The organism is Mycobacterium sp. ZZG (genome assembly GCF_054786995.1).
Genome location: NZ_JBTBFV010000005.1, coordinates 55782 through 111205, shown reverse-complemented (window position 1 = coordinate 111205; position 55424 = coordinate 55782). Strand labels below are relative to the sequence as shown.

The 55424-nt window shown below is 69.2% G+C and carries 60 protein-coding genes, 3 pseudogenes and 1 riboswitch (2 of these 64 cut by a window edge); of the genes and pseudogenes, 22 read left to right on the top strand and 41 right to left on the bottom strand.

The features are described from left to right. Positions 1 to 273, bottom strand: partial view of a nonaprenyl/(2E,6E)-farnesyl/geranylgeranyl diphosphat synthase gene (grcC1, locus tag ACXMYJ_RS05310; protein WP_260756963.1) — the 5' portion only. It extends 735 nt beyond the left edge of the window; 273 of the gene's 1008 nt are visible here — the first part of the coding sequence; it begins with the start codon at positions 271 to 273; its stop codon lies beyond the left edge, outside the window. Positions 274 to 294: 21 nt separating this feature from the next. Here grcC1 and menJ point away from each other — a divergent pair, with 21 nt between their 5' ends. Together menJ and ACXMYJ_RS05300 are read left to right on the top strand one after the other, a co-directional pair. Next, positions 295 to 1551 (top strand): menaquinone reductase, encoded by a 1257-nt coding sequence (menJ, locus tag ACXMYJ_RS05305; protein WP_460354446.1) that lies wholly within the window; start codon positions 295 to 297, stop codon positions 1549 to 1551. Positions 1552 to 1639: 88 nt separating this feature from the next. Next, a complete protein-coding gene (locus ACXMYJ_RS05300; RefSeq protein ID WP_260756961.1) occupies positions 1640 to 2056 on the top strand; it encodes a GAF domain-containing protein in 417 nt (138 codons plus the stop codon). 107 nt (positions 2057 to 2163) lie between these two features. On the opposite strand, the gene ACXMYJ_RS05295 is transcribed toward ACXMYJ_RS05300, so the two are convergent. Next, positions 2164 to 2850 (bottom strand): demethylmenaquinone methyltransferase, encoded by a 687-nt coding sequence (locus ACXMYJ_RS05295; protein ID WP_460354444.1) that lies wholly within the window; start codon positions 2848 to 2850, stop codon positions 2164 to 2166. 91 nt (positions 2851 to 2941) lie between these two features. On the opposite strand from ACXMYJ_RS05295, the gene ACXMYJ_RS05290 reads away from it, so the two are divergent. After that, entirely contained in the window at positions 2942 to 3766 is an 825-nt protein-coding gene (locus ACXMYJ_RS05290; protein WP_443187868.1) for an SDR family oxidoreductase, read from the top strand. Between the two features lie 29 nt (positions 3767 to 3795). On the opposite strand, the gene ACXMYJ_RS05285 is transcribed toward ACXMYJ_RS05290, so the two are convergent. Continuing rightward, complete coding sequence (locus ACXMYJ_RS05285) at positions 3796 to 4923, bottom strand: glycosyltransferase family 4 protein (RefSeq protein ID WP_460354441.1); 1128 nt, start codon at positions 4921 to 4923, stop codon at positions 3796 to 3798. A gap of 117 nt (positions 4924 to 5040) precedes the next feature. Between ACXMYJ_RS05285 and ACXMYJ_RS05280 the strand changes: the two genes are divergently transcribed. After that, positions 5041 to 5727 carry a DsbA family protein gene (locus tag ACXMYJ_RS05280; protein WP_460354439.1) on the top strand — a complete coding sequence of 229 codons (687 nt, stop codon included), beginning with the start codon at positions 5041 to 5043 and terminating at the stop codon, positions 5725 to 5727. Here the strand turns inward: ACXMYJ_RS05280 and ACXMYJ_RS05275 are convergent. From ACXMYJ_RS05275 to ACXMYJ_RS05165, 23 genes and pseudogenes are all read right to left on the bottom strand, one after another. Beyond that, positions 5688 to 6206, bottom strand: a complete 519-nt coding sequence (locus ACXMYJ_RS05275) for a DUF3592 domain-containing protein (RefSeq protein ID WP_396885391.1) — start codon at positions 6204 to 6206, stop codon at positions 5688 to 5690. The genes ACXMYJ_RS05280 and ACXMYJ_RS05275 overlap by 40 nt on opposite strands. A 5-nt stretch (positions 6207 to 6211) precedes the next feature. After that, complete coding sequence (gene menD / locus ACXMYJ_RS05270) at positions 6212 to 7849, bottom strand: 2-succinyl-5-enolpyruvyl-6-hydroxy-3-cyclohexene-1-carboxylic-acid synthase (RefSeq protein ID WP_460354437.1); 1638 nt, start codon at positions 7847 to 7849, stop codon at positions 6212 to 6214. A 2-nt stretch (positions 7850 to 7851) separates the two neighbouring features. After that, positions 7852 to 8634 carry an alpha/beta fold hydrolase gene (locus ACXMYJ_RS05265; protein WP_460354435.1) on the bottom strand — a complete coding sequence of 261 codons (783 nt, stop codon included), beginning with the start codon at positions 8632 to 8634 and terminating at the stop codon, positions 7852 to 7854. A gap of 75 nt (positions 8635 to 8709) precedes the next feature. Beyond that, on the bottom strand, positions 8710 to 9441 hold the full coding sequence (locus ACXMYJ_RS05260; RefSeq protein ID WP_460354433.1) for a DJ-1/PfpI family protein: 732 nt from the start codon (positions 9439 to 9441) through the stop codon (positions 8710 to 8712). An 18-nt stretch (positions 9442 to 9459) separates the two neighbouring features. Further along, positions 9460 to 10424 (bottom strand): annotated as a pseudogene (locus ACXMYJ_RS05255) (GlxA family transcriptional regulator). A 53-nt stretch (positions 10425 to 10477) separates the two neighbouring features. Beyond that, complete coding sequence (locus ACXMYJ_RS05250) at positions 10478 to 11434, bottom strand: o-succinylbenzoate synthase (protein ID WP_443187862.1); 957 nt, start codon at positions 11432 to 11434, stop codon at positions 10478 to 10480. 14 nt (positions 11435 to 11448) lie between these two features. Beyond that, positions 11449 to 11823: a DMT family transporter gene (locus ACXMYJ_RS05245; protein ID WP_443187861.1), complete on the bottom strand. Its 375-nt coding sequence runs from the start codon at positions 11821 to 11823 to the stop codon at positions 11449 to 11451. Position 11824: 1 nt separating this feature from the next. Further along, complete coding sequence (locus ACXMYJ_RS05240) at positions 11825 to 12139, bottom strand: DMT family transporter (protein WP_260756949.1); 315 nt, start codon at positions 12137 to 12139, stop codon at positions 11825 to 11827. An 11-nt stretch (positions 12140 to 12150) separates the two neighbouring features. After that, positions 12151 to 12218: riboswitch (guanidine-III (ykkC-III) riboswitch) on the bottom strand. A gap of 127 nt (positions 12219 to 12345) precedes the next feature. Beyond that, on the bottom strand, positions 12346 to 13908 hold the full coding sequence (locus tag ACXMYJ_RS05235; RefSeq protein ID WP_460354430.1) for a long-chain-fatty-acid--CoA ligase: 1563 nt from the start codon (positions 13906 to 13908) through the stop codon (positions 12346 to 12348). A 73-nt stretch (positions 13909 to 13981) separates the two neighbouring features. Beyond that, positions 13982 to 14569 (bottom strand): TetR/AcrR family transcriptional regulator, encoded by a 588-nt coding sequence (locus ACXMYJ_RS05230; protein WP_460354428.1) that lies wholly within the window; start codon positions 14567 to 14569, stop codon positions 13982 to 13984. A gap of 7 nt (positions 14570 to 14576) precedes the next feature. Then, positions 14577 to 15536, bottom strand: coding sequence for an oxygenase MpaB family protein (locus ACXMYJ_RS05225; RefSeq protein WP_460354425.1), 960 nt, complete (start codon positions 15534 to 15536; stop codon positions 14577 to 14579). A 206-nt stretch (positions 15537 to 15742) separates the two neighbouring features. Next, the gene (locus tag ACXMYJ_RS05220; protein WP_260757928.1) at positions 15743 to 16303 is read right to left on the bottom strand and encodes a hypothetical protein; all 561 of its coding nucleotides are present in this window, start codon (positions 16301 to 16303) and stop codon (positions 15743 to 15745) included. A 23-nt stretch (positions 16304 to 16326) separates the two neighbouring features. Further along, positions 16327 to 17070: a mannan-binding protein gene (locus tag ACXMYJ_RS05215; RefSeq protein ID WP_396885388.1), complete on the bottom strand. Its 744-nt coding sequence runs from the start codon at positions 17068 to 17070 to the stop codon at positions 16327 to 16329. Between the two features lie 71 nt (positions 17071 to 17141). Further along, positions 17142 to 17753 carry a tetratricopeptide repeat protein gene (locus ACXMYJ_RS05210; protein ID WP_260756944.1) on the bottom strand — a complete coding sequence of 204 codons (612 nt, stop codon included), beginning with the start codon at positions 17751 to 17753 and terminating at the stop codon, positions 17142 to 17144. A 27-nt stretch (positions 17754 to 17780) separates the two neighbouring features. Then, entirely contained in the window at positions 17781 to 19031 is a 1251-nt protein-coding gene (locus ACXMYJ_RS05205; RefSeq protein ID WP_260756943.1) for an MlaD family protein, read from the bottom strand. Further along, positions 19028 to 20296, bottom strand: a complete 1269-nt coding sequence (locus ACXMYJ_RS05200; RefSeq protein WP_396885057.1) for an MCE family protein — start codon at positions 20294 to 20296, stop codon at positions 19028 to 19030. Before ACXMYJ_RS05200 ends, ACXMYJ_RS05205 begins: the two co-directional genes overlap by 4 nt. Continuing rightward, on the bottom strand, positions 20296 to 21414 hold the full coding sequence (locus ACXMYJ_RS05195; RefSeq protein WP_260756942.1) for an MCE family protein: 1119 nt from the start codon (positions 21412 to 21414) through the stop codon (positions 20296 to 20298). The genes ACXMYJ_RS05200 and ACXMYJ_RS05195 overlap by 1 nt, the downstream gene beginning before the upstream one ends. 22 nt (positions 21415 to 21436) lie before the next feature. Then, entirely contained in the window at positions 21437 to 22483 is a 1047-nt protein-coding gene (locus tag ACXMYJ_RS05190; protein ID WP_460354421.1) for an MCE family protein, read from the bottom strand. Further along, complete coding sequence (locus tag ACXMYJ_RS05185; RefSeq protein WP_460354418.1) at positions 22476 to 23531, bottom strand: MCE family protein; 1056 nt, start codon at positions 23529 to 23531, stop codon at positions 22476 to 22478. Before ACXMYJ_RS05185 ends, ACXMYJ_RS05190 begins: the two co-directional genes overlap by 8 nt. Further along, positions 23528 to 25201: an MlaD family protein gene (locus tag ACXMYJ_RS05180; RefSeq protein WP_460354416.1), complete on the bottom strand. Its 1674-nt coding sequence runs from the start codon at positions 25199 to 25201 to the stop codon at positions 23528 to 23530. The genes ACXMYJ_RS05185 and ACXMYJ_RS05180 overlap by 4 nt, the downstream gene beginning before the upstream one ends. Next, complete coding sequence (locus ACXMYJ_RS05175; RefSeq protein ID WP_260756938.1) at positions 25202 to 26056, bottom strand: MlaE family ABC transporter permease; 855 nt, start codon at positions 26054 to 26056, stop codon at positions 25202 to 25204. Between the two features lies 1 nt (position 26057). After that, on the bottom strand, positions 26058 to 26903 hold the full coding sequence (locus ACXMYJ_RS05170) for an MlaE family ABC transporter permease (RefSeq protein ID WP_260756937.1): 846 nt from the start codon (positions 26901 to 26903) through the stop codon (positions 26058 to 26060). Between the two features lie 255 nt (positions 26904 to 27158). Further along, positions 27159 to 27812 (bottom strand): TetR/AcrR family transcriptional regulator, encoded by a 654-nt coding sequence (locus ACXMYJ_RS05165; RefSeq protein ID WP_460354413.1) that lies wholly within the window; start codon positions 27810 to 27812, stop codon positions 27159 to 27161. A gap of 47 nt (positions 27813 to 27859) precedes the next feature. Here ACXMYJ_RS05165 and ACXMYJ_RS05160 point away from each other — a divergent pair, with 47 nt between their 5' ends. From ACXMYJ_RS05160 to fadD8, 3 genes are read left to right on the top strand one after another with little or no spacing between them, the layout of a single operon-like run. Continuing rightward, complete coding sequence (locus tag ACXMYJ_RS05160) at positions 27860 to 29080, top strand: oxygenase MpaB family protein (protein ID WP_260756935.1); 1221 nt, start codon at positions 27860 to 27862, stop codon at positions 29078 to 29080. Further along, a complete protein-coding gene (locus ACXMYJ_RS05155) occupies positions 29055 to 29957 on the top strand; it encodes an oxygenase MpaB family protein (RefSeq protein ID WP_460354411.1) in 903 nt (300 codons plus the stop codon). Before ACXMYJ_RS05160 ends, ACXMYJ_RS05155 begins: the two co-directional genes overlap by 26 nt. 57 nt (positions 29958 to 30014) lie before the next feature. Continuing rightward, positions 30015 to 31679, top strand: a complete 1665-nt coding sequence (gene fadD8 / locus ACXMYJ_RS05150) for a fatty-acid--CoA ligase FadD8 (protein ID WP_443187855.1) — start codon at positions 30015 to 30017, stop codon at positions 31677 to 31679. Here fadD8 and ACXMYJ_RS05145 read toward each other — a convergent pair. Further along, the gene (locus ACXMYJ_RS05145) at positions 31668 to 32339 is read right to left on the bottom strand and encodes a FadR/GntR family transcriptional regulator (protein WP_443187854.1); all 672 of its coding nucleotides are present in this window, start codon (positions 32337 to 32339) and stop codon (positions 31668 to 31670) included. The two genes, fadD8 and ACXMYJ_RS05145, sit on opposite strands and share 12 nt — an antisense overlap. A gap of 47 nt (positions 32340 to 32386) precedes the next feature. Here ACXMYJ_RS05145 and ACXMYJ_RS05140 point away from each other — a divergent pair, with 47 nt between their 5' ends. Then, a complete protein-coding gene (locus tag ACXMYJ_RS05140; protein WP_260756931.1) occupies positions 32387 to 33610 on the top strand; it encodes a CynX/NimT family MFS transporter in 1224 nt (407 codons plus the stop codon). 172 nt (positions 33611 to 33782) lie between these two features. Here the strand turns inward: ACXMYJ_RS05140 and ACXMYJ_RS05135 are convergent, their stop codons facing one another. The 4 genes from ACXMYJ_RS05135 to ACXMYJ_RS05120 are packed head-to-tail and all read right to left on the bottom strand — an operon-like array spanning position 33783 to position 36860. Further along, positions 33783 to 34370 (bottom strand): SAM-dependent methyltransferase, encoded by a 588-nt coding sequence (locus tag ACXMYJ_RS05135; protein WP_460354407.1) that lies wholly within the window; start codon positions 34368 to 34370, stop codon positions 33783 to 33785. Positions 34371 to 34402: 32 nt separating this feature from the next. Then, on the bottom strand, positions 34403 to 35170 hold the full coding sequence (locus ACXMYJ_RS05130; protein ID WP_460354405.1) for a PIG-L deacetylase family protein: 768 nt from the start codon (positions 35168 to 35170) through the stop codon (positions 34403 to 34405). Beyond that, a complete protein-coding gene (locus tag ACXMYJ_RS05125) occupies positions 35167 to 36108 on the bottom strand; it encodes an acyl-CoA dehydrogenase (protein ID WP_460354403.1) in 942 nt (313 codons plus the stop codon). The genes ACXMYJ_RS05130 and ACXMYJ_RS05125 overlap by 4 nt, the downstream gene beginning before the upstream one ends. Beyond that, positions 36105 to 36860 (bottom strand): glycosyltransferase family 2 protein, encoded by a 756-nt coding sequence (locus ACXMYJ_RS05120; protein ID WP_460354401.1) that lies wholly within the window; start codon positions 36858 to 36860, stop codon positions 36105 to 36107. The genes ACXMYJ_RS05125 and ACXMYJ_RS05120 overlap by 4 nt, the downstream gene beginning before the upstream one ends. A 51-nt stretch (positions 36861 to 36911) precedes the next feature. Here ACXMYJ_RS05120 and ACXMYJ_RS05115 point away from each other — a divergent pair, with 51 nt between their 5' ends. From ACXMYJ_RS05115 to ACXMYJ_RS05090, 6 genes and pseudogenes are all read left to right on the top strand, one after another. Continuing rightward, positions 36912 to 37619 (top strand): HAD family hydrolase, encoded by a 708-nt coding sequence (locus ACXMYJ_RS05115; RefSeq protein WP_460354399.1) that lies wholly within the window; start codon positions 36912 to 36914, stop codon positions 37617 to 37619. Positions 37620 to 37629: 10 nt separating this feature from the next. Then, positions 37630 to 37707: pseudogene (locus ACXMYJ_RS05110) on the top strand (deazaflavin-dependent nitroreductase); the annotation flags it as partial. Between the two features lie 3 nt (positions 37708 to 37710). After that, positions 37711 to 38634, top strand: coding sequence for a 1,4-dihydroxy-2-naphthoyl-CoA synthase (locus ACXMYJ_RS05105; protein WP_460354396.1), 924 nt, complete (start codon positions 37711 to 37713; stop codon positions 38632 to 38634). Between the two features lie 56 nt (positions 38635 to 38690). Next, positions 38691 to 39575: an SDR family oxidoreductase gene (locus tag ACXMYJ_RS05100; RefSeq protein ID WP_460354394.1), complete on the top strand. Its 885-nt coding sequence runs from the start codon at positions 38691 to 38693 to the stop codon at positions 39573 to 39575. Positions 39576 to 39581: 6 nt separating this feature from the next. Further along, complete coding sequence (locus ACXMYJ_RS05095) at positions 39582 to 41117, top strand: long-chain-fatty-acid--CoA ligase (protein WP_460354390.1); 1536 nt, start codon at positions 39582 to 39584, stop codon at positions 41115 to 41117. A 22-nt stretch (positions 41118 to 41139) separates the two neighbouring features. Beyond that, entirely contained in the window at positions 41140 to 41526 is a 387-nt protein-coding gene (locus ACXMYJ_RS05090; protein WP_260756922.1) for a VOC family protein, read from the top strand. Positions 41527 to 41633: 107 nt separating this feature from the next. Here ACXMYJ_RS05090 and ACXMYJ_RS05085 read toward each other — a convergent pair whose 3' ends face one another. From ACXMYJ_RS05085 to ACXMYJ_RS05075, 3 genes are read right to left on the bottom strand one after another with little or no spacing between them, the layout of a single operon-like run. Then, complete coding sequence (locus ACXMYJ_RS05085; RefSeq protein WP_260757925.1) at positions 41634 to 41933, bottom strand: DUF3349 domain-containing protein; 300 nt, start codon at positions 41931 to 41933, stop codon at positions 41634 to 41636. Positions 41934 to 41944: 11 nt separating this feature from the next. Further along, complete coding sequence (locus tag ACXMYJ_RS05080) at positions 41945 to 42232, bottom strand: hypothetical protein (protein ID WP_260756920.1); 288 nt, start codon at positions 42230 to 42232, stop codon at positions 41945 to 41947. After that, positions 42229 to 43506, bottom strand: a complete 1278-nt coding sequence (locus ACXMYJ_RS05075; RefSeq protein WP_260756919.1) for an inorganic phosphate transporter — start codon at positions 43504 to 43506, stop codon at positions 42229 to 42231. The genes ACXMYJ_RS05080 and ACXMYJ_RS05075 overlap by 4 nt, the downstream gene beginning before the upstream one ends. A gap of 224 nt (positions 43507 to 43730) precedes the next feature. On the opposite strand from ACXMYJ_RS05075, the gene ACXMYJ_RS05070 reads away from it, so the two are divergent. From ACXMYJ_RS05070 to ACXMYJ_RS05055, 4 genes are all read left to right on the top strand, one after another. Beyond that, positions 43731 to 44060 (top strand): DUF3349 domain-containing protein, encoded by a 330-nt coding sequence (locus tag ACXMYJ_RS05070; RefSeq protein WP_260756917.1) that lies wholly within the window; start codon positions 43731 to 43733, stop codon positions 44058 to 44060. A gap of 44 nt (positions 44061 to 44104) precedes the next feature. After that, complete coding sequence (gene menE / locus ACXMYJ_RS05065) at positions 44105 to 45184, top strand: o-succinylbenzoate--CoA ligase (RefSeq protein ID WP_260757924.1); 1080 nt, start codon at positions 44105 to 44107, stop codon at positions 45182 to 45184. Between the two features lie 42 nt (positions 45185 to 45226). Continuing rightward, positions 45227 to 45841, top strand: coding sequence for an MSMEG_1061 family FMN-dependent PPOX-type flavoprotein (locus tag ACXMYJ_RS05060; protein ID WP_260756916.1), 615 nt, complete (start codon positions 45227 to 45229; stop codon positions 45839 to 45841). 81 nt (positions 45842 to 45922) lie between these two features. Next, positions 45923 to 47269 carry a hypothetical protein gene (locus tag ACXMYJ_RS05055; RefSeq protein WP_260756914.1) on the top strand — a complete coding sequence of 449 codons (1347 nt, stop codon included), beginning with the start codon at positions 45923 to 45925 and terminating at the stop codon, positions 47267 to 47269. A 4-nt stretch (positions 47270 to 47273) separates the two neighbouring features. Here the strand turns inward: ACXMYJ_RS05055 and ACXMYJ_RS05050 are convergent, their stop codons facing one another. The 3 genes from ACXMYJ_RS05050 to ACXMYJ_RS05040 are packed head-to-tail and all read right to left on the bottom strand — an operon-like array spanning position 47274 to position 49222. Then, entirely contained in the window at positions 47274 to 47900 is a 627-nt protein-coding gene (locus ACXMYJ_RS05050) for a class I SAM-dependent methyltransferase (RefSeq protein WP_260756912.1), read from the bottom strand. Further along, positions 47901 to 48569: a TIGR04282 family arsenosugar biosynthesis glycosyltransferase gene (locus tag ACXMYJ_RS05045; protein WP_260756911.1), complete on the bottom strand. Its 669-nt coding sequence runs from the start codon at positions 48567 to 48569 to the stop codon at positions 47901 to 47903. Next, positions 48566 to 49222, bottom strand: coding sequence for a glycosyltransferase family 2 protein (locus ACXMYJ_RS05040; protein WP_260756910.1), 657 nt, complete (start codon positions 49220 to 49222; stop codon positions 48566 to 48568). Before ACXMYJ_RS05040 ends, ACXMYJ_RS05045 begins: the two co-directional genes overlap by 4 nt. Positions 49223 to 49324: 102 nt before the next feature. Here ACXMYJ_RS05040 and ACXMYJ_RS05035 point away from each other — a divergent pair, with 102 nt between their 5' ends. Together ACXMYJ_RS05035 and ACXMYJ_RS05030 are read left to right on the top strand one after the other, a co-directional pair. Beyond that, positions 49325 to 50008 carry a response regulator transcription factor gene (locus ACXMYJ_RS05035; RefSeq protein ID WP_260756908.1) on the top strand — a complete coding sequence of 228 codons (684 nt, stop codon included), beginning with the start codon at positions 49325 to 49327 and terminating at the stop codon, positions 50006 to 50008. Then, complete coding sequence (locus ACXMYJ_RS05030) at positions 49995 to 51020, top strand: sensor histidine kinase (RefSeq protein WP_460354383.1); 1026 nt, start codon at positions 49995 to 49997, stop codon at positions 51018 to 51020. Before ACXMYJ_RS05035 ends, ACXMYJ_RS05030 begins: the two co-directional genes overlap by 14 nt. 81 nt (positions 51021 to 51101) lie before the next feature. Here the strand turns inward: ACXMYJ_RS05030 and ACXMYJ_RS05025 are convergent. The 4 genes and pseudogenes from ACXMYJ_RS05025 to ACXMYJ_RS05010 form a co-directional block, all read right to left on the bottom strand. After that, positions 51102 to 52233 (bottom strand): annotated as a pseudogene (locus ACXMYJ_RS05025) (NAD(P)H-dependent flavin oxidoreductase). A gap of 87 nt (positions 52234 to 52320) precedes the next feature. Continuing rightward, positions 52321 to 53367, bottom strand: coding sequence for an NAD-dependent epimerase/dehydratase family protein (locus tag ACXMYJ_RS05020; RefSeq protein ID WP_460354381.1), 1047 nt, complete (start codon positions 53365 to 53367; stop codon positions 52321 to 52323). Further along, the gene (locus ACXMYJ_RS05015) at positions 53364 to 54140 is read right to left on the bottom strand and encodes an S-methyl-5'-thioadenosine phosphorylase (protein WP_260756902.1); all 777 of its coding nucleotides are present in this window, start codon (positions 54138 to 54140) and stop codon (positions 53364 to 53366) included. Before ACXMYJ_RS05015 ends, ACXMYJ_RS05020 begins: the two co-directional genes overlap by 4 nt. A 4-nt stretch (positions 54141 to 54144) precedes the next feature. Continuing rightward, positions 54145 to 54357, bottom strand: coding sequence for a hypothetical protein (locus tag ACXMYJ_RS05010; protein ID WP_260756901.1), 213 nt, complete (start codon positions 54355 to 54357; stop codon positions 54145 to 54147). 42 nt (positions 54358 to 54399) lie between these two features. On the opposite strand from ACXMYJ_RS05010, the gene ACXMYJ_RS05005 reads away from it, so the two are divergent. Both ACXMYJ_RS05005 and ACXMYJ_RS05000 read left to right on the top strand, forming a co-directional pair. Continuing rightward, positions 54400 to 55269, top strand: coding sequence for a 1,4-dihydroxy-2-naphthoate polyprenyltransferase (locus tag ACXMYJ_RS05005; RefSeq protein ID WP_260756899.1), 870 nt, complete (start codon positions 54400 to 54402; stop codon positions 55267 to 55269). An 84-nt stretch (positions 55270 to 55353) separates the two neighbouring features. Beyond that, positions 55354 to 55424, top strand: partial view of an AAA family ATPase gene (locus ACXMYJ_RS05000; protein ID WP_260756898.1) — the 5' portion only. 919 nt of this gene lie beyond the right edge of the window; the window shows 71 of its 990 coding nt (coding positions 1-71); it begins with the start codon at positions 55354 to 55356; its stop codon lies off the right edge, out of view.

Sequence of the window (55424 nt, the reverse complement as noted above, 5' to 3'; positions counted from 1 at the left end):
GAGGTGCACCAGTTCGATGACAGAACCGGCGACGGTGACCTGCCAGGCGTCGGGCTCGGGGCCCAGTTGCGCGGACAGCACGGTGAACAGCGGTCGGAAGCGCTTGCCGCCGGCCTGGAACAGATGCTGCACCGCCTCGGCCATCAGCACGTCGGCCTTGCCGAGCTCTTCGGACATCAGTGCTTCGATACGGTCAACTCCGTCGCGGACATCCTGGGCGAACTCCGCGTCGCCGAAGTCCACTCCCGCCACCACGTTCGCCGGTGTCCTCACACAGCCAACATACTGGGAACCATGAACTCAGCGGCGGGCAGTAGCGAAGCGACCCGGGGTTCGGTCGCGGCCGATGTGGTCGTGGTCGGGGCCGGGCCCGCCGGCTCGTCGGCGGCGGCCTGGGCTGCCCGTGCCGGTCGCGAGGTGCTGGTGATCGACTCCGCGCAGTTCCCCCGCGACAAGGCGTGCGGCGACGGACTGACCCCGCGCGCGGTCGCCGAACTGCGCCGACTGGGGTTGCAGCCCTGGCTGGACGGCCGGATCGCCCACCGCGGGCTGCGGATGTCCGGGTTCGGCGCCGATGTGGAGGTGGCATGGCCCGGGCCGTCGTTTCCGTCGTTCAGCAGCGCGGTGCCGCGCACGGAACTCGACGAGCGGATCCGGCTGGTCGCCGTCGACGAGGGCGCGAAGATGATGCTCGGGGTCAAGGCCGTCTCGGTGGAGAAGGACACCTCGGGCCGGGTGACGGGTGTGGTGCTCGATTCCGGCGAGGTGGTGCGCTGCGCGGATCTGATCGTCGCCGACGGCGCCCGCTCGACGCTGGGGCGGGCGCTGGGTCGCGAGTGGCACAAGGAGACCGTGTACGGGGTGGCGATCCGCGGCTACATCGCGTCGCCGCGCAGCGACGAGCCGTGGATCACGTCGCACCTGGAACTGCGCTCCCCCGCCGGAGAGGTGCTGCCCGGATACGGCTGGATCTTCCCGCTGGGCAACGGCGAGGTGAACATCGGCGTCGGCGCGCTGGCGACCTCGAAGCGTCCCGCCGACGCCGCGCTGCGGCCCCTGATGAACTACTACACCGGGCTGCGCCGCGACGAGTGGGGCTTCTCCGGCGATCCCCGGGCCGGGCTGTCGGCGCTGCTGCCGATGGGCGGTGCCGTGTCGGGGGTGGCCGGCCCGAACTGGATGCTGATCGGCGACGCGGCGGCGTGTGTGAACCCGCTCAACGGCGAGGGGATCGACTACGGGTTGGAGACGGGCCGACTCGCGGCCGAGATGTTGGGTACGGGCCCGTACACCGCTGCCTGGCCGGCAGTACTGCACGAGCACTACGCCCGCGGGTTCTCGATCGCGCGGCGGCTGGCGCTGCTGCTGACGTTCCCGCGGTTCCTGCCCGCGGCGGGGCCGGTGGCGATGAGGTCGTCGGCGTTGATGAAGATCGCGGTCCGCGTGATGGGCAACTTCGTCACCGACGAGGACGCCGATGCGGTGGCGCGGGTCTGGCGGGGTGCGGGCACGCTGTCGCGCCGGATGGACGCCCGCCGCCCGTTCACGTGACACCCCCTCCCGTTGCGCGAGCGTGCGTGTCTGCGGGCGACACGCCGTCATCATCGGTAACTTCGCGCACGCTCGTCGGGCGACGGCCGTGACGTCCGTCTACCGCGCACCGTTGCGGTCGCGTCGCGACGACATCGATCCCGCGCTGACGTTCGAGCGCGCGCTGTCGTTGGGGCTGTGCGGGTTCGGCGATCACGGCGACGCCGAGCGGGTGGCGCGGCGGGTCGAGCGGTTCGCGGCGGTGCCGGACGGTTCGCTGGTGTGGACCCGCGGGCCCGAAGGGCTGTATCGGCTGGGACGCCTCGACGGTTCTTACTTCTACGACGCCGACGGCGAGGACGTCGACCTCGTCCACGTCCGGCCGTGCCGGTGGCTGGACTCCCCGGTCGACGAATCCCGTTGCCCGGCAGCCGTCGTCGCGACGTTCGGGCGCGGAGGACGCAACTTCCAGCAGATCCACGACGACCGCGTCGGCGAGGAGTCGACGCGCCTGTGGAGTGACTGAGCGGCGCGGGGGCGCGGCTGCGCGAACGTGCGTGTTGTCGTGCTTTTTCGCGGCGTGTCGGCCGCAGACACGCACGCTCGCGGGAAAGGAGGGCGGGGTAAGCGGGTTCAGGGTTTGGTGGCGGCGTGCAGCGCGACGATCCCGCCCGTCAGATTGCGCCAGCGCACCTTCGACCAGCCGGCCGCCTCGATGCGCCGGGCCAGCTCGCGCTGATCCGGCCAGGCCCTGATCGACTCGGCCAGATACACATACGCATCCGGATTGGACGACACCGCCGACGCCATCGCCGGCAGCGCCCGCATCAGGTACTCCTTGTACACCGTCGCGAAGAGCCCGTTGGTCGGCGTGGAGAACTCACACACCACCAGCCGTCCGCCCGGACGGGTCACCCGCGCCATCTCCCGCAGCCCCGCCGAATGGTCGACGACATTGCGCAGTCCGAAGCTGATCGTCACCGCGTCGAACACCCCGTCGGCGAACGGCAGCCGGGTGGCGTCCCCGGCGACCTTGGGCACGTCGCGTGACGCGCCGGCCGCCAGCATGCCCACGGAGAAGTCCGCGGCCACACACCACGCGCCGGAGCCGGCCAGTTCGACCGTCGACACCGCCGTCCCGGCGGCCAGGTCCAGCACCTTGTCCGACGGGCTCAGCCGCAGCGCCTCGCGGGTGGCGCGGCGCCAGAACCGGTCCTGTCCCAGCGACAGCACGGTGTTGGTCAGGTCGTAGCGGCGTGCGACCCCGTCGAACATCGACGCCACTTCATGGGGATCCTTCTCCAGCGACGCGCGGTTCACGCAGCCGAACGTATCAGGCAGACCGCTGGCAGTTGGCTGTGCGCTCGGTGCCCCGGGAATGGTTGGCGACCCGCCGGGCATTGATCCGGGCATGAGCGAAAAAGTCTGGTTCATCACCGGTGCGTCGCGCGGCTTCGGACGCGAGTGGGCGATCGCGGCGCTTGAACGCGGTGACAAGGTGGCCGCCACCGCCCGTGACCTGTCCACCCTCGACGACGTGGCCGCCGAGTACGGCGACGCGCTGCTGCCGCTGAAGCTCGACGTCACCGATCACGACGCCGACTTCGCCGCGGTCGCGCGGGCCCACGACCACTTCGGTCGGCTCGACATCGTCGTCAACAACGCCGGCTACGGACAGTTCGGGTTCATCGAGGAGCTCTCGGAGAAGCAGGCCCGCGACCAGATCGAGACGAACGTGTTCGGCGCGCTCTGGATCACCCAGGCCGCACTGCCCTACCTGCGCGAACAGCGCAGCGGCCACATCATCCAGGTGTCCTCGATCGGCGGGGTCGTGGCCTTCCCCAACCTCGGCGCCTACCACGCGTCCAAGTGGGCGCTGGAAGGGTTCTCCCAGGCGTTGGCCCAGGAGGTCGCCGAGTTCGGCGTACACGTCACCCTGATCGAACCGGGGGGTTTCGCCACCGACTGGGCCGGGCCGTCGGCCAAACACGCCACCGCGCTGCCGGCCTACGCCGACGGGCACGCCAGGAACGAGCAGATGCGCGCGTCACGGACGGCACGCCCGGGCGATCCGCAGGCGTCGGCCCGCGCGCTGCGCAAGATCGTCGACAGCCCCGACCCGCCGCTGCGGGTGTTCTTCGGGGAGCTGCCGCTGGAGCTGGCCAAGGCCGACTACCAGAGCAGGCTGGCGGAGTGGGAGAAGTGGCAGCCGGTGGCGATCGAAGCCCAGGGGTGAGGGCGCGGCGCGCGATGTGACCGGGCCGCCTACGCCGCGCGCAGGCGGCGGGCCCCCAGCACCGCGTCGTAGTGCCCGAGCAGCTCGTCGCAGATCGCCGGCCAGGTGCGGCCCAGCACGCTGCGGCGGGCGGCCACCGAGTAGCGGCGACGTTCGGCGATCAGGTGATCGACCGATGCCGAGAGCCGGTTCTCGAATTCGGTTACCGGGAGCAGGAATCCAGTGCGGTACGGGGTGACCAGATCGCGAGGCCCGCCGGCGTCCGGCGCGACCACCGGCAGTCCGGAGGCCATCGCCTCCTGAACCGCCTGACAGAAGGTCTCGTGCTCACCGGGATGAACGAACACGTCCATGCTGGCGTAGGCGGCCGCCAACTCGTGCCCGTACAGGGCACCGGTGAAATGCGCTCGGGGAAGGAGGTTTTCGAGTTTCGCGCGGTCCACGCCGTCACCGACCACGACGAGCTGCAGATCGTCGCGCGCGTGTAGTGCGGCCAGCCGCTCGACGTGCTTCTCGGGCGCCAACCGGCCGACGAAACCGATGACGGGCTTGCCGTCGGGCGACCACGAGCGGCGTAGCTGCTCGTCGCGTGCCGATGGCGCGAAGCCCGTCACATCGACCCCACGGGCCCATTTGTGGACTCGGGGAATCTGATGTGCGGCAAGGCTTTCGATCGCTGCACTGGACGGCGCCAGGGTGCGGTCGGCCTTGGCGTGCAGTCGGCGGGTCCAGGCCCATGATGCCTGCGAGAGCATGCCCACCCCGTAGCTCTGCGCGAAGCCGGCGACGTCGGTCTGGAAGACGGCCACCGTCGGGACACCGAGACGCCGCGCGGCGTGCACCCCACCCCACCCGAGCAAGGCCGGGGAGGCCAGATGCACCACGTCAGGCGCGAATCCGCGCAGCACCCCGACCATCCGCGGCCGCGGGACCCCCAGCGGCAGCGAGGTGACCTTCGGGAGCATCATCGACGGAACCCGGTGCACCCGGACCCCGTCGTGCACCTTGTCGGCGACCGGCTGCCCGCGCGGGGTGTCCGGAGCGATCACCAAGGCTTCGTGGCCGGTGCGACGCAGATGCTCGATCACCCGGAGCACCGAGTTGGTGACCCCGTTGACATTCGGCAGGAACGATTCGGCGACGATGGCAACGCGCACACGCCGACGGTGACATCGTCAGCTGTCGGCGAGGTTGCGCGCAGGGATATGTCACACGAATACCCGGTGCGCGGCCAAAAGCGGGCCCCGAACCGTCATCGCGACAAGGATGGACCCATGCACTGGACACGCCCTCTGGCCGCGCTTGCGGCGCTCGGGTTGCTGACGACGGCGCTCGGATGCACCACCGAGGTCAGCGGCGCCGCCCGCGTCGACGCGACCGCGACGCCGCTGGCGCTGACCGAGGACGGGTTCGGCATCGTCGCAGGCTTCGACGACGCGCCCGCCAAGATCGAGATCTACACCGAGCCGCAGTGCACGCACTGCGGCGACCTGCAGTACGACTTCGGCGACCAGCTCGCCTACCAGATCACCGTCGGCGCGCTGCAGGTCACCTACCGGCCGCTGACGTTCCTCGACACCAGCTACGACGGGTACTCGGCGCAGGTGGCCAACGCGCTGTTCCTGGCCGCCGACGCCGTCGACAACTCCGCGGCCACCGGCACCCAGCTGCAGCGCTTCGTCCACGAGCTGTGGGTCAACCAGCAGCCCGGCGGCCCGGAGTTCACCGGCCAGCAGCTGCGCGACATGGCCGGCAGCGCGGGTATCGCCGATGCCGTGGCCGACCACATCGCCAGCGGCTCGGAGGCCGTCGACGTCGTCGAGATGGACGACACCAACTTCGATCTGCTGTTCGACATCGACCGCACCGAGACCGGCACCCCGACCGTGTTCGACCTCAACGCCGGCAAGAGGCTCGACATCTACGACGACGACTGGCTGACCGACCTGGTCGCACCGTAGCGGCGTTCGATCAGCGCGGTGACGCCCAGCGCGGTACCCGCGATCAGCCAGCCGAGCACCGCGATGGACCCCGCCGGGATGATGGCCAGCGCGGCATTTCGGTCCTGCACCCGCACCAGATCCGGGTCGTTGACGTCGTATTCGACATAGATGCGCATGCCGTTCTCGAGCTCGGACGGGTACAGCACACCCAGTTCGGGACGGTAGGTGACCCGGTCCTTTGTGACGAACTCGATGGTCGAGCGCCGCTGTCCCGCGTCGAGCACAGTGGCTTCGGCCACCCCGAGATGGCGTTCGATCTGGCGGTCGTTGCGCCACGCGCCGAGCACCAGCAGCACCGACTGCAGTGTCACCAGACACGCGGCGACGACGATGCCGATCCGGACCCGGCGCACGATCCGCGCCCGCCGCGGCTCCCCCGGCTCGCCGTACAGGTGCGGAATCACGAACTGCCGCAACGCCTTGAGGCGTCGCACCAGGTCGGTCACAGCAGGGCAGCCCGGATCGACGCGTGCAGCTCCCGCAACGAGGACCTGTCCGCCTTGACCTCCAGGACGCGCATGCCGTCGGCGTCCTCGTCGAGCGCGTCGGCGAGCTGACCGGCCTCGATCTGGCGGCTCTCCACGTGATAGGCCCGGCACAGCGCACCGACGTCGACATCGTGCGGTGTGCCGAAGATGCGCGAGGACACGTCGGAGAACCGCGGGTCGCCCTGCTCCAGCAGCTCGAAGATGCCGCCGCCGTTGTCGTTGGACACCACGATGGTCAGGTTCTGCGGGGTCGGCTCGGTGGGCCCGATCAGCAGACCGGAGCTGTCATGGACGAACGTCAGGTCGCCGATCAGCGCGACCGTGCGCCCGCCGCCGCGCTCGTGGGCGAGCGCCGCGCCGATCGCCGTCGAGACGGTCCCGTCGATACCCGCGACACCGCGGTTGGAGCGCACCTTGACCTCGGCGGTGTTGAAGCCCACCAGCGCGATGTCGCGGACCGGGTTCGACGCGCCGAGCACCAGCTGATCGCCGGGCCGCACCGCGTCGGCGACCGCGGCGGCCACGTGCAGACCCGTCGTCAACGGATGCGCGGCGAGCTGCCCGCGCACCGCATCGACGGCGCGCCGGCCGGCCTCGGCACACCGGCGCATCCAGTCCTGCGACGGCTCGCCGGAGGTGATCGCGCGGGTGCCGGTGGCCTGGGAGTTACCCGACACGTCAGGCCAGCGTGGACCGGTGGTGAGCGCGAACACCGGCACCGCCGGGTCGGCCAGCAGCGCCGAGACGGGTCGGTGCAGCGTGGGCCGGCCCAGCATGATGACCTGCTTGGGACGCAGCAGCCGCAACGCCAGCGGATGCAGCGGATTCAGCGCGTACGGAGCCGTCGGCTCGGCGACCGTCGGAAGGTGGGCCAGGTTCGGGTGCACGCCCGCTCCGTGCCCGGCGATCACCACGGTGTCCGGCGTCAGGTCGATGTCCAGCGGCTGGTCGAACGTCACCGGGGGTGTGTGGGTCCACGGCCTGCCGTCGGGGCGGCCGTCCGGCGCGTAGGGCGTGGCGGGGTCCTGCGCGTCGGGCACCAGCGGCTCACGCAGCGGGATGTCGAACTGCACCGGGCCCGCGTTCGCCGACCGGGATCCAGTGGCCGCCACCAGGACTCGGCATGTCGCCGAGCGCCACTGGGCGTTGAGCGAATCCATGTCCGCCAAGTCCTCGGCCAGGCCGAGGCTGATAGTGGCGCGCACCTGGGTGCCGAAGTAGCCGAGTTGCTCGAAGGTCTGGTTGGCCCCGGTGCCCAGCAGTTCATAGGGCCGGTTGGCCGACAGCACGATCAGCGGTACCCGCGCGTAGTTCGCCTCGACCACCGCCGGGCCCAGGTTGGCGACCGCGGTGCCGGACGTCATCGCCACACACACCGGGGCCCGCTCCGCCACCGCGAGCCCGATCGCCAGGAAACCGGCCGTCCGCTCGTCGATCCGCACGTGCAGGCGCAGCCGTCCGGCCCGGTCGGCGTCGTGCAGCGCGAAGGCCAGCGGCGCGTTGCGCGAGCCCGGGCACAGCACAACGTCGCGGACGCCGCCGCGGATCAGTTCGTCGACGACCACCCGGGCCTGCGCCGTCGAGGGGTTCACCACTACAGGGTATCGGCGAAGAAATTGAGGATCGCGGTGTTGACGACCTGCGGCTTCTCGATGAAGCCCAGGTGGCCGGTGCCCGGGATCTCCAGGAACTGCCCGTTGGGCAGCGCGTTGGCGACCTCGCGACCCAGGTACGACGGCAGCACCACGTCGTCGGCGAACCCGATCACCAGCGCCGGCGTGGTGACGCTCTGGTAGGCCGCCAGTCGGCTGCCCTGCGGGGCGATGTCGAGCTGGGTGCGGATACCGGGGGTGGGCTTCTGCGGCCACATGGTGAACATGTCGATCCAGTCCCGCACGGCGTTGTCGTCGTTCAGGGTTTTCGGCGAAAAGCTCTCCAGCAGACGCACTTTCGCCTCGAACTCGACCGGGAGCGGGGCACCGGCCTGGGCCAGTGCCCGCTCGCCCTGCCAGAAGAAGTCGCGGGTGCGGTCGTGGCGGCCGCGGGTGGCCATCAGCACCGCGGAGCGGACCAGCTCGGGGCGGGAAACCATCAGCTCCTGGGCGATATAGGAGCCCATCGAGACCGCCACGATCCGCACCGGGCCGAGCCCGAGCTGCTCGATCAGCGCAGCGGTGTCGCCGACCATCGTCTCGGTGGTGAACCCCGATGCGTTCTCGGTCGCGCCGATGCCGCGGTTGTCGAACGTCACACACCGGTAACCGGCGCGGGCGAAGACGGGCACCTGGTGCAGATGCCAGGTGCGCCCGGCGCCGCCACGGCCTGCGATGAACAGCACCGGCTCCCCCGAGCCGCGATCGTCGAATGCCAGATTCACCCCGACGACGCTACTGGAAGCCCGCGAAGCGCCGAGAGTGCGCTCGAAAGTGCCGGTCGGGCCGTGATCACGCTCTCAGCGCACTTTCGCGACCGGTTTTCCACGCCGGACCCGCTTGAGCGCGGCGTCCCACAGCAGGGCGGTGGAGGTGGCCAGCGCCGCCGGTTTGACCATCTCCTTGCCCATCAGCGCGGTGGCCAGCGCCTTGGTCGACGCCGAGGCCTTCGACATGTGCCCGGAGTCGAACGGCGGGTGCGGGTCGTACTCCATCGACAGCTGGATGGCCTTGGCTTTGGCCTCGCCGGCGATCCGCCCGGCCAGCCACAGGCCCAGGTCGATGCCCGCCGACACTCCCGCCGCGGTGACGGTCTTCTCGTCGGCGACCACGATCCGCTGGTCGCCGACCGGCTGCACGCCGAGCGTCTTGAGCACCGGCAGCGCCGCCCAGTGCGACGTGGCGCGCTTGCCGTCGAGCACGCCGGCGGCGGCCAGGATCACCGACCCCGAGCACACCGACGTCGTCCACGTCGACGTGCGGTGCGCCCGCCGCACCCAGTCGAGCACCTTCTGGTCGCGGGCGTGCTCCATGGTCGCGAATCCGGCGGGGACCAGGATGATGTCCGGCGACGGCGTCTCGTCGAAACTGTGGGTGGCGCCGATGAGCAGCACGTGCGAATCGGCGGCGATGGGGCCCGGCTGGTGCCAGACGAATCGGACCTCGACGTCGGGCAACCAGCGGAAGCTCTCGTAGGGTCCGATGAAGTCCAGGGCGGTGTACCCGGGATACAGCATGATGGCGACTTGCACGGTGATCTCCTCGATCTCTCAGGCGAATGTTCTGCGGTACCGGTCGGGTGATACGCCCAATCGGCGAACGAAGCTGCGGCGCAACGTCTCCGCCGACCCGAAGCCGCAGCGCGCGGCGATCACCGTGACGGTGTCGTCGGTCTCCTCCAGTTGGCGGCGCGCCGCTTCGGTGCGGACCCGTTCCACGTACGCGCCGGGAGCCTCCCCGACCTCGTCGGTGAATACCCGGGTGAAGTGGCGTGGGCTCATCGCCGCGCGCCGGGCGAGCTCCGAGATGCTGTGCGCACCAGCGGGTTCGGACTCGATCGCCTCCTGCACATCGCGGATGGGGGTACGCCGGGCGCGAGGCATCCACACCGGCGCGGCGAACTGGGTCTGGCCGCCGGGCCTGCGCAGGTACATAACCAGGTAGCGGGCGATGGTCTGCGCGGCCTCGGTGCCGTGATCGTCCTCGATCAGCGCCAGTGCGAGGTCGATACCGGAGGTGACACCCGCGGCGGTCCACACCTTCTCCGAACTGCGCACGAAGATCGGATCGGGATCGACGGTGACCGCCGGGAACTCGGCGGCCATGTGGGAGGCCGACGCCCAGTGCGTGGTGGCCACGCAACGTCGAGCAGTCCTGCCTGTGCGGCCAGCACGGCGCCGTTGCACACGCTGACCACCCGGCGGGCGTTCGGTGTGACAGCCGCGACCCAGTCGATCAGCGCCGGGTCCCGGCGCGCCGTCTCGACACCCCAGCCGCCCGGCAGCACGACGGTGTCGACCGGGTCGCCGGGGTCGGGCAGCGGCTCGGCGACCAGGGTCAATCCGGTGCCGGTGCTGACCGCGACACCGTCGACGGACACGACCCGGACCGCGTATCGCTCACCGAGGCCCTGCCCGCTGACGTACACCGAGGCACTGGTGAACACGTCGAAGGGGCCGACGAGGTCGAGCGCCTGCACGCCGGGGAATCCGACGATCAGCACGGTGCGCGCCATGCCCCCAGTGTCGGCCAGGGACGGGATGGCGTCCAGGTCATGCACCCCACAGATCAGGACAGCAGCGGAAAGCACTCCCGGACCCGGTCGATCCACCACTGCCTGCGGTCCGGCGGGGCGGCCAGCGCCGCGACCCGGTCGGGGTCGGGGGTGACGGTCGCGGCGGGCAGGTAGCCGTCGGCCGGGATGACGGACGCGGCGACGTCCTCGACGAACAGTCCGCCGGTGCCGAGCCCGCAGGCGTGCCCGAGTGCGGGCAGCGCGGCCGCGGCGACCAGCCCGACCCCGATGCCGACCGCGGAGTCCAGCGCGCTGGAGACCACGACGGGGATGTCGATCTGCGCGGCGATCTGCAGCATCGCGTGGACACCGCCCAGCGGGGCGACCTTGAGCACGGCGACGTCGGCGGCGCCGCTGCGGACGACGTGCAGTGGGTCGTCGGCCTTACGGATGCTCTCGTCGGCGGCGACGGGGACGTCGACCCGGCGGCGTACCTCGGCCAGCTCGGACACGGTGCGGCACGGTTGTTCCAGGTACTCGAGCGGACCGTCGGCCGTCAACGCCCGCGCCGCCGCGACCGCTTCCTCGACGGTCCAGCCACCGTTGGCGTCCACCCGCACCGTCGGCACCACGGCGCGCACGGCGTCGACCCGGGCCACGTCGTCGGCCAGCGTCTGGCCGGGTTCGGCGACCTTCACCTTCGCGGTGCGCGCGCCGGGGAAGCGCGCGAGCACGTCGGTGACCTGCGCCGCCGGGACGGCCGGCACCGTCGCGTTGATCGGGATGCGGGCACGGCGCGGCGCGGGCAGCGGGCGATAGGCGGCCTCGATGCCGGCGGCCAGCCAGTGCGCGGCCTCCGGCGGCCGGTATTCGACGAACGCACCGAACTCGCCCCAGCCGGTGGGGCCCTCGATCAGGGCGAGTTCGCGGGTGGTGATGCCGCGGAAGCGGACCCGCATCGGCAGCGCCACGATGTGCAGCCGCTCAAGGACGTCGGCGAGTTCCACCACCGCTTCATCGTGCCTCAGCGGCCGGCCTGCTCCAGCACCAGCGGCAGGGGTTCGGCGTCGGGCCTGTCGGCGCCCGACGGCAGCATCTTGAGGCCGACGACGGCGACGATGATGCCGCTCACGAAGATCAACTTGGCGGCGGAGACGTCCTCGGCACCGGTGGCCATCGCATAACCGACGGTCAGGGCCGCACCCAGGCCGGTCCACACCGCATAGGCCGAGCCGATCGGGATGTGCTTGACCGCCCAGCCGAGGCCCCAGATGCTCAGCACCATCGCCACCAGGAACACCACGGTCGGGCCCGGCCGGGTGAAACCGTCGGACTCGCCGAGCGCGGTCGCCCACACCGCTTCCATCACCGCGCTGACGATCAGGATCGTCCACGGCATGTCAGCTCACCACCTTCAGTCCGGCGACACTGCCGACGAGCAGCAACAGCAACAGCAGGCGCGCCGTGGAGGCCGCCTCCCTCTTCGTCGTGATCGCCCAGAGCACCGTCAGCGACGCGCCGATCCCGACCCACACGGCGTAGGCCGTCCCCGTCGGCAATGTCCGCATCGCGTACGCCAGGCCCGCCAGGCTCGTGGGCATGGTGATCGCGACGACCAGGACGGGCCGCCACCGCCGGAAGTTGTTCGACATGCCGAGCGCGGCCGCCCAGACGGCCTCGAAGAAGCCGCTGACCACCAGAACCAGCCAAGCCACAAGACCTCCTCAACGAGTCAGTCTTGTCGCTGCGGGTACTGCTCCCTCGTCCGCCAGCACCCGGAATTGGGCGCTGCACCGGCCACGTTACCCAACAGTTCCAGGCCGGTCATGTCCCGGAAACAAATGGTGACCGGCATCTCCGGGTGCGGCCGGAGGGGACGGGCGGCGCGGGGCCGCCGACTCACCGCAACCGGGGTCTGGGACTACACCGTGGTGCGGTCGCGGACCTCCCAGTGGGGCTTGCGCAGCTCCTTTTTCAGGATCTTGCCGGTGGGGTTGCGCGGCAGCTCGTCGGCGATGTCGACCGACTTCGGACACTTGTAGGCGGCCAGCCGCTCGCGGGCGAAGGCGATCAGCTCGCTTTCGGACGCCTCGCCCTCCAGGACGACGACGGCCTTGACGACCTCACCCCACTTCTCGTCGGGGACGCCGATCACCGCGACCTCGACGACGGCCTCGTGTTCGGCCAGCACCCGCTCCACCTCGATGGAGTAGATGTTCTCGCCGCCGGAGATGATCATGTCCTTGAGCCGGTCCTCGACGAAGATGTAGCCGCCCTCGTCGACGCGGCCGATGTCGCCGGTGCGGAACCAGCCGTCGTCGGTGACGGCCTCGGCGGTCGCCTCCGGCTTGTTGTGATAGCCCTTCATCAATTGCGGTGAGCGGAACCATAGTTCGCCTTGCGCGCCGGTCGGGACGTCTTCCAGGGTGTCCGGATCGACGACACGCACCTCGGCGTTGGGCACCAGCGTGCCCGCACTGGACAGCCGCTCCTCTTTCCCCGGGTCGCGGTGCGCTTCGGGCAGCAGGTGGCTGATCACGCCGCACAGTTCGGTCAGCCCGTAGGCCTGCATGAAATCGGTGTCCGGCCAAGCCTGTAACGCCTGACGCAGCAGCGGCAGCGGCATCGGCGACGCTCCGTAGGCGAAGGTCTTGAGCGACGAGAACAGTTTCACCGCGTCCTCACCGGCCTCGAGCACCTTGGCCAGCACCGCCGGCACCAGGAATGTACGGTTGGCGCCCTTGAGAATCGCCCCGGCCAGGGTCATGCCGTCAACGTCGCGGGTCATCACGCTCGGGAAGCCGTCGTGAATTCCGAACTGCACGTACGACGATCCGCCGACGTGGAACAGCGGCATCGCCACCATGTTCTTGTCACCCTCGTCGAACTCGAAGCCCTCGTGGGCATTGAGGGTATGGGCGATGATGTTGGACTGGGTGAGCTCGACACCTTTCGGGCGGCCCGTGGTCCCCGACGAGTACATGATGATGCACACGTCGTCAGGCTGAACCTCCGACGAGCGTTCGGCGGGGGTGGCGGCCGCCAGCAGGTCCTCGTACTCGTCGTCTCCTTCGGGCTTGACGGAGATGACATGGTCGATGTTGGTGAGCTTGTCGCGGATGCCGTCGACCGCGTCCTTGAACTCCTGACCCACGATGAGCAGCTTCGCGCCGGAATCGTTGAGCACATAGTCGAGTTCGTCGGCGGCCAGCCGGAAGTTGATGATCGCGTTGGCCGCGCCCAGCGATGCCGCGGCGAAGGTGAGCTCGACGCACGCCGGGTGGTTCTTGTCGAGGAAGGCCACCACGTCGCCCCGCGTGACGCCCCGCTCCTTCAGCGAACCGGCGAGGCGGCGAACCCGTTCGTTCCACTGCGACCAGGTCCAGGACCGGTCGAGGTAATCCATGGCTTCGTCGTCGGGTTTGGTGGTCGCCCAGTGTGCGAGGCGTTCGTCGAGGAATTGCGGTGCGGACAGGTCGGCCATGGGCAGAAGCGTGCCACGCTGATGCGCGCCGCTGAGCGGATTCGCACAATCGCCCACAACGACTTCACAGAATTCAGTGCACGAGCGGCGCGAGGTGGGTGCGGGCGTAGCCGGCGACGGCCTCGTCATCTGTGACGTCGAGGACGGGGGTGCTGACCTGGACCAGTGAGGCGGCGAGCCGGATGTGGATGTCGGCGACGGCGAGCAGCTGATCGTCGGGCATGGTGGCCCCGGCCGCCCGTAGCGCCTTGGCCATCGCGGTGGCCGCACTGACCAGGAACAGCCTTGCCTCCTCGACCATCTCGGTGGTGGCGGTGAACTCGCCGTCGAGCTGAAGGAACCTGCGCATCACCGGTTCACCGGTGAGCAGCCGTACCCCTTCGCGGAAACAGGCGACCGCGGCCTGCTGGGGTCCGGAGTCGATGGCCACGGTCTGCAGTCGCGCCATCGCGAAGTCGAAAGTCTGCCGCCCCAATTCGGTGATCAGTGCGTCGCGGCTGGGGAACCTCCGGTACAGCGTGCTGCGGCTGACGCCGGCCTGGCGGGCGATCACGTCCATGTTGAGGCGGCTGACGCCGACGAGCGCGACCTCTTCGGCCGCGGCCTTGAGGATCGCGGCTTCTTGTTCGCCGGGGGTGTTCCTGGTGCGCGCGCGCCGCATCGGCAGGTCAGCCCGCCGGGCAGCGGCCAGGTGGCGGCGCGAACGAATCAAGGGCGACTGAACGGTGCAGCCGTACCAGCTTCTCGTATTCGATCCTGTTGCGGGCCAACGGGATTAGTAGCACTCTGTCGGGCAGGGTGCGCCACGCCAACTGCAGCAGCCGGGTGTAGAGCGCGAACTCGCGGTCGTGGCGCGTATCCCACCGGAAGCCGGTCATGTCGCGGATACCGGGGTGCAGGATGCCGAACGAGCACACGGTCACCACCCTGCCGGCCAGCGGCCGCAGCGCCAGCCAGCCGGGGGTCAGCGCCAACCGCAACGCCGGCGGCAGCATCAGCGTCGGCAGCGGAAGCCTGGTGAGGTTTTCGGTGACCTGGCGCAGGAACGGATTCGACGCGAGCTCTCCGTCGACCATCGACTCGTAGTACTGCTCGGCCTCGGTGTAGGTCGCGGGCAGCTTCGCGTTCTTTCCGGGCAGCTCCAGCGACCGGAAGCCCTCCAGCAGTTGCTGATACGCCGCTTCCCGCTCGTCCTCGGTCAACGTGATCCCGGTGCACGGGGTGAACGAGTTGAGCACCACGAACAGTCCGCTGACCGCGATCCAGTTCCACAGCTTGGGATCCAGCGCGCTGTAGCGCACGTCAGCGAAGTCCCCGGCCCCGCGACCGCGCACCTCCCGGTGCATCCGCTTGAGCCGCTCGCCCTCCGCCGCGCGGTCCGCCGCGTCGCCCCAGATCGCCAGCAGTGCCGAAAACCCGCTGCGCACACCGCGATCAGCGAAGTTCGAGGCGAACCGCCCGGTCTTGTCGACCGCGGCCGCCACCGGCACCAGCGCGATCTCGTCGAATGCGGCAGCGCCGAAGAGTCCGCTCAGCACGCTGCCGGAGTGCTTGCGGAACTCGTAAAGGACTTTCGGCCGGACGTTCTCGGCGGACCGGGGTGAGGACTCCTCGACGACCGCGACCATTGCGCCTCCCGAACCTTGTCGTTGACACAAAGACTAGCCGTATGTGTCAACATGTCAATGGTTCGCGTCGCGGGCCGGGCGCGAGCGTGCGGCTTGTACGGTGCGAGCGTGCGCGATGTCGGCCATTTGCGCGGCGTGTCCGCCGCAGACACGCACGCTCGCGGGGGTGTGGTGCTTGCGGGGGGTGGGGTGCTTGCGGGGGTGGGCTATGCGCCGGTGCAGACGCCGGAGTCGCGGATCACGGTGCCGTAGACGTTGGCCGTCGCGATGTTGGCGTTGATCTGCCCCGATGGCATCCGCTGTTTGATCTTGTCGCTGATCTGGGTGAACTGATACCACAGCCGGTAGATCGAATCACCGTGGAACAACGGCGAATACTCGCTCTGGTCCGGATAGTTGACGATGAACAGGGTATGGGCGCGTGGGTCCAGAAACGCGGCGGACTGGTCGAGGTTGGCGGCGACGATGTCACCGGCCTGGGTGACTCCGGCCCGCGACCAGTCGTCGCCCTGTTCGGCGAGGAAGCGCTGGAATCCGTACACCTGGTCCATCAGCGGGCCGTACTGGGCATTGATCCACTGACAGGATTCGCGCTGGGCGGTGATCTGCTCAGGGGTGACGCGGATCTGCCAGAGGTTGTACGGGAACGGCGTGTAGTCGGGCTGCCAATCCGACGGGTAGGGGGTGAAGACGGGCAGTGTCGGCGTTGCAGGCTCGGCGTGACCGACCGGCGCAACAGCCAACAGCCCGGCCAATACTGCCGCCATCCCCGCCGCCCGTCGGAACACCGCTACGCTCCGCCGAATTCGGGACGCAGGATCGGCGCCAGCGCCGCCAGCGGGATGTGCGCCTGGACCGTGCCGCCGTCCATCGACCACTGCATGATCCCGGGGGTGAAATTCGTCGGACGGTCACGCCCCACCGGATAGTCCGGCATGTAGATGATCAGCTCCTGGGGCGTCAGCGCCCACGCCTTGTACGCACCGGAGTACACCTTGTCCGGGGTCCAGCGATCGATCACGAACGGGTACGTGCGCGGCTGGTGAGCCGGGGGCGCCACATCCAGTGCCTGCTCGACGAACGGCTGCGCCAGCGGCGGGATGGCCGTCAGCGGATCCAGCCCCGGCTTGACGAGATCGGCCAGTTGCAGCCTGCGGCCGTCGGCCATGTCGAAGGTGAAGGTGCGGTAGGCGTTGTTGAAGTCGGGTCCGTCGGCGTGATAGGTCTCGCGGAACACCACGCTCACCACGTCACCGCGGCGGAAGATCTGGTGGTTCCCCTCGCCGAAACTGTCCGCGACCATCTTCACGCCCGCGGTTCTCCAGTTGTTCATCAGCGTGCTCAGATAGTCCCGGATGACCGGCCCAGCCGCGGAATGGTCGACGAGATCGCCGGGAATCGCGATCTTGATGTCGCGGACCGCCTTGCGCTCGGACGGCACTGTGGTTCGACAGTACTGACCGTCCCACTGCCCGCCCATCTCGCCGCAGAACGACGGCGCCGATGCGGCGGCAGCGGGGGCGCCGATCGTCATCGTGGCGACCGTGGCCGCCGCGGCCAGTACCGGACTCAGCAGGCGCATGTGGCACGTCTCCTCATGGATCCTCAGGGAAGCTCGACTTTACTTGCGCGCCAACGGCCGTCGATGTAGTCCATGGTCATCTTGATGCGGCTGCGGTCGATGCGCGGATCCGGCACGTTGGTGTTGGTGACCGACTGGTCGACGAACAGCAGCACGACGGCCTTGTCCTTCGACGCCGACTGGACCGCAGATTCCAGCACTACGCCGTGGGCGGCCGCCTTGTTGTCGATCAGCAATTGCCGCAGCTCTGTACTCGACTGCGAATACATGTCCTTGAACTCGCCGGTCGCTCCGTCGAGCACTGCGTCGAAGTTCTCGTCGACCTTCGACGAGTCGATACTCGTCAAGACCTGCGCGTACTCCGCGGCTGCTTGCCGTGCCTGTTCGCCGGCTTGTGCGATCTGCCGCTCCTGCCACAACTGCCAGCCCAGGAAGCCGACCGCCGCCAGCAGCACGACGAACGCCGCGGCCACGGCTGCCCGCACCACTCGGCTTCGCCGACCGTCCCTGGTGCCGGTCGTGTCGGGCTCGTCTTTGGCCCCGGACTCGGCGGCAGGAGGTTCGGACTGCTCTGCGGCGTCTACGGCGTCCGGCTTCTTGCCGGTGTCGTGGTCTTCGTCGGTGCTCACGGACATCATCATCTCCTAGCGGACGGTCTCGGTTCAGCGGGGCGGCTCGATGGGAAGCGTCGGGCCACCGTAGGGCGTCGGAATCGTGTAGCGCCCCTTCGGGGTTGGATCGGTCTGCCGGCCGAGATCGGCGCCCGGGGGTGGTCCGGCGGTGTCGTCACCGGCGGGCCGTGGCGCGTTCTTGGCACCGCGGACCAGCACCCCGGGATGGTCGTCCCGGCAGTAGGTGTACATGAACGGTTCCGGGAAGTCCGCCGACGACGGAGGCAGCTTCGGGGTGCCGTAGTCGCAGGTGTAACGCGGATAGATCTCAGCGTTCCCCCACAGCCCGCCGTCGTGCATCGCGGTGCCGAGGGCGTCGAGAACCGACGTGCGGTGCGTCGGGAACAACGCGTTCAGCGCCGGTACCCGCAGATACAACAGCCGAGACGTGGTGGTGAGATTGCCCAGCAACTGGACCATGGTGTCGGAGTTGTCGAGGAACAGGTTGTCGACGGCCGCCAACGCGGCGGGAGTCTGATCGGTCAACCGGCGGTAGCCCTCGCGCATGCTGTTGATGCCCTCGAAGGTCTCGGCGAGATTGTCGGAGGCGACGTCGATTCCGGGGTTCTTGTCGGCGACCATGGTGAAAACCACCCGGCTGGTGCGCAGCAGGGAGCTGGTCTCGGGCAGGACCGAATCGAGGGTGGACAGCAGGAAGGTGCCGCCGTCGACGATGTCGGCGAGCTTCTGCGGCCCGGCTTCACTGAGGCTCAGTTCTCTCCTGATCAGTTCGAGCTTGCCGACGTCCGCCTGAGCCAGCGCTCCGTCGGCGTTGGCCAGCAGTTCGGCCAGGCTGACCGGGACGGTGGCCCTGCCCGACCCGACCACGGCGCCGTCGGCCAGGAACGGACCCGTCTGCGCCTCGGGGACGAAATCGATGTACTGCTCACCGGCCGGAGACAGCCCCGACACCCGCACCGCCGAGGATTCCGGAATCTGCACCGTCGACTCGACATTCACGATGGCATTGACGCCGGCCGGGGTGATGTCGAGCCGTTCGACCCGGCCGATCTGCACACCCCGTAGAGTCACGTCCTGGTTGGGCAGCAGCCCCGCCGACTCCGGCAACTCGACGGTGAGCCGGTAGCTCGACGCGAACGGATTCACCCGTAAGGCACCGAACAACAGGTACGCGACCGCGACGACGAGCGTCACGACCAGTGCGAGCGCCGACAGCCAGGTGCGACGCCGATAGCCGTACCGGACGACACCGACGATCCGGTCCGCGGCACCGGCGATCATCGTGGAGCCTCTGCCGGCAGAAGGGCCGGTGCTTGTGCCGGTGCCGGTGCTTGTGCCGGTGCTTGAGCCGGTGTCGCCGCCGGGGGGACGGCGATGATCTCGCCGGGTTCGGTCGGGCTGGGGATCACCGGGATCTGCGGGACGCCGGGCCCCTTGCCCACGACCCGCTCCTGCAGCCGCCACAGTGTGTACTTCAGCGTGCCGACCAGCTGATGCCAGTCGTGCCGCTTGGGTCCGTGCAATCCGGAGTCACCCGCGAACCCGATGTCGGGGATCGATCCCAGGACCAACCGGTCGAAGCTGGCATCCAGCGCGATCGCGTTGCTCGTCATCGACTTGATGAACGGCGGCATCAAGCGGTTGAGCGCATACAGGGTGGCATCCGGCGCCACCGCGACGTCGTTCCAGGCGCCGGCGATGGTGTTGGCGTCCGCGATCACGCTGCGTCCCGTGGTGTCGGTTCCTGCGATCGACGGGAACTTGCGCAACTGGTCGGAGACGTCGCCGACCTGGGTCAGCAGATCGGCGATCTGCGTGGTGTGGGCCGCCAGCGTGTCGGTGGCCGGACGCGCCTGCGCCATCACGTCGCTGATCACCTGGTTCTTGGCCGCGATCTCCGAGGCCAGCCGTGAGGTCTCGGTCATCGCGGTCGAGATCTCTTCCGATCGGGCGTTGAGCTTGCCGAGCGTCCGGTTGGTCTTGTCGATCAGGTTGCCGAACGCCTGGCCCTGGTCACCGGTCGCCTTACCCAGACCGTTGATGATGTTGGTGAAGTTGCGCACCGCACCGCCGTTGACCAGGATCGCCGCGGAGCCCAGCACCGATTCGACGGTCGCGGCGGCCGTCGTCGAGTCCAATCCGATGGTGTCGCCGTCCTTGAGCAGCGGGACACCCGGTTCGACGCGGCTGGGCGGTTTGATGGCGATGAACACATCTCCGAGTGGGGTCGCCGATCGCAGTTCGGCGGTGCTGCCCTGCGGCAGCGCCACCCCGTCCATGATCCGCAGGGTGGTCACCGCGGTGTAATTGCGCGCCGCGATCGACTCCATCTGACCGACGTCCGCACCGGCGAGTTTCACCTTCGCGTTGGCCGGCAGATTCAGGGCGTTGGTGAACACCGCATTCAGCCGATATCCGCCGGATCCCACGTTGGGTGCCGGGAGCGGCAAGCTGGCCAAACCCTCAGTGGCACAACCGGAAACGGTAAGACAGGTGGCCATCGCCAGGGCCGCGGCAACCCTGCGGCGACTCCTGATCGTCGCCATCACTTCTGCCCCATCGCCGCGAGCCCATCCAGCATGTAGCTCAACCCGAAATCCGGTCCGAAGTCCTGCAGAGTTCCCGTGCTGCACCCTAGTTGCCGCAGGCCCATCATGTTGCAGACCTCCTTGATCAACTGGTTGTCGAACAAGACCTTGTCGGTGACCACCTTCACCCTCAGGGCACCGTTCTTCTGGTCGGCCACGTTGTAGAGGTTGTCGAGCGTCATGGGCGCGACGTCGAGCAACTCCATGAGATCGCGCTCGTGATCGACGGCGGTGTTCAGCACGACATCGCCATTGGCCACCAGATCCTTGATGGAATCCCGGTGGGTTTCCAGCACCTCGCCGGCCTGGTCGAGCACTTCGTTGATCTTCTTACCGGTGGTGCCGCTGCCGAGATCCTCGTCAGCCAGGATCTGGCTCAGTGCGCGCACCGACGAGCCGAACTCCCGCATCATCGCGTCATTGCGCGCGGCGGCATCCGACAGCGAGCTCACATTGCGGACGATGGTGGTCAGCTGGTCCTTGGTCACGGTGCCCCGATCGGAGCTGAGCCGCAGCGCATTCGACAGTTCGCCGAGTGCGTCCTTCATCTGCTGGCCGTTGCCGTCGACGACAGCGGCGCTCCCGTCGACCACGTCGGCGATCGGCCCGTTGCCCTTCCCGTCCCCGCGCAGCGAGACCGCGAGCTTGTCGAGAACGTCGAGCACACGGGCGAATTCGACCGGTGTCCGGGTCCGGTTCAAGCCGATGGTGTCGCGGTTCTGCAATGTGGGGCCGTCCTGATACGGCGGCGTCAACTCGATCTGCCGATCGGTCAGGATCGAGTTCGAGATAGTGGCGGCTTGCACATCGGCGGGAATCTTGACGTCCTTGTCGACGGTGAAATCGACTTCGACGTATCCACCCTTCGGGGTGATCTTGGTGACCTTGCCTACCGGCATCCCGAGCACTGCCACCGTGTTGCCCTCGTACAGGCCTGCCGCGCTGTCGAATTGAGCGGTCACGGTGATGGTGTCGAGCCGGTCCGTGGTGAATCGCACGGCCATGGCGGTAACCACCACCGCCACCGCCACACCGATGGCGGCGATCGCGATGATCCTGGATCTGGCGCTTCTCACCCTCGCTCCTCGCGTGCGCGGCTCATTTGCAGTCCTGGAAGTACTCGATCAGGCCGAACTGCTTGGCTCGACCGCTGATCGCACACATCCAGGAGTCGATCAGCAGGCCGTTAGAGGCGTTGAAGTCGATCGCGTTACCGGTGCCGGTGATGTTGGTCAGGTTGCGCAGCGCGATCGGCGCGGTCTGCAGGATGCTGCGCACCATGGCGTCGTTCTTTCCGAGCAGGGTGGACAGTTCGCGCAGATTGGTGAGCAGCTCCTCCAACTCGGGACGGTCGTCGATCACCGTGCCGCTCAAGTTCTGCACCAGGTTCGTGAGCGCGTCCATCATCGCCTGGAACGTGGCGCGTCGTGCGACGAACTCCCCGAGCAGCGAATTGCCCTGATCCACCAGATTTCCGATGGTCGCCTGCTGGCGGCGCAGCGTGGTGCTGACCATCTCGGTCGTCTTCAGCAGCTCACCCAACTGGTCACGGCGCTGCGCGATGATCGTCGACAGTGTGTGGGTGTTCTCCAGCGCCTGCGGGACCACCGGGGGCAGGGTTTCCAACTGCTTGCCCAGGATCGCCAACGTCTTGGCGAACTGGTCGGAGTCCACCTGCTCGTAGGTGGTGGCGACGTCGGACAGCGCCTCTTGCAGGTCGTAGGGCACCTCGGTGTGCGTCAGGTCGAAGGTGTTGTCCGGCAACGATCCCGGACCGTCGGGATAGATCGCGAGGTAGCGTGATCCCAGGATCGTGGTGACCTTGATCGAGGCCCGTGAATCCTCGCCCAGGACGACGTCGTCGCGGATTTTCAGACCCGCCTCGACATGGTCCCCGGCGAGCTCCATGCTCGTCACCTCCCCTACCGGGATGCCGGCGACGGTGATCGGCTGGCCCGGTTGCAGCGCTGCGGCCTGCAGGAAGCGCGCGGTGTAGTGGCGGTAGCCGAAATCGGCGACTCTGAACAGCAGCAGCGTCGCGACGAGCACCACGACCACCGCGACGGCGACGACACCCAGCCAGATGGCGCTGTAGCTCTCCAGCGGGCGCCGCCGGCGCCGCGTCTTCGGGGTTTGATCAGCCATTGGCCATGTTCCTGCACTTCGGGGTGTAACGGGCTTTGTTGCCGGGCGTGGCGGCGGCCACGACGATCGGGGTGACGTCGTTGAGTCCCGGGAAGAATGCGGTGCCGTCCAGGTTGCACGCGTAGGCGTTGGCGTAGGTGCCTTCACCGGTGATGCGCGCGAACCCCTTGAGCAGCAGCGGAAGATTGGCGCCGACGAACGCCAACTGCGGTTCGATCCCGACCATGTGCTTGGCGAACCCGGGCTGGCGCTGCACGAGTTCGTTCAGCGGCGTGTACACCTCGTCGGAGATCGTCGAAAGTTGGCGCATCACTTTGGCGATCGAGCCCATCGAATCGATCAGTTCGGGGCGCCGTGCGTCGAAGGTCGACACCACCGACCGGGCCTGGCCGACGATGTGGTCGAGATCGTCGTTGTGCCTGGCGAGATTGGCCACCACCACGTTCAGGTCGGTGATCACGCCGCCGAGTTCCTCGTCCCGGCCGGCGAACGCGTCGGTCAGCTGTGCCGTCTGGTCGATCAGCGCGGTGATCGAGCCCTCGTCGCCCTGCAGCGACTGGATGACGCCCTTGGTGAGGTTGTCGGCGTGCTTCGGGTCGAGCACGCTGAACAGCGGCTCGTATCCATTGAGCAGCGTGCCCACATCGAAGGACGGATCGGTCTGTTCGACCGGGATGACGCTGCCGGCCGGAAGCGGTTCCGGCTCGCCCAGGTTACCCAGCGACAGCCCGAGGTACCGCTGCCCGACGATGTTCTGGTAGGTCACCGACGCCACCGTGCTGCCCAGCACCTGCTGGTCGGCCTGCACCACGAAGGAAACCTTGGCCTGTTTGCCTTGCAGCTCAATGCTTTCCACCCGGCCCACCCGCACGCCGGCCATTCGCACGTCGTCGCCTTCGCGCAGCCCGAACACGTCGGTGAAGATCGCCGCATACGGCACCGTGGATCCGGCGACGTCGCGGCGCAGCGTGACATAGACCAGCCAGGTCAACGTCACGGCCACCGCCATGAACAGCGACAGCCCGACCAGTGCGCCACGGGATCTCATCGGGGCTCCTCTTCCGGGGCCGGCGGTGCCGGCGAGACCGTGGTCCCGCGGGCGACCGGCCCGAGCAGCAACTGGGTCGCCGGAGTGACCGGCCGGCCGGTGATGACGCTGAGCGTCGTGCGCTCATACGGGCTGCCGACGGGGCCGACGTTCCCGCCGAACGACCCCGGCTGAGCCGGCAATACAGCAGACGCCGGGGCGGCTTCGGCGGGCAGCGGCGGGGCCGGCGCGGGAGCAGCCGGAGCCGGTCCGATGGGAGGCGGCGGCGGACGTCGGGGCGAGTCAGCGGGTTTGGGCGCCACCGGCGCCAGCGGAGACTGATTCACCGGAGGCGGCGGTATCGGGATCAGCGCGTCGTTCGCCGTTCCGGGAACCGGAGGCGCAGGCGACATCCACGGCGGCAGTGGCGGATTGGGGTCGGCCAGGTTCGGATTCGGGTTGATCAGCGGCGGTCCCACAGCCACCAGGTTCCCGTTCTCACCGACCACGGTGCCCGGCGGGGGCGCCAGATCCGCGGGCGGCTGATAGTTCTGCGGCAACAGCACATCCGGCAACTCCGGCCGTGTGACCACCAGCGGTGCGGTGTAACAGCTCGGCCCCTTCAATTCCCCGTATCGCGGGCAGTCGGCGCGGGTGTAGGTGTAGGTCGGGGTCAGCGAGATATTCATGCGCATGTTGCCGATATCGCGCTCGGGTCGCCACACCTCGTTGAAGAACTTGTCGGACAGCCCGTTGATCTTGAGGAACGCCGGCAGCCAGTGATGCGACGTGTCGGCCAGATTCCCGATGACCGGCGTCAGCTCCGACGTGATCTTGACCAGCCGGTCGGTGTGGTTGTTCAGCGCGGTGTGGGTGGTCCCCATGGTGTGCAGACCGCTGCTGACCAGCGCGTCGAGCTGAGCCCTCTGCTCCACCAGGGTCCGCATCGGTCCGACCGCGATGTGCAACGCGTCCAACAACTCCGGCGCGGTCGCCCGCAGTCCCCTGGTGGCGTCGACCAGAGCCGACACCGTGGTCGGCCCGGGATCGGTCGCGACGATCCCGTCGATCTCGTCGACGAGCCGGCTCAGCTGTGCACCGCCGGCGAGCAGCTCGCTGCGGCGGTCCTCGGTCGCCGCGTTCACCGCGGCCAGGATGCCCACCGTCTTGTCCTCGCGGCCGCGCCCGGTGGCCGCCAGGATGTCGCGCAATTTGCTGATCGTGGTCTGGAACAGCACGGTGGGCAGTTCGGTGTCCTCCGGGATGTGCGCACCGGCGGTGATTGCCGCGCCCGGGCTCACCCCCTCCGGCGAACGGTCCACCAGCTGCACCGATGAGACCGCGAACACGTTGCTGGGCACCACCCTTGCGGTGACGGTGGCCGGTATCGACGCGGCGTACTCCGGGTTCAGGTTGATGTGAACGAAATTCGGGTTGCCGTGCGCGGCCGGCGTGACACTGTCGACGGCGCCCACCAACACGCCGTGGTACTTGACGTCGGAGCGTTGCGGCAGCCCGTCGCCGACGTTGACGAGATTCGCGACGACGCGGACGAACGGGTCGAGGCGGCCCGTCGCCTTGACCAGCAGGGTCGACGTGATCAGCGCTGCCACAAGGACAACCGCGATTCCCCCACCGAACAACTGGCGATCGGTGGGTCCGCGCCCGTCCAGGTCAAAGGAATTCGCCACCTACCCTCCGAACCTCGCTCCGGCGTCGACGTTCCACAGCGCCATGGTGAGCAGCATGTTGACGATGATCACCACGGTGATACTGGCCCGCATGGCGTGTCCGGCGGCAACGCCGACGCCCTCGGGGCCGCCGCTGGCGTAGAAGCCGTAGTAGCACTGGATCGTCGTGGCGATCCACACGAAGACGATGGCCTTGAGCAGCGAGTAGAGGATGTCCTGACCTGACAGCATGAGCGTGAAGTAGTGCAGGTACGAGCCCGTCGCCCCGCCGCTGATCACCCGCACCACCACCTGCGTCGTCAGATAGCTGACCGCCAGGCAGACGACGTAGAGCGGGATGACCGCGATCACCGAGGCCATCAGCCGGGTGGTCACCAGATACGGGATCGGCCGGATGGCAAGGGAATCCAGCGCGTCGATCTCCTCGGCGATGCGCATGGACCCCAGCTGCGCGGTGAACCGGCAGCCGGCCTGGGTGGCGAACGCCAACGACAACGCGATCGGGGCCAACTCGCGGGTGTTCACCAGTGAGGAGATGATCCCCGTCGCCGGGCCCAGCCCCAGCAGGTCCAGGAAGTTGTATCCCTCGATGCCCACGAGCGCACCCACGGTGACACCGAGAACGATCGCCACCCCCGCGGTTCCGCCGCCCACCACCAGAGAGCCGTTGCCCCAGGCGATGTCGGACAGCAGGCGGACGAACTCGGCGCGGTAGTGCCGCAGCGCCAACGGGATCGCCACGATCGCCCGCACGAAGAACACCAGCATGTGGCCGAGCCGCCCGATCGGCGGCGTGACCTTCCCGCAGAGGCGGACGAACGGGGCCAGCAGCGGCGGTACGAAGGTCGACGCCATCTCAGAGCCCAACCCTCGGGAACAGCATGATGTAGAGCTGGCTGATCGCGACGTTGACGACCATGAGGATGAGGATCGACTCGACCACGGCGGCATTCACTGAATTCGCGACGCCGGTGGGGCCGCCCACCGTGGCCAGCCCCTTCTGACACGACACCACGGCGACGATGGCGCCGAAGATCACCGCCTTCACCAGCGCCACGATCATGTCGCCGGTCGTCGTGAACGAGGCGAAGGTGGCGACGAAGCTGCCCGGAGCACCGTTCTGGAAGTACACGTTGAACAGGTAGCTGGCGAGAAAGCCCACGAAGCACACGACTCCGGTGAGCGCCACGCCGATCATGATCGCCGCCGCGAAGCGCGGGACCACCAGGCGGCGGATCACCGAGACACCCATGACCTCCATCGCGTCGATCTCCTCGCGCATCGTGCGCGATCCGAGGTCGGCGGTGATGGCCGAGCCGACCGCCGCGGCCATCAGGATCGCCGCGGTCAGCGACGCGGCCTGCCGGATCACCGCCAGCCCGCTCGCGGCGCCGGCGAGCGAGGTGGCGCCCACCTGGCCGGCCAACAGCGCGAACTGGATCGACAGCGTCACCCCGATGGGCAGCGCCACCAAAACGGTCGGCAACACCGCCGTCCCCGCCATGAACGCGCCCTGCCGGATGAACTCCTGCCACTGAAAGCGCCCGGTGAACAGGTCGATCAGGAAATACTGGAGGGTGCGAACACCGAGGATGAACTGGTTGCCGACCGTCGCCAACGACGCCAGCGGGTGACGCTTGACGTAGCCGCCGGCCCAGTCGGTGATGACGGTGGCTCCGTCACCCTTTGCGTCGGCGCTCATCCGCGCTGAACGACCATTTACTTAATGCCTTCGATTTTGCTCGTGCCAACCTCGGTGGTCGGCGTGTTTTCTGCAGTTGAGAGCGTTAATTGACGCCTGCGGCACCCGCCGAACCCGTCGCATTCCCGCCCTGTCGGCATGAGTATGCCCATTAGCTTCTCCGATAGGCAAGGAATCAGCAAAATCCCCGCCTGCGGCGGACGAATTTCTGACACGAGCGGCGGCTCGCATTCAATTCGCGTTCTGAGGCGCTGGTCACCGCGACGGGAAACGGTCCGGCGGCGGGGCCGGCCAGGGTCGCAGATAGTTCAGTGCCATCAGCGTGATCTCGTCGATGAACTTCTCCCGCTCGATCGGCGGCTGGTCGAGGATGTAGCGCACACAGAGGTGTTCGACCATCCGAACCAGCATCCAGGCCGCGGTGTCGAGTGTCGCGTCGGCCCGGACCTGCCGCTTGTTGATCGTCAGATAGGCCACCGTCAGCTCTCCGATGCGCTGTTCGAACGCGACCAGCTTGCTGGCCGCACCCAATCGCGGCGTCTGTTCCATCACCGCCCGCAGGAACTCGGGGTGCATTTCGAGAGCGTCGACCAGTGCGGCGATCGACTCGCGGACGTAGTCGGGCGCGGGCTGGTCCAGCCGCTCGGACACCCGCGCCGCCACCCGGGCGGACAACTGGTCGCTGAACCGGTCGATGACCGCGGCGGCGATCGCGTCTTTGTTCGGAAAGTACTGATAGAGCGACCCCGGGCTGATGCCCGCCGCGGCGGCGATGCGGTTGGTCGAGGCGCCGTCAAATCCATGCGTGATCAGCATCTGCTCACCGGCGTCCAGGATGCGGTCCACCATGGCGCGGGACCGTTCCTGGCGGGGCGCCCGACGGAGCCGGGACGACGGATCAGCGCTCATGCGTACGCGAATTGAACGCGAATGATCGCTCGTGTCAGCATGGCGCCATGGTGACACAGGAAACCGCCGCCGTATACCCCCGCCGGTTCATGGAGGGGGAACGGCGCAACCGCAGGATGGGTCGGCCGCTGCGCGCACTCACCCGTACCGTCCGGCTCGACTCGACGCTGACCACCAAAATCGGCAGGCGCCTCATGCACCGCGACGAGGTCGGGGCGGCGCTGGTGGCGGCGATGAAATCCGAGGGCCCCGACCGGGTGAGCATGGGCCAGTTCAAGCTGGCCCTCGAGCACGGTGTCGACGCCGTGCCGAATTGCCCCGCACCGCTGCGCGACTTCTTCGCCGTCGTCGAGAACACCCCGGCCTGGGTCGATTTCGACCTCGTCAACCGGGGTGCCGCCGCGTACCGGCGCCTCGGCACCAACGCCGCAGACGTGATGCTGCAGCTGTCGCTGATCGGCGGGTACCGGTTCGGCGGTCCGACCGACCTGCTCGTCGAAACCGGCGGGCTGACCGGCCGCACGACCGTGCGACGGCTGGCCGAGACCCAGAAGTGGGCCGTCGCCGTCTCCGAGCCCGATGCGATGCGCCGCGACGGCGAAGGCTTCAAACTCACCGTGCACGTTCGGTTGATGCACGCACTGGTCAACCATCAGTTCGAGCGCAACGGCCGCTGGGACATCGAGCGTTGGGGGCTGCCGATCAACCAGACCGACCAGGCCGCGACCCTGGGCCTGTTCAACGGTGCCTTACTGCTCGGGGTGCGGATGCTGGGTGTGCGCGTCAGCCCCGCCGAGTCCCGCGCCATCATGCATCTGTGGAAGTACGTCGGCTGGCTGATGGGAGTCGACGAGGACTGGTTATGCGACAACGAAGCTCAGCAGCACCGGCTGAACTACCACCTGCTGGTCACCCAGTCCACCGTCAGCGCCGCCGGGCCGGCACTGGCCAATGCGATCGTCGACGCACAGCGCGAGCTGCACTACCCCAACGCCGCCGCGCTGCGCGGCGCCTACCACCGGGCCAGGCTGCTGAGCATGCTGCGGTTCTTCCTGCGCGCCGAGGGCATGGCCGACCTGGAACTACCGCGGGCACTGCCCTGGGCCGTGCTGCCGGCGATCGCCAAGAACACCGTCCGCTATCAACTGCTGTCCCGCACCTGCCGGGGCCGGGCCTACCTGGAGCGGTGGGGCGACCGGTCACGGAATCGCCAGCTGGACAAGTACTTCGGGGAGCAGCAGCATGACGTCGGCCGACTCCCCGGCTGAGGACGCCCTCGGTCCGTCGTCGCTGCTGTGGCGCTGGGCCGGGGACATGCGCATCGCGTTCGAAGGCGGCACCGCGGGGTTGCTGCAGACGATGCACCCGGCGATCGGGCAGGGGCTGATCGACCACTCCGACTTCTTCGACGACCCCGTCGACCGCGTCTTCCGTTCACTGCCAGGCATTCTCGGCACGGTGTATGACGGGGACCTGGCCGAGGCGACGGGACTGCGAGTCCGCGACTTTCACCACGACATCAAGGGCACCCTGGCGGACGGGCAGCGCTATCACGCGCTGCACCCGGAGACGTTCTGGTGGGCGCACGCAACCTTTCAGCGGATGGTGGATCGGCTGGCGATGCACTGGGACTCGCACGGGCTGACCACACAGGAGAGCGAGCAGCTCTACGCCGAGGGCCGCGAGTGGTACCGCCGCTACGGGATGACCGCGAGCGTCGTGCCCGCCGATCGCGCCGCGTTCGAAGGCGAGGTGGACCGCTACTGCCGTGAGGTGCTGCAGCCCAACCCGGCGTCGGATTATCTGATCGAGTTCATCGGCAGGCGGGCGATCCCGGACATGAGTGCCTCCCCCGATTATCCGAGCCATCCCCGGCTGCGTCCGCTGGCCGACGCGCTGCTGCCCACCCTGCCGGTGCGGATGGCGCTGGCCCCGCCGATGCAGCTGCTGATCTTTGGCGGCCTGCCCGCCCTGGTGCGGGACCGCTTCGGCATCCGCTGGACGCGCGGCGACGAACGGCGCTACCGCGCGATCCGGTCGGCCATCCGCACGGGCTGGCGGTATCTGCCCGGGTCGCTCGCGTGGTATCCGGCGGCGCGCAAAGGTTGGCTGCGGGAGCTGGGTCACGTCCCGGCCCGCTTCTGACCGTCCGCCGCCGAACTCGCATTCCACGCGCAAAAGTTCGCCGTAGCCCCACGTGGAATGCGATTTCGCGGGGACCGGCTGACTGGAATTGGAACACGTTCTAGTCTGGTCGGCATGAGTGATCAGCTGCGCCATTTCCTCCACTCCGGCCACCTCACCGTCGGCGCGCTCAAGCGCCACAAGGACAAGCCGGTGCTGTTCCTCGGGGACACCACCCTGACCGGCGGCGAGCTGGCCGACCGCATCAGCCAGTACATCCAGGCGTTCGAGGCGCTGGGGGCGGGAACCGGCGCGGCGGTCGGACTGCTGTCGCTGAACCGTCCCGAGGTGCTGATGATCATCGGCGCCGGCCAGACACAGGGTTATCGCCGCACCGCGCTGCATCCGCTGGGCTCCCTCGACGACCACGCCTACGTGCTGTCCGACGCCGAGGTCACGTCGCTGATCATCGACCCCAACCCGATGTTCGTCGAACGTGCCCTCGGCCTCGTGGAGAAGGTGCCGTCGCTCAAGCAGGTGCTGACCATCGGGCCCGTCCCGCCCGAATTCGCCGCCGCCGGCGTGACCGCTGTGGATCTGACCGCCGAGGCCGCCACGTACCCGGCCAAGCCGCTGGTCGCCGCCGACCTGCCGCCCGACCACATCGGCGGCCTGACCTACACCGGCGGCACCACCGGTAAGCCCAAGGGCGTCATCGGCACCACGCAGTCGATCACCACCATGACCACGGTGCAGCTGGCCGAGTGGGAATGGCCGGAGAACCCGCGCTTCCTGATGTGCACGCCGCTGTCTCACGCCGGTGCGGCGTTCTTCACGCCGGTGATCGTCAAGGGCGGCGAGCTGATCGTGTTGACGAAGTTCGATCCGGCCGAGGTGCTGCGCGTCATCGAGGAGCAGAAGATCACCGCGACGATGCTGGTGCCGTCGATGATCTACGCGCTGATGGACCACCCGGATTCGCACACCCGCGACCTGTCGTCGCTGGAGACGGTGTACTACGGCGCCTCGGCGATGAACCCGGTGCGCCTGGCCGAGGCGATCCGCCGGTTCGGGCCGATCTTCGCGCAGTACTACGGCCAGTCCGAGGCGCCGATGGTGATCACCTACCTGTCCAAGAAGGACCACGACGAGAAGCGGCTGACCTCGTGCGGGCGGCCGACGCTGTTCGCCAAGGTGGCGCTGCTCGGCGAGGACGGTCAGCCGGTGCCCCAGGGTGAGGTCGGCGAGATCTGCGTGGCGGGGCCGCTGCTATCGGGCGGGTACTGGAACCTGCCGGAGGCGACGGCGGAGACGTTCCGGGACGGCTGGATGCACACCGGCGACCTGGCCCGGGAAGACGAGGACGGCTTCTACTACATCGTCGACCGCACCAAGGACATGATCGTCACCGGCGGGTTCAACGTGTTCCCCCGCGAGGTGGAAGACGTCGTGGCCGAACATCCTTCGGTGTCCCAGGTGTGCGTCATCGGCACCCCGGACGAAAAGTGGGGCGAGGCGGTGACGGCCGTGGTGGTGCTGCGGCCCGATGCCGACCGTTCCGAGTCCGCCGTCGCGACGATGACCGCCGAGATCCAGGAGTCGGTCAAGGAGCGCAAGGGTTCGGTGCAGTCACCCAAGCAGGTGATCGTGGTGGACTCGGTACCGGTGACCGCGCTGGGCAAGCCGGACAAGAAGGCCGTGCGGGCGCAGTTCTGGGAAGGCGCGGGGCGTTCAGTCGGCTGAGCCGACGCCTGCCAGGATCCGGTCCAGGAACTCCCCTGCCGTCCGGCCGGCTCGTTCAGCGTCTCCGGCGGCGATCTGATCGAGCAGCACGCGGTGATCGCAGCGGTCTACCGGCACATGCTGCGTCGTCACGACGCTGGCGGTGACCGCCTCCATGAGTCCGCAGTAGAGCTCGATGAGGGTGCGGTTGCCGGAGGTGCGCACCACGGCGAGGTGGAACTGGGCGTCGACGCGGGCGTACCCCTCGGTGTCGCCGGCGGCCCTGTGCTTGTCGCGGCGGGCCAGCAGTGCGCGCATCTGGTCGACGTCGGCCTTTGTGCGATGGGCGGCGGCCAGGCGTGCGGCCTCCACCTCGAGCGCCCTTCGCACTTCGAGCACTTCGCGCAGTTCGGTGCCGCACAGGCGGCGCAACGCTCCGGACACCTCGCTGGTGGCGCGCACGTAGGTGCCGTCACCCTGACGGACCTCGAGGATTCCGGCGTGTGCCAGCGCGCGGACCGCCTCACGTACCGTGTTGCGTCCGACCCCGAGTGTCTGGACCAACACGGTTTCGTTGGGTATCCGCTCCCCGACCGGCCATTCGCCGGCGAGGACGGCATGCCTGAGTTGCTCGATGACCTGCTCGACCAGACCTGCCCGACGCGCAGTGCTCAATGGCACACGTAAACCCTTTCGTCCAATCATGGGATGTATGGCACGGTAGCAAGATGCACACCGACCGGCAGACCATCACCGCGGATTCGACGTCCCACGCGTCGAGCCGGGTACCCGGAGTCGCCGGCGGCGTGTTACTGGCGCTGGCCGTTGTGCTCACCGCGCTGAACCTGCGTCCCGCCGTCACCAGCATCGCGACCGTGCTGGGGGACATGCGCGCCGAGCTGGGGGTCTCGGCCACCTGGGCCGGACTGCTGACCACACTTCCGGCGCTGTGTTTTGCCGGCGCCGGCTTCGCCGCACCATGGCTGGCGTCCCGCATCGGCCTCGGACGGACCATCTCGGCGGCCATGGTGGCCCTGACCGCGGGTCTTGCGTTGCGCGTGGTGGACGGACCCCGGGTCGTCCTGGGCGCCACGCTGGTCGCGTGCGCCGGCATCGCCCTGGCCAACGTTCTGATCCCGGTCGTCATCAAGGGATCGTTCCCCGCCCGAATCGGGCTGATGACCGGCATCTACACCGCGGCGCTGCAAGGCGGCGGAGCGCTCGGATCGGCGGCCACGCCCGGCCTGGAGGCTCCGCTGGGCAGCTGGCGCGAGGCGCTGGCCGCCTGGGCGGTCGTCTCGTTCCTCGCGCTCGCGGTGTGGATCCCGGCCACGCGCCGGCACCGCGACGCCTGGGCGGCCCACACTCGGCCCACCGCCGGGCGTCGGTCACTGCTCGGCAACCCGCTGGCCTGGACGGTCACCGCGTTCTTCGGCAGCCAGTCGTTCCTGGCCTACATCGTGATGGGGTGGCTGCCCCAGGTCTTCATCGACAACGGCGTCGACAAGGTCAACGCCGGCCTTCTCGTCGGGCTGACCTCGCTGATCGGTGTTCCGTTGTCGCTGCTGATCGCACCGCTGGCCGCGCGCAGACCCAGCCAGAGCGCATGGATCGTCGCGGTCGGGGTGTTCGGGTTCGCCGGGGCGGTGGGCCTGATGGTGGCGCCGGGCGCACAGCCGCTGCTGTGGAGCGTGTTGATCGGCATCGGGATGAGCGCGTTCTCCATGGCGCTCGCGGTGCTGGGTCTGCGTGCCCGCACCGCCGAGGAGACCGCTCAACTGTCGAGCATGGCGCAGGGGTTCGGGTATCTCGTCGCCGGAACCGGACCGTTCCTGTTCGGACTGCTGCACGACGTGTCGCACGGGTGGACGGTGCCGTGGGTGATGTTCCTGGCCGTGTACGCCGTGCAGATCGTGGCCGGCGCGCTGGCCGGGCGCGGCCGCTACGTGTGAGGACGCCGGGGTACAGGATGGTGACGAAATTGTTGAGTTTGTGGTCGAGGCCGGATGTGCGCGGGGTGCTGGGCGGCTGACTCCGTCGGCGCGAGCGTGCGTCGTTGCCGGATTTCTCGCGGCGTGTCGGCTGCCGACACGCACCCTCGCCCTCGGAAGGTGGGAGAGAGGGTCAGGCGCCGGGGACGGCGGTGCGGGCGGCCACCGACGTCGCGCCGGCGGTGTCGAACACGTCGATCACCACGTCGGTGTCGCGGTACCCGCCCAGATGATGCAGTCCGTCGGTGGCGCCGATGATGTCGTGGGCGTGGTCGCCGTTCATCAGATAGTCCTCGACGTCGTGGCGCCAATGTGCGGCGAGCACGGTCGCCGCCGGTCGCAGGCGGGGTACCTCACGGTCCAGGACCTCCCGCAACGTCGCCGGCGCGAGGTAGTAGCAGACCTCCGAAAGCACCACCAGGTCGAAAGGCCCGGCGGGCCAGGGCCCATCGAGTGAGCCGCGCAGCAGCGTCACCTTGTCCCGCACACCTGCGCCGAGCAGTCGGCGGTGTGTGGAATCCAGTGCCGCCACACTGACGTCGGAGCTGGTGAGGTGATCACAGCGGCCGGTCAGCCTCTGGGTGAGCACGCCGACCGAACAGCCCGGCTCGAAGGCATGCCGGTAGCGGGCGTACGGCAGCAATGCCACGGTGATGTCGTACTTGCGCCGCTCATACCACCGGCTTTCCAGCCGCCATGGGTCGGCCACCTGCGCATACATGCGGTCGAAATAGCTGTCAGGAAGCCGGGGAGTCAGCGGAAGACCACCTCCCCCACCGCCAAGTGCCGCGACAGGACATACGGCGGCAACACCGGCTCCGCGCCGGGCGACGGTGGCGTGAACTGACTGAGAAAGCACTGCGCGGCAGTGAGTTTGCGTTGCGACGCGACCGGCGTGAGGGGCACGGTGTAGGTGCGCTGCCACGGCACCGCCCCGTCATCCGGCAGCGCCCAGTGCCACATCCACACCGGATACTCGACGAGCGTGACGCCGGTGCGCTGCGCGGCCACCGCGGCGGCCCGGCCGACGGCTTCGTGGTCAGGGTGCCCGTCGCCCCGCCATGTCGCGGCGCACCAGGTTCCCGGCGACCGGTCGGCCAGGATCTCTGTGAGCAGATCGGAGAGCCGCTGTTCGTGCTGCGCGAGCTGTCCGTCGGGCAGCCCCAAACTGATCGGCGGCGCTACCCCGAGAACCCTTGCCGCCCTGTGCAATTCGGCCCTGCGGGTCTTCTCCAGCCGATACCGCTGCAGCGGTGACGCATCCGGAAACGCGGCGCCGCCATCGCTGGACGACACGATCTGCACCGGCACACCGGCTTCGGCCAGCGATGCCACCGCCCCGCCGAATCCCAGGGTCTCGTCATCGGGGTGTGCGCCGACGACCACCAGTTCGGCGCAGTCGCGCAGATCGAGCCGGGGCAGCGACAAGCCGGCCGAAGTCCACACCTGTGCGGCGGTACCGCCTTCGGTGAGCGGGCAGGCGGCCAGCCTGGCGGTGTTGTCCAGCTGGGCGGTGGTCACGTCGCCTCCCCGGCCAGCGCGCCCAACCGCTCCAGATCGCGTTCGGCGTGACTTTGCCGGACGTAGACGCTCAGGTCGGCCACCCGCTGGGCGTGCACGGTGTCCGCGCACAACGGCGTCGGGCCGAGCGCGCGGGCGGTGCGGGTGAGGGTCTCGTCGACGGCTGTCTCCACCACGGCGCGCGCCCGGCGAGCCAGCAGTTCCGCGCGTCCGGCCTTGTCGGCCGGATCGGCGTCGACTTCGGCCGCGGTCACCGTCAGCGTCGCCGCGGCAGCGCTCAGGGCGGCGTCGACCGCACCCAGATGCGCCGCGGTGTGCGCGTCGCCCCGGCCGCCACGCACCCGGTCGTACAGCGCCGCGGCGACGGCCCGGGCGCCGCCCAGCCAGCACGCCGCCACCCCGACCGCACCGTGCCAGAAGCCGGGCCGGCTCAAGTACTCACCGGGTGCACCGACGGGGGTGGCCGGTGCGCCGTGGAATTGCACTGAGCGCGTGTCAGATTCGGCCATGCCCGCATTGCTCCACCGGCCGGGCAGCGCCCGCACCCCGGGGCCGGACAGGTCGACCCCGTACAGGCCACGCTCTCCTGACGGCAGTCTCGCGGTGACGAGCGCATGTGAGCACAACCCCGCCCCGGAGCACCACGTCTTGGTGCCTTCGAGCAGCACCTGGGCTCCCTCGACGATGGCGGTCAGTGATGCCTCGCTGGACTCGGCCGCCCACACCCCCCACAGCTGCCCCGGCGGCGGCGTATCTCCGCAGAGTTCGGCCAGGATGGCGACCGCGTCAGTGTGGGCCTCGGCCAATCGTGCTGCGGTGAGGTCGAGTTCGGCGAGCGCGGTGAGCTGCGCCCACCGTTGCGCGGTGCGGCCGCGGCCGGGGAGCGGCAGGTCCAGGTCCCCTGCGGCGAGCCAGTCGCGAACCAGGCCGGCGTTCACGCGCTCAGCCCCGTCGGACACGGGTCGTCCGAGTGATCGGCCCCATCGAGGTCACGCAGGTACTTCGCGAAACCGTTTGGGGCGCAGCCGTTCCGACGATCCGACGTCGCCACCGACAGACGCCGGTCGCGGTGCACCCGCAGTCCCGCCGTTTCGAACCGTTCCACCAGGTCGACGTCCTCACTGCTGGGCAACGCGCGGAAGCCGCCGACGCTCCAGTAGGCCGATGCCGCGAAACCCATGTTGGCGCCGTGGATGTGACCGTGGCCCTGTCCGGGGGCGCTCTTGGCACGGTAGGCACGCAGATACCGGCGCGCCAGCGCCGGCGAGAAGTGGCGCCACACCGGGACATGCACCACGCCGAGCACCATGTCCGCGTCTGCGTGACGGTCCGGATCGGTCATTCGGACCAGCCAATCGGAGTCCACGACGCTGTCGGCGTCGGTGGTCGCGTACCACGCGTCGGCTCCGACGAGGGCCGGCAGTGCGCGCGCGTATTCGAAGCCGGCGGCCCGGGCGGCCCCGACGTTGCCCGCCTCGATGGTGACGAAGTGAACGTCGGGGCCGAATCGCCCGGCCAGCGCGTCGCTGCCGTCGTCAGACGAGTCCAGGACGACGACCGTGGTGACCGGGTTCGGCACGCACAACGCCGCCGTCGTCACCGCGCGCAGGCAGCCCGGCAGGTGGACCGCCTCGTTGTGCGCGGGCACCACCACGACGACGGGTTCCGGCAGGTCGTCGAACACAGTCATGGGCGCTAGTTAGCCAATCAGCGAAGATTTCACACCTGGCAGGATGGTGGGGTGGCTGACCTGCAGGCGGTGCTGTTCGACTTCTCAGGGACGCTGTTCCGGCTCGAAGAGGACGACGGCTGGTTCGTCGAGATGGAGCTCGACAGCCCGATGACCCCCGAGGGCAACCGTGAGATCGACGAGCACGTGCAGGCCGAGTTGATACGCCGCCTGACCGCGCCGACCGGCCGGTCGGTGCCCATGACACCCGATGCGCTGCAGGCGTGGATGAACCGCGATCTGGCCCCGCACCTGCACCGTGAGGCCTATCTGCACGTGCTGCGTGAGTCAGGACTCGCCGATCACCACGCGGAGTCGCTGTACAGCAGGGTGATCGACCCGGCCTGCTGGACGCCGTACCCCGACACCGCGGCCGTGCTCGACGGTCTAAGCCGGCGCGGAATCAGAACCGCGGTGGTCTCCAACATCGCGTTCGACATCCGGCCCGCGTTCGATGCGCTCGGCGACCAGGCCCACGTCGACGAGTTCGTGCTGTCGTTCGAGGTGGGCGCCGTCAAACCCGATCCGGCGATCTTCCAGACCGCGCTGGATCGGCTGGGCGTGCCCGCCGAGCGGGCGCTGATGGTCGGGGACAGCGACGAAGCCGACGGCGGTGCCCGCGCGCTGGGGTGCGCGTTCGCGCTCGTCGATCCGTTGCCCACCCGGGAACGCAGGGACGGGTTGCTCGCGGCCCTGCGGGCCCACGGCATCCAGCTGTGACGACCGGGCCCTGGTGACCGGATCCCATCCCGACGAGTTCGAAGCGTTGGTCGGGCGCTGCCCGGTATTCCGCTTCGATAACGTTTGAGAGGTGTCTGACCCTGCGAGCAATCCGTTCGACGCCGGCCTGTGGGAGCCGGTGGCCGGTTTCGATGACCTGACCGACATCACCTACCACCGCCACATCGATGGCGGTGAACGCAAGCCGACGGTCCGGGTGGCCTTCGACCGCCCCGAGGTGCGCAACGCGTTCCGCCCGCACACCGTCGACGAACTCTACCGCGTCCTCGACCACGCCAGGATGTCCTCCGACGTCGGGGTGGTGCTGCTGACCGGCAACGGACCCTCGCCGAAGGACGGCGGCTGGGCGTTCTGCTCCGGCGGCGACCAGCGCATCCGCGGCCGCAGCGGCTACCAGTACGCGTCCGGGGAGACCGCCGAGACCGTGGACCCGGCGCGGGCCGGACGGCTGCACATCCTCGAGGTGCAGCGGCTGATCCGGTTCATGCCCAAGCCGGTGATCTGTCTGGTCAACGGATGGGCGGCCGGCGGCGGGCACTCGCTGCACGTGGTGTGCGACCTGACGCTGGCCAGCCGCGAGCACGCCCGCTTCAAGCAAACCGACGCCGACGTCGGCTCCTTCGACGGCGGCTACGGTTCGGCGTACCTGGCCCGCCAAGCCGGCCAGAAATTCGCCCGTGAGATCTTCTTCCTGGGCCGGCCCTACACCGCCGAGCAGATGCACGCGATGGGCGCGGTGAACGAGGTGGTCGACCATGCCGAGCTGGAAAATGTCGCGCTGCAATGGGCTTCAGAGATCAACGGCAAGTCGCCGCAGGCCATCCGGATGCTCAAGTACGCGTTCAACCTGCCCGACGACGGCCTGGTGGGCCAGCAGCTGTTCGCCGGTGAGGCCACCCGGCTGGCGTACATGACCGACGAGGCGGTCGAGGGCCGCGACGCGTTCCTGGAGAAACGCGACCCGGACTGGTCGCCGTTCCCCCGCTACTTCTAGGCACCGAACCCCGTGGACGTGCAAGGCGATTTCGCGCTGGAAATAGACTCCGGTCCGTGAGTAGCAGGAACCCGCTGCGGCGGCTGGCCGAGCAGGTCGTGCTGACCAGCATGCGCCCCCCGATACTTCCCACGCTGCTGAACCGGGCCGGCCGGCAGCTCGTCGACCTGAGAGGCAAGCGCGTTCTGCTGACCGGGGCATCGTCGGGCATCGGTGAGGCCGCCGCGGAGAAGCTGGCCCGCCGCGGAGCCACCGTCGTCGTGGTGGCCCGGCGCGGTGACCTGCTCGACGAGGTCGTCACCCGCATCACCGCCGCCGGCGGGCAGGCGAGCGCGCACGCGTGCGACCTGTCCGACCTGGACGCCGTCGACGCGCTCGTCGCGACGGTCTCCGACCAGCTCGGCGGTGTCGACATCCTGGTCAACAACGCCGGACGGTCCATCCGACGGCCGCTGGAGGAGTCGCTGGAGCGCTGGCACGACGTCGAGCGCACCATGATGCTGAACTACTACGGACCGCTGCGCCTGATCCGCGGGTTCGCCCCCGGCATGCTCGAGCGCGGCGACGGCCACATCATCAACGTGTCCACCTGGGGTGTGAAGACCGAATCCCCGCCACTGTTCGGCGTTTACAACGCCTCGAAGGCGGCGCTGTCGTCGATCAGCCGCATCATCGAGACCGAATGGTCCGACCGCGGCGTGCAGTCCACCACGCTGTACTACCCGCTGGTGAAGACACCGATGATCGCACCGACACGGGCGTACGACGGGCTGCCCGGACTGTCCGCCGACGAAGCGGCGGGCTGGATCGTCACCGCCGCGCGCCACCGCCCGGTCCACATCGCACCCCGCATCGCGATCACCGCGCACGCGATCAACAGCGTCGCGCCGGCGGCGGTGGACACCATCATGAAACGCCAACGGATGCAGCCCAAGGACTGAAAAGCGTTGTTCCACAACCTCGCCGACATCGTCCGCGGCCACGGACGGCAGCGCCCCGGCGCGCCGGCGCTGGTGGCCGGTGACACCACGGTCACCTACGGGGAACTCGACGACCGGTCCAACAGGGTCGCCCAGGCGTTCCTGGCAGCCGGTGTCGGATTCGGCGACCGGGTCGCGTTCGTGGAGAAGAACGGCATCGAATTCTTCGATGTCGCTTTCGGTTTGGCGAAGATCGGGGCGGTCGGCGTGCCGGTGAACTGGCGGCTGGCCGCCCCGGAGATGCGTCACGTCATCGTCGACTCCGGGGCCCGCATCGTCGTGGTCGGCGAGGAGTTCGCCGGTCACCTCGAAGCGATCGAGGCGGAGTTGGACGCCGACATCGTGGTGATCGGCAGCCACGCCCGCTGGCCCGCGTTCCACGAGTGGGTCGCGGAGCATCCGGCCGTCGACCCGGGCGTGGTCACCGGACCCGACGACGTGGTGTTCCTGATGTACACCTCGGGCACCACAGGCCTGCCCAAGGGCGTGATGCTGAGCAACACCAACTACGTCTGCAAGACCGGCGGGGTGGCCGGCCCGTGGCAGTTCGACGCCGACGCCGTCAGCCTGGCGGTGATGCCGCTGTTCCACATGGCCGGCTCCGGGTGGGCGCTGGCCGGTCTGTGGCAGGGCGCGAAGACCGTCGTGCTGCGCGACGTCGAACCGGCCGCGATCCTGGATTCCGTTGCGCGGCACCGTGTCACCAACATGCTGCTGGTGCCCGCGGTAATCCAGTTCCTGCTCGACACCGACGGGGTCGACACCGTCGACTTCTCGCATTTGCGGGTCATCGTCTACGGCGCGTCACCGATCAGCGACGACGTGCTGGTCCGCGGCATCGAACGATTCGGCGGGATCTTCGCCCAGGTGTACGGCATGACCGAGACCACGGGCTCGATCACCCAACTCGACGGTCCCGACCACGTGCCGGAACTGTTGCGCTCCTGCGGCAAACCGTATCGGTGGGTGCAGATCCGGATCGTCGGCGAGGACGGCGCTGACGTCGCACCCGGGGGCGTCGGTGAGGTGTGGACCCGTTCGGCGCAGAACATGCTCGGCTACTGGAACAACCCCGATGCCACCGCGGCGACGCTGACCCCGGACGGTTGGCTCAAGACCGGCGACGCCGGCTTCGTCGACGCCGACGGCTACCTGTTTCTGCACGACCGGATCAAGGACATGATCGTCTCGGGCGGCGAGAACGTGTACCCGGCGGAGGTCGAGAACGTGCTGATGACCCATCCGGCCGTCGCCGACGTCGCCGTCATCGGGGTGCCGGACCCACGGTGGGGGGAGGCGGTGAAGGCCGTCGTGGTCGCCGCCCGCGGTGCCGATCCCAGCGAGGCCGAACTGATCGCGTTCGCGCGCGACCGACTGGCGGGGTACAAACTGCCCAAATCCGTCGACTTCGTCGCCGTGCTGCCCCGCAACCCGAGCGGCAAGCTGCTCAAACGCGCCCTGCGCGAACCGCACTGGGCCGGAGCGGGCCGACAGATCGGCTGAGTGGCGTGGTAGACACACTGGCATGGAGATCCTGGCCAGTCGCGTGCTGTTCCGTCCCAGGGACTACGCCCGGTCGGTGGCCTTCTACCGCGACGGCCTCGGTCTCGCAATTGCCCGCGAGTATCCGGGCGGCATGGTGTTCTACGCCGGCCAGGCGCTGATTGAGCTTGCCGGGCACGGCGCCCCCGCCGGCGGCGCGCCGCCGTTCCCGGGCGCGTTGTGGCTGCAGGTGCGCGACCTGTCGGCGACCCAGAACCAACTGCGGGAGTGTGGAGTGCCGATCATGCGGGAGGCGCGGCGCGAACCGTGGGGGCTGCACGAGATGCATGTCACCGATCCGGACGGCGTCACGCTGATCTTCGTCGAGGTGCCCGAGGATCATCCGCTGCGCCGCGACACCCGGGGCTGACTCAGCGGGGCGACGATCAAGCGGCGAGGCACGAGCCGCGTTGAGGAGTCCCGCAATCAAGTTCAGCGGGGAGGCAGGAGCCGCGTTGAAAAGTCCCGCAATCAGGTTCAGCGCGCCGGCGCCGCCAGCGGCCAGCCGACCGACGCCAGCCGCGCCGCGACCTGGTGCACTTCTTCGGGGTTGGGTTCCTTATCGGTGACCAGATGGATCGCCGCGCGGATCTCTTCGGGCGTCACCGTGTCGGAGTCGTTGCCCTTGAGCACCGTCTGGGCGACCTTGATGACCTCGTCCTCGGTCAGGGTCCGTGCCAGCAACGCCAGCAGGGCGAAGTAGTCCGTCTGCGGGACGCCCTGGGGGTAGCCCTGGTGCAGCCAGCCCAGGATGTTGGTGAACGCGCTCTCGGCCATGGCCACTCAACTCACTTTCCAGGCAGGAACGGGAAGAGGTCGACGCCGGTGTGGTGGATGATCGTGGCCCGCGTGATCCACAGGACCGCGGTCAGAATCACCGCACCGACGAACACGAACAACGCCACCCCGAGGAACTTCAGCAACGGGTTCGACGCGGCCGCCGCGGTGCCGTCGGATCCGTCGGAGCCGTCGCCGCGGGAGAATGCCACCAGTCCGACGGCGAAGACGGCGGGCAGCCCCGCGCCGAGCAGGAGCCCGATGCCGAGCACCTTGAGGATGCTTTCCAGGTACGTCATGTCAGCGTGGTTTCCTTCACCGTCGCAGCAGGCTTGGCCGCCGGTTCGGTCTCGGTGACCGAGGCGCGCAGTTCGGCGGGGACCACCGAGTTGGTCGCAGCGTCCCAGTCGGCGTTGACGTTGCGGTGGTCGACCTTCTGATGCTGCGCGCGCCACCACAGGTAGAACGACAGGGCGCACAGCAGTACGAAGATCAGGCCGTCACCGGCCAGCGACGAACCGGTCAGCGACTCGACACCGTGAGACAGCCAGAACGACAGCGCGCCGACGACACCGGCGGCGGGCAGGGTGATCAGCCATGCCACCGCCATCCGGCCGGCGACGGCCCAGCGGACCTCGGCGCCCGGCTTGCCGACGCCGCTGCCCAGGATCGAACCGGTGGCCACATGCGTGGTCGACAGCGCCATGCCTGCGGCGCTCGAGCTCAGGATGATGGCCGCCGACGAAGCTTCGGCTGCCAGCCCCTGCGGCGACTCGATCTCGACAAGCCCCTTGCCGAGGGTGCGGATGACGCGCCACCCACCCAGGTAGGTGCCCAGGCCGATGGCCAGCGCGCACGACGCGATGATCCAGAACGGCAGGCCCTGCTCCTTGACGTCGCCGGTGAGGTGGCCGGTGGTGATCAGGGCCAGCGCGATCACACCCATGGTCTTCTGGGCGTCGTTGGTGCCGTGCGACAGCGCGACCAGCGACGCGGTGGCGATCTGACCCCATCGGAAGCCCTGTTCCCGGCGCTTCTTGGCGACGTTGCGGGTGATGCGGTAGACCAGCCAGGTGCCGCAGCCGGCCACCAGGCAGGCGATCAGCGGCGCCGCGATCGCCGGGATGAGCACCTTCGCGGTCACGCCGGACCAGTTCACCCCGGCCAGCCCGATGGCGGCCAGACCGGCGCCGATCAGACCGCCGAACAGCGCGTGCGACGAGCTCGACGGGATGCCGAACAGCCAGGTGAGCAGGTTCCACAGGATGCCGCCGATCAGACCGGCGAAGATGATCGTCAACCCCGTGGACGCGTCGATCGACGGGATGAGTTGACCGGTCTTGCCGTCCTGGATCTTCAGCACCGAGGTGGTCACCGTGACCGCGACCTCGACGGACAGGAACGCGCCGACCAGGTTCAGGATGCCGGCCAGGATGACCGCCGTCTTGGGCTTGAGCGCGCCGGTCGCGATGGACGTCGCCATCGCGTTCCCGGTGTCGTGAAAGCCGTTGGTGAAGTCGAACGCCAACGCGGTGGCGATCAACAGCACCAAGATGATCAGCTCTGCGCTCATGGCGTTGATTCTGCTGCCCGGCCAGCGGTTTTGACTAATCTTTGACAACTCGTGTCGAGGCCGCGACGTGGTCTTTTTCCGGCTGCCGGCGCGGTGTTCATCTACTGTTCATCTTCTCAGGGGTGCCCGTTCGTGCCCCGCAGCTCAGAGCGGCTCCCCGGCGGCGCCGCGGCTACCATCGAACTGCCGAGGGCTACTTCGCGCCCCCGGCGGGGAGTGGATTCGTGACCAGATTTCTCGCCAGAATCGTGGCGTGGATCGCGGCCGGATATCCGGAGGGGGTGCCGGGGCCGGACCGCGTGCCGCTGCTGGCCTTGTTGCGGCGCCGGTTGACCGACGACGACGTGATGACCGTCGTCAGCGAACTCGTCGCCCGTGCTGATTTCCGCGAGCAGGGATCGGCCGACATCGGCCCCGTCGACATCGGGGTGCTGATCACTGCGATCACCGACGAACTGCCCTCCCCCGAGGACGTCGAGCGGGTCCGCGCCCGGTTGTCGGCGCAGGGCTGGCCACTCGACGACCCGCGCGACGACATGGAGGAGGAGCGATAGCCGTCCTGAGCGCGGTCGAGTTCGGCGCCGGTGACGAACTCCCGATCGTCCGCGACGTCCTGGACGGCCGCGCCTGCGTCCTGCCGGTTCCGGCTGACGACGCCCGTCAGGCCGGGGTGCTCGCCGCCGCGCTGCGTGCCGGCGAGGCCATCGACGATGCCGTCGGGGTGGTGCTGTCCACCTCGGGCACTACCGGAACCCCGAAGGGCGCGATGTTGACGGTGCGGGCGCTGACGGCGAGCGCCGAGGCGACGCACGCCCGGCTCGGCGGGCCGGGACGCTGGCTGTTGGCGCTGCCCGGCTACCACGTGGCCGGGTTCCAGGTGCTGGTGCGCAGCGTGCTGGCCGGCACCACGCCGGTGGCGGTCGCCCCGTCGTTCACGGCAGCGGACCTGGTGGCGGCGATCGAGGCGATGGGTACCGGGCGGCGCTACACCTCGATGGTGGCCAACCAGTTGGACAAGGCGCTGCGCGACGCGGACGCCGCGCGGGCCCTGGGCGGCCTGGACGCCGTGCTGATCGGTGGCGGCCCGATGCCGCGCGGGGTGGCTGAAAAAGCTGCGGCGGCAGGGGTTTCGGTGGTCCGCACGTATGGCATGAGTGAGACATCCGGGGGCTGTGTGTACGACGGGACGCCGCTCGACGGCGTCACGGTGCGGGTGGACGACGACGGCCGGATCCGGTTGGGCGGGCCGACCGTCGCCGCCGGCTACCGCAACCCCGTGACCCCGGACCCGTTTGCCGAGCCCGGCTGGTTCCTCACCGACGATCTTGGCGCAGTGGATGATTCAGGGGTGCTTCGGGTACTGGGAAGGGTGGACGACGCGATCAGCACCGGCGGGTTGAAGGTGCTGCCCGGTGTCGTCGAATCGGCTCTGTCGAGTCACCCCGCGGTGGCCGAGTGCGCGGTCTTCGGTGTCGCCGACGAACGCCTGGGACAGCGTGTCGTCGCCGCGGTCGTCACTGCGGCGGGCACGTCGGTCACGTTGGAGCAGTTGCGGTCTCACGTCGCGGCCACCTTGCCGTCGACGGCGGCGCCGCGGCAGCTTCACATCGTCGACGCCTTGCCGCTGCGCGGCATCGGCAAGGTGGACCGCCGCCAACTCGTCAGGCGGTTCGGGTGAGGTGCGGCCCACATCCGCGCCCGGACCCCGCACAATAAAGACATGAGCCGTGAGGTCACCTCGGTCGAGGAACTGCGTGAGATCGTCGGGCATCCCAACGCCGCGGTGGCGAACAAGGTCCGCGACCGCCTGTCACCGGCCGTGCAGGACTGGCTGTCGCATTCCCCGCTGGGGTTCGTCGCGACGACGGATGCACACGGCCGGATCGACGTCTCCCCGAAGGGTGACCCGACCGGTTTCGTGCACATCGTCGACGAGCACACCATCGCGATCCCCGAACGCCCCGGCAACAAGCGCGTGGACGGTTATCTGAACGTGCTCGAACGTCCCCGCGTCGGCACGCTCTTCGTGATCCCGGGCCGCGGGGACACGCTGCGGATCAACGGCAGTGCCCGCATCCTGGCCGACGCCGACTACTTCGACGCGATGACGGTGCGCGGCAAGAGGCCGATCCTGGCGTTGGAGATCGCCGTCGAAGAGGTGTTCTTCCACTGCGCGAAGGCGTTTCTACGATCGGGGGCGTGGCAGCCGGAGAGCTGGAATCCGACCGCGGTGCCGAGCGCGGCGGAGCTGGCCGCAGCGGTGTACGCCGGCGCCGACCTCGACGAGATGCGCCGGCGTCTCGACGAGGACAACATGCGCGAGGTGCTCTATTGACGGGCGGCGCGAGCGTGCGCGAACTCGCGACATCTGACGGCGTGGCGGCCTCTGACACGCACGCTCGCGCAGTATGGGGGGATGCGTAGGGAGGTCGGTGCGGCGGCTGCCGGTCTGGTGCTGGTGGTCGCCGCGTTCGTCGTCCCCCATCTCGACCTGGGTGTCGTCACCCCACTGATCAACGCCACCCCTGCGCGGATCCGCAGTTTCGCCGACACCGCGCCGATCTTCGGCTGGTGGAACGCCCACGTCGGGCCGGGCACGATACCGGCGGTCGCGATCGCGTCCGCCGCCGTGCTGTGGGGGCCGACCGTCGCCCAGCGGCTGCCGTGGCGGTGGCTGCCGTGGACGACCTGGGCGGTGTCGTGCGTATGGGCGTTCAGCCTGGCGTTGGTGGACGGCTGGCAGAGGGGCTTCGCGGGCCGACTGACAGCACGCCACGAATATCTGCGGCAGGTGCCGACCGTCGACGACATCCCCGAGGCGGTGCGCAGCTTCTCCGACAGAATCCTTGACTATCAACCGGATTCGTGGATCACCCACGTTTCCGGGCACCCTCCGGGCGCTTTGCTGACCTTCGTCTGGCTCGACCGCGTCGGACTGGGCGGCGGCGCCTGGGCGGCTACGCTGTGCGTTCTGGTCGGATCGAGCATCGCGGCCGCGATCATCGTGGCCGTGCGCGCCCTGGCCGACGAGGACACCGCACGCGCCGCCGCGTCCTTCGTGGCGGTGGCACCGACCGCGATCTGGATCGCGGTGTCCGCAGACGGCTACTTCGCCGGTGTCGCGGCGTGGGGCATCACGCTGCTGACACTCGCCGTGACGCGATCGGCACGACTGCCCGTGCTGGTGGCGGTGGGCTCCGGGCTGCTGTTGGGATGGGCGGTCTTCCTCAACTACGGCCTGGTGTTGATGGCCCTGCCCGCGGTGGCCGTACTGCTCGGTGCCGCGAACTGGCGGGCGGCTCTGGGCGCTGCGATCCCCGCGGTGGCCGCCGCGCTGGTCGTCGTCGTGGCGTTCGCCCTCGCCGGGTTCTGGTGGTTCGACGGCTACCTACTGGTGCAGGAACGCTATTGGCAGGGCATCGCCAACGATCGGCCGTTCCAGTACTGGGGCTGGGCGAATCTCGCCTCGGTGGTGTGCGCCATCGGCCTGGGCAGTGTGGCCGGCCTGAGCAGAGTGTTCGACATCGCCGCCCTCAAACGCCGCTCGGGCCTGCACCTTCTGATACTCGGCGCGCTGCTCGCGATCGCGTTCGCCGACCTGTCGCGGCTCAGCAAGGCCGAGACCGAACGGATCTGGCTGCCGTTCACGGTGTGGCTGGTGGCCGCCACCGCCTTGCTGCCGCGGCGTTCGGCGCGGTGGTGGCTGGCACTCAACGTGACCGGCGCGCTGGCCGTCAACCACCTGATCCTGACCAACTGGTAGCCGCTCACGCGATCAGCTGCGCGACGACCCGAGGGCCGATCCGGTGTATGCCGGCGACGGCGAACCCCGCCTCGGCCGCCAGCGACCCGACGCAGTCGACGCCCACCGAGGCCCAGCGGAACCATGGTCCGACAGCACGGACAGACTCGAGGCGAATCCATCCGATATCGATCCCCGTTGTGGCGCTATCGAATTCAGCGAGACATCGTCCGCCCCGGCAAAGTAGCTCCGCCGCTCGGGAGAGGATCCGGTGCGGGTCTGCACCCAGGCCCACGTTGCCGTCGGCGAGAAGCACCGTGTGCCAGCGCCCGGTGGCCGGCAGCCGCCCGAAAACGTCGCGGCGCAAGACCGGAGCGCCGCTGTCCCTGGCCAGCTTCACCGCCGTCGTCGACAGATCCACTCCCAGCGCGGGCAGTCCGCGCCGCACCAGCGTCGCGACCAGACGACCCGGGCCGCAGCCCAGATCGAGAGTCGGCCCCTGGCACAAGTCGAGCACCGCATCGTCGAATGCCGCGTCGGCGCCGGGCCCACCGAGCCAGCTGCGCACGGGCAGTCGTTCGACGCGGCCGTCGTCGCGGCGAACCCAGCAGTGCTCACCGCCGAGCGCGCGGTCGTAGAGTTGCCCGAACATTCAGCCCTCCCGAGCCGTGACCGTCGCGGTGACCCGGCGGAACCGCGAGGTCGGTGGGCAGACGTCCCGGACCGCGTCGATGTCGTCGATGGTGTCGACGTCGGTGAGCTCGTCCCCGAGTGCCACCTGCAATCCTCTGCGCCGCAAGGCCTCCAGGGTGCGCCGACCGGTGTCGGGTACCGACATCGGCACGTCGCGCAGGCACCCGGCACTGCCGGCGTCGCGCACGCCGAGCACCCACCAACCGCCGTCACGGGCCATGCCGAGGACCGCGTCGCGACCTGCCAGCAGGTCCGCGCACCCGGCGAGCAGATCCGGGCTCACCTGCGGCGTGTCCATCCCGATCTGCAGCACCGGCAGTCCCCCGGCGCCGGCATCGGCGTGTGCGTTGGCCAGCCTCTCGGCAAAGCCGGCGCCGCGCTGCGGGATCACCGCGAAATCGGCGAGCCGACAGCGGATCTCGTCGGTACAGCGCGCGTCGCGCAAATGACCTGTCAACGCCACCACCCGCGCCTGCACCGGACAGGCTGCCACCGCGTCGAGCGTGTCCAGCAGTGCGGCCGCGGCGATGTCGGCGGCAGCGCCGTCACCGACCGCGGCGGCCAGCCTCGTCTTCGCCAGCCCGGGCACCGGCGCCTTGGCGACCACCAGAACGCTGACCGGGATCATGACATCGCCCGCCAGAAGTCCCAGGCCGCGACCGCCGAGCCCCGCACCGATCCGCTGACCTTCGACGTGCCACCGGTGCGGGGTCCGTAGGCGACGTCACGCTCGGTGACCGACCAGCCCGCGGCGGCCGCGCGCACGAGCAGCTCGAGCGGATATCCCGAGCGCCGATCGGTCACCCCCAGCGACAGCAGGCCATCCCGCCAAGCCACCCGCATCGGGGCGATGTCGTGCACCGCCAGCCCGTGACGGTGCCGCAATCGCCAGCACACCGCGTCCGTGCCGAGGCGCGCATGCCACGGCCAGATCAGGCCCGGGACCGGGCGGCGCCTGCCGGTCGCCAGGTCGGCGCCCCGAACGAGGTCGGCGACCAGGGCGGGCAATTCACGGGGATCCAGAGACCCGTCGGCGTCGAGCACAGCCACGATCGGGGTCGCCGACGCGACCACCCCGGCGTGCACCGCCGAGCCGTACCCCGGCCGGGGTTCGGTGACGACGTCGGCGCCGTGCCGGCGCGCCACCTCGGCGGTGCCGTCGGTGCTGGCGTTGTCGACCACCAGCGGCGCATAGCCGTCCGGTATCGCCTCGAGGACGCCGGGCAGTGAGGCCGCCTCATCGCGACAAGGCAGCACCACCGTGACGGCGCATTCTGGCACTTCCTCCACGCTAGGCCGGCAGCGATGGCCGCGCGAGGGGCAACCCTGACGAAATGGTGACAGCACCGCAGGTCGGGACGTCTGCGCGCTACCCTCGGTGTGGTGACCCGGGTCCTCATCGCCGACGACGACGACGTCGTTCGCGACGTCGTACGCCGCTACCTGGAGCGTGACGGCCTGGAGGTGTTCACCGCCCACGACGGCACCGAGGCGCTACGGCTCCTCGGATCGCGGCGCATCGACGTCGCCGTGCTGGACGTGATGATGCCGGGCCCCGACGGTATGACGTTGTGCCGCACGCTGCGTCATCGCGGAGAGCATTCCGTGCCGGTGATCCTGCTGACCGCCCTCGGCGAGGAGGAAGACCGCATCGCCGGGCTGGAAGCCGGCGCGGACGACTATCTGACCAAGCCGTTCAGTCCGCGGGAGCTGGTGTTGCGGGTCAAATCGGTGCTACGCCGCGCGCCGGTCGCCGGCGGCGCCCCTCCCGTCGACCTCGTGTCCGGCGATCTGACGGTGACGACGGCGTCGCGCACCGTGACCGTCGCGGGCACACCCGTCAGCCTCACCAACCGTGAATTCGATCTGCTGCTGTTCTTCCTGACCCACACCGACGCTGTCTTCACCCGCGAGGACCTGCTCAAACAGGTCTGGCACTGGGATTTCGGCGATTTGTCGACGGTCACGGTCCACGTCAAGCGACTGCGCTCCAAGCTGGGCGACCGGCACCGGGTGCAGACCGTCTGGGGTCGCGGCTACATGTGGACCTCCGGTGCCGACGGCTGACTTCTGGGAAATCGTCGGATGGGCGCTGGCGTGCTCGGTGCCCGTCGTGCTCGTCGGGGCAGCGGTGATCCGGCTGGCCCGGTCGTGGTCGTTGGCGGTGAGCATGGTGGCGCTGGTGCTGATCCCGGTGCTCGCCACGCTGGCCGGGGTGCTGGGCGCCAGCGGATTCATGATCACCCAGACGTTCGAGCGCACGGCCGCCGTGTTGGTGGTGGTGTCGGTGGTGACCATCCCGGCGGCGATCATGCTGGGCCGGTTCCAGGCCCGGCGCACGGTGTGGGAGGCCGAGATCCGCGACTCAGAGCGCGCCGCCGAACAGTCGCGGCGACGGCTGATCGCGTTCGTCAGCCATGACCTGCGGACCCCACTGGCCGGGATCCGCGCACTGTCCGAAGCGATCGCCGACGGGGTGGTCCCTGAGGACGAGGTCCAGGTGCACGCCAAACACATTGAACACGAGTCGATTCGGCTTTCAGAGATGGTCGACGACCTGTTCGAGATGTCGAAGATCAACGCCGGTGCACTGACGCCGTCATTCGACCGGGTGGCGCTCGACGAAGTCGTCGACGACGTACTGGCCGCGCACCGGATCGCCGCCGAACGTGCCGGGGTTTCGCTGGTGGCGAACATCCCCGAGCAACCGGTGCGGACAGTCGGCAGCGACCGCGCGCTCGTGCGGGTGCTGTCCAATCTGGTGGCCAATGCGATCGCGCACACGCCGTCGGGGGGAACGGTCGAGCTGGCCCTGGGCACCGACGGGGACAGCGCGTGGGCCCGAGTCGACGACACCGGCGTGGGCATCGACGAGGCGGACCTGCCGCGGGTGTTCGACGTCGCCTACCGGGGTTCCAACAGCCGTGTGCCGCGCAGTGATTCGTCGCTGCCGAGCGGTTCGGGGCTCGGGCTCGCGATCGCGGCCGGGCTCGTGCAGGCCCACCATGGCACGCTCACCGCGCACAATCTGCCGACGGGCGCCCGCTTTGAGGTGCGCCTGCCCCTGGCCGCCGACTAGCCTTTCGGGCTTTCGCGAGACCGCCACCACGGTAGCGAAGCGGCCTCGGCAACTACCGTGGTGGCGCTTTCGCGAGGTGGCTCAGCCGGGCAGGGAGTTGTTCCGGCGTTCGGCGGCGGCCAGGTAGTCCTCGATGAACTCGCGTACCACCTCGCGGGCCGGCTTGACCTTGTTCATCAGGCCGACACCCTGGCCGACGAAATACGTCGCGAGCGCCTGCGCGCCCTGGTGTCCCTGCGAGGCCAGCACGTCGATGCGGCGGATTACCGGCTCGCACAGCATCGACTGCAGCGGCAGCCCCAGTGGCTGGTGCCCGTCCCTGGCCGGCGCCCAGGCATCGGTCCAGTCGGAGACCAGCTGCCGCGACGGCTTGCCCGTGCGGCCCGCCGACCGCACGGTGTCGCGCGACGTCGCGGCCAGCATCTTGGCCACTGTGTGCGGCGCCGTCTCGGCTTCCTCGGTGGTCAACCACACCGAGCCTGTCCACGCGGCCGGATGCGCCCATCGCCACCATGCCCGCCATCTGGCGGCCGGTGACGATGCCGCCCGCCGCCAGCACCGGGATGGAAACGCCCAGCGCTGCCAGTCCTTCCAACACCTCGGGCACCACGACCAGCGTGCTGACCTCGCCGCAGTGCCCACCGGCCTCGGTGCCCTGCGCGACGATCAGATCCACCCCGGCGGCGGCCTGCTTGACCGCGTGCTCCTTCGCCCCGACCAGCGCCGCGACCGGAATCCCCCGCTCCTTGCCTGCCTCGATCATGTAATCGGGCGGCACGCCCAGAGCGTTGGCGATCAGCTTGACCGGGTGGGTCAGCGCGACGTCGAGCAGTTCACGGCCGGTGTTCCCCGACAGTGACGAGCCGCCGAGGCGCCGGTTCGGTTCGGGTTCGATGTCGTGGGCGCGCAGCAGGTCGTCGACGAAGTCGCGGTAACTCTGCGGGATCCGATCGGCGAGGTCTGCGCTGGAAAGCTTCTCCCCTTTGCCCTCGAACTTGGCCGGCACGATCAGATCGACGCCGTAGGGCTTACCGCCCACCGCGTCATCGATCCACGCCAACTCCTGGTCCAGTTGCGAGGGGCTGTACGCCGTTGCGCCGAGCACACCGAAACCGCCGGCATTGGTCACCGCGGCGACCACGTCTCGGCAGTGGCTGAAAGCGAAGAGCGGAAAGTCGATACCGAACTGTTCACACAGCGCTGTGGACGTCATCGGCCCAGTATGGCTTGACGACCGACGAGCGCTTGCGCGCGGAGCGACATTGACGACGAGCGCTTGCGCGCGGAGCGCCTACCGGTGTCACGATGCCGGTGCGGGTCCCCGCAACGGCGCCGTCGCGAACTCGCGCAACCCGTCGGCCGGGTCGACGACCGCGCGAAAGCCGAGGACCTCCGCGGCTTTGGCCGGGTCGGCGACGATGTGGCGGACGTCGCCGCTGCGGTACTGACCGGTGACCACGGGCGCGACGTCCCCGCGCGTCTCGCACAGTGTGGTGGCGAGGCCGAGAATCGAGACCGGTGTGCCCGAGCACACATTGACGGCCTGGAATCCGTCGAGGCCCCGTTCCACCGCCGCCACGTTCGCCGCGGCGACGTCGTCGACGTGGACGAAGTCGCGCATCTGCCCGCCATCCTCGAAAACCCTTGGTGCATCTCCTAATTCGAGAGCAGATCGGAAGATTGCCGCGACGCCGGAGTACGGGGTGTCGCGCGGCATGCCGGGCCCGTAGACGTTGTGATAGCGCAGCGCCGCCACCGATCCGCCCGTCGCCTCGCTCCAGGCCAGCGCGTAGTGCTCCTGGGCCACCTTGCTGGCCGCGTACAGACTGCGCGGCCGCAGCGGCGCGTCCTCGCCGACCAGGGCCCAGTCGACCCGCTCGCCGCCGATCGGGCAGCGGTGGTCGAACACGCCGCTGTCGAGGTCCTCACGTTGGCGCGGCACCGGGTCGACTTCCCCGTGGGCCGGGCAGACGTAGCGGCCCTGGCCGTAGACCACCATCGACGACGCCAGCACCAGCCGCCGGCAACCGGCGGCGAACATCTCCGCGAGCAGCACCGCGGTCGCGAAGTCGTTGTGGGCCGCGTAGGACGGGGCGTCGGCGGCATCCACCCCGGCGCCGACCACCGCCGCCTGGTGACAGACCACCTCGGTTCCCGCGACCACCTCGGCGACGGCGTCCGCGTCGCGCACGTCGACGCGGCGCACGTCGGCGGGCGGGGCGGCATCGTGGCCGTGCGCGGCGGGCAGCATCGCGTCGACGGCGACGACGTCGTGCCCTGCACCGGCCAACCGCTCTCGGATACGGGTGCCGATGAAGCCGGCCGCACCGGTGAGCAGCACCCTCATGGCAGGTCGAACGGCAGCTGCACGCCCTCGTGGGCCAGGCAGTGGGTACATGTGCGCTCGGCGTCGACCTGGTCGATCGCCTCGTGCACCAACTGCTTGAACGGCACCATGTTGCGTTCGAACTCCGCGAACACGTCCACCGCCTTGACCCCCTGCCCGCTCTCGATCCCCGCATCCAGATCGGTGACCAGAGCGATTGCGGCGTAACACATCTCCAACTCGCGGGCCAGCACGGCCTCGGGGTAGCCGGTCATGTTGACCAGCCGGAAGCCCTGGTCGGCGAACCACCGGCTCTCGGCGCGCGTCGAGAACCGCGGGCCCTGGATCACCACCATCGCGCCGCCGTCGACGACTCCCGGCAGAGGTGTCACCGCGGCGCGCAGCGTCGGGCAGTACGGGTCGGCGAACCCGACGTGGATGCCGCCGGAGTCGAAGTACGTGTCGGGCCGGCCCGTTGTCCGGTCGACGAGCTGATCGGGCACCACCATCGCCCCCGGGCCGAGCTGCGGGTCGAGGCTGCCGACCGCACACGGCGCGAAGATGCGCCGCACCCCGAGCGCGCGCAACGCCCACATGTTGGCCCGGTACGGCACCGTATGCGGCGAGAACTCGTGGCGCACACCGTGTCTGGGCAGAAAGGCCACCTCGTGGCCGCCGACGGTTCCTACGGTGATCGCCGCGCTGGGCGCGCCGTAGGGCGTGTCCAGGTCGACGGCACGCGCGTCGGGTCCGAAGAACGAGTAGAAGCCGCTGCCTCCGATGACTCCCAGCACCGGGTTACGCGTCGTCCTCGTCCTGCTGCGACGCGGCGCGGCGGGCGCCGTCGCGGATCTCGAAAACGTCGGTGGCGAAACCGCCGATCGTATTCGCGACGTCCTTGACCGCCGTGGTGATGATCGAGGTGACCTCACCGACAGCCGACGCGCCGGCCGCGACGATCTCCTGGACCGCGTCCTTGCCGATCTCGGTCTTGCTCAGTCGCTCGTCCATGCGCCCAGTCTGCCACGGTCGGCACCTGCAAGACTGACCGTCGTGGCCAATTTCGCCCAGTGGGTCGAGGGGGCGCGTCCCCGCACGCTGCCCAACGCCGTCGCGCCCGTCATCGCCGGCACCGGCGCCGCCGCGTGGCTGGACGCCGCGTCGTGGTGGAAGGCGTTGCTCGCGTTGATCGTCGCGCTCGGCATGGTCATCGGCGTGAACTACGCCAACGACTACTCCGACGGGATCCGCGGCACCGATGACGTGCGAGCGGGGCCGCTGCGGCTGGTCGGTTCGAAGCTCGCGGCGCCCAGGTCGGTGCTGACGGCCGCAGTGGTGAGCCTGGCGGTCGGTGCGCTGGCCGGTCTGGTGCTGGCGTGGTTCTCGGCGCCGTGGTTGGTCGCGGTCGGTGCGGTGTGCATCGCCGGGGCCTGGCTCTACACCGGCGGCTCAAAGCCCTACGGCTATTCCGGGCTCGGCGAGGTCGCGGTGTTCGTGTTCTTCGGGCTGGTCGCGGTGCTGGGCACCCAATACACGCAAGCGCTGCGCGTCGACTGGGTCGGGGTGACGCTCGCGGTCGCGACGGGCTGCCTGTCCTCGGCGGTGCTGGTGGCCAACAACCTGCGCGACATCCCGACCGATGCCCAGACCGGCAAGATCACGCTGGCCGTGCGGCTCGGCGACGCCAAGACGCGGGTGCTGTTCCAGGCGCTACTGGCGGTGCCGTTCGTGCTGACGCTGGTGCTGATCGCGGCCACCCCATGGTGTGCGGCCGGGCTGGTGGCGCTGCCACTGGCGGTGCGCGCCGCCAAACCCGTGCGCGCCGGCTCCGGAGGGAAAGACCTGATCCCGGTCCTCAAGGACACCGGCCTGACGATGCTGGTGTGGGCGGTCGCGGTGACACTCGCGCTGGTCCTCAGGTAGCGAATCCGGCGCGCTGGGGCACCCTGAGCGTCGGTTTGCGCGTCGGATTCGCGTGGTACAAGCAGCGGGATGAATGCTGCGCCGATGCCCCGCGAGTCCGCCGACGATGTCGACGAGGCGCGGGGGGTTCTCTCCGCGCTCGCCGACGCGTTCTC

Excerpts from the sequence above, each read along its gene's own strand:
- menJ (WP_460354446.1), top strand. The coding sequence starts at position 295 with ATGAACTCAGCGGCGGGCAGTAGCGAAGCGACCCGGGGTTCGGTCGCG.
- ACXMYJ_RS05290 (WP_443187868.1), top strand. The coding sequence starts at position 2,942 with ATGAGCGAAAAAGTCTGGTTCATCACCGGTGCGTCGCGCGGCTTCGGA.
- ACXMYJ_RS05280 (WP_460354439.1), top strand. The coding sequence starts at position 5,041 with ATGCACTGGACACGCCCTCTGGCCGCGCTTGCGGCGCTCGGGTTGCTG.
- ACXMYJ_RS05245 (WP_443187861.1), bottom strand. The coding sequence starts at position 11,823 with ATGCCGTGGACGATCCTGATCGTCAGCGCGGTGATGGAAGCGGTGTGG.
- ACXMYJ_RS05235 (WP_460354430.1), bottom strand. The coding sequence starts at position 13,908 with ATGGCCGACCTGTCCGCACCGCAATTCCTCGACGAACGCCTCGCACAC.
- ACXMYJ_RS05230 (WP_460354428.1), bottom strand. The coding sequence starts at position 14,569 with ATGCGGCGCGCGCGCACCAGGAACACCCCCGGCGAACAAGAAGCCGCG.
- ACXMYJ_RS05225 (WP_460354425.1), bottom strand. The coding sequence starts at position 15,536 with ATGGTCGCGGTCGTCGAGGAGTCCTCACCCCGGTCCGCCGAGAACGTC.
- ACXMYJ_RS05220 (WP_260757928.1), bottom strand. The coding sequence starts at position 16,303 with ATGGCGGCAGTATTGGCCGGGCTGTTGGCTGTTGCGCCGGTCGGTCAC.
- ACXMYJ_RS05215 (WP_396885388.1), bottom strand. The coding sequence starts at position 17,070 with ATGACGATCGGCGCCCCCGCTGCCGCCGCATCGGCGCCGTCGTTCTGC.
- ACXMYJ_RS05210 (WP_260756944.1), bottom strand. The coding sequence starts at position 17,753 with ATGTCCGTGAGCACCGACGAAGACCACGACACCGGCAAGAAGCCGGAC.
- ACXMYJ_RS05205 (WP_260756943.1), bottom strand. The coding sequence starts at position 19,031 with ATGATCGCCGGTGCCGCGGACCGGATCGTCGGTGTCGTCCGGTACGGC.
- ACXMYJ_RS05200 (WP_396885057.1), bottom strand. The coding sequence starts at position 20,296 with ATGGCGACGATCAGGAGTCGCCGCAGGGTTGCCGCGGCCCTGGCGATG.
- ACXMYJ_RS05190 (WP_460354421.1), bottom strand. The coding sequence starts at position 22,483 with ATGGCTGATCAAACCCCGAAGACGCGGCGCCGGCGGCGCCCGCTGGAG.
- ACXMYJ_RS05185 (WP_460354418.1), bottom strand. The coding sequence starts at position 23,531 with ATGAGATCCCGTGGCGCACTGGTCGGGCTGTCGCTGTTCATGGCGGTG.
- ACXMYJ_RS05175 (WP_260756938.1), bottom strand. The coding sequence starts at position 26,056 with ATGGCGTCGACCTTCGTACCGCCGCTGCTGGCCCCGTTCGTCCGCCTC.
- ACXMYJ_RS05170 (WP_260756937.1), bottom strand. The coding sequence starts at position 26,903 with ATGAGCGCCGACGCAAAGGGTGACGGAGCCACCGTCATCACCGACTGG.
- ACXMYJ_RS05165 (WP_460354413.1), bottom strand. The coding sequence starts at position 27,812 with ATGAGCGCTGATCCGTCGTCCCGGCTCCGTCGGGCGCCCCGCCAGGAA.
- ACXMYJ_RS05160 (WP_260756935.1), top strand. The coding sequence starts at position 27,860 with ATGGTGACACAGGAAACCGCCGCCGTATACCCCCGCCGGTTCATGGAG.
- ACXMYJ_RS05155 (WP_460354411.1), top strand. The coding sequence starts at position 29,055 with ATGACGTCGGCCGACTCCCCGGCTGAGGACGCCCTCGGTCCGTCGTCG.
- fadD8 (WP_443187855.1), top strand. The coding sequence starts at position 30,015 with ATGCGATTTCGCGGGGACCGGCTGACTGGAATTGGAACACGTTCTAGT.
- ACXMYJ_RS05140 (WP_260756931.1), top strand. The coding sequence starts at position 32,387 with ATGCACACCGACCGGCAGACCATCACCGCGGATTCGACGTCCCACGCG.
- ACXMYJ_RS05135 (WP_460354407.1), bottom strand. The coding sequence starts at position 34,370 with ATGTATGCGCAGGTGGCCGACCCATGGCGGCTGGAAAGCCGGTGGTAT.
- ACXMYJ_RS05120 (WP_460354401.1), bottom strand. The coding sequence starts at position 36,860 with ATGACTGTGTTCGACGACCTGCCGGAACCCGTCGTCGTGGTGGTGCCC.
- ACXMYJ_RS05090 (WP_260756922.1), top strand. The coding sequence starts at position 41,140 with ATGGAGATCCTGGCCAGTCGCGTGCTGTTCCGTCCCAGGGACTACGCC.
- ACXMYJ_RS05085 (WP_260757925.1), bottom strand. The coding sequence starts at position 41,933 with ATGGCCGAGAGCGCGTTCACCAACATCCTGGGCTGGCTGCACCAGGGC.
- ACXMYJ_RS05080 (WP_260756920.1), bottom strand. The coding sequence starts at position 42,232 with ATGACGTACCTGGAAAGCATCCTCAAGGTGCTCGGCATCGGGCTCCTG.
- ACXMYJ_RS05075 (WP_260756919.1), bottom strand. The coding sequence starts at position 43,506 with ATGAGCGCAGAGCTGATCATCTTGGTGCTGTTGATCGCCACCGCGTTG.
- ACXMYJ_RS05060 (WP_260756916.1), top strand. The coding sequence starts at position 45,227 with ATGAGCCGTGAGGTCACCTCGGTCGAGGAACTGCGTGAGATCGTCGGG.
- ACXMYJ_RS05055 (WP_260756914.1), top strand. The coding sequence starts at position 45,923 with ATGCGTAGGGAGGTCGGTGCGGCGGCTGCCGGTCTGGTGCTGGTGGTC.
- ACXMYJ_RS05050 (WP_260756912.1), bottom strand. The coding sequence starts at position 47,900 with ATGTTCGGGCAACTCTACGACCGCGCGCTCGGCGGTGAGCACTGCTGG.
- ACXMYJ_RS05045 (WP_260756911.1), bottom strand. The coding sequence starts at position 48,569 with ATGATCCCGGTCAGCGTTCTGGTGGTCGCCAAGGCGCCGGTGCCCGGG.
- ACXMYJ_RS05020 (WP_460354381.1), bottom strand. The coding sequence starts at position 53,367 with ATGAGGGTGCTGCTCACCGGTGCGGCCGGCTTCATCGGCACCCGTATC.
- ACXMYJ_RS05010 (WP_260756901.1), bottom strand. The coding sequence starts at position 54,357 with ATGGACGAGCGACTGAGCAAGACCGAGATCGGCAAGGACGCGGTCCAG.